The sequence below is a fragment of the Micromonospora sp. NPDC005806 genome (genome assembly GCF_042871425.1).
Taxonomy (GTDB): domain Bacteria; phylum Actinomycetota; class Actinomycetes; order Mycobacteriales; family Micromonosporaceae; genus Micromonospora.
On sequence record NZ_JBIAIL010000007.1, the window covers coordinates 170,853 to 225,709 of the forward strand.

The following is a 54,857-nucleotide window of genomic DNA, read 5'->3' on the forward strand; positions in this document are numbered from 1 at the left end:
GGCCACCTCGTCGGCGACCAGCCCGGCGGCGGTCGCCGTGCGCTCGTCCTGGTGCTCGGCGCGCCGGGTCAGCACGCTGGCGGCGGCGGCCAGGGTCTGCAGCGGGGACCGCAGCTCGTGGCTGACATCGGCAGCGAACCGGCGGTCCCGCTCGATCCGACGGACCAGCTGGTCGACCATGTGGTTGAACGAGCTGGAGAGCCGGGTCAGGTCCGGGTCGGTGGTCGGGTCCAGCCGGGTGGTGAAGTCGCCGGCGGCGATCCGTTCCGCCGCGTCGGCGACCGCGGTCAGCGGCCGTACGCTGTGCCGCGTCGCGTACCAGCCGAGTGCGGCGCCGGCTCCGGCGACCATGATGGCCACGGCGGTCAGTGCCAGCCCGACGACCTGGAACGTCGCCTCGACCTCGCGCAGCGAGGTCAGCTCGTAGTAGCCCACCCCGCCGGGGAGCGGGACGCCGACGAGCAGGGTCGGCTGGCCGTCGACGCGGATCCGCTGCACGGCCGGCTGCCCGGCGGCGACCATGCGTTGCAGCTGGACCGGGACCGCTCCGGCGCCGATGTCGGCGGTGCGGGCGTACCAGCCGTCGGGCAGGTGCAGCAGGGGCCGGCGGCTGCTGCCGGTGTCCAGGGAGCGGAGCACCGCCACGACGTCCGGGTTCTCGGTGTCCAGCCCGGTCCGGACCACCGCGGCGTCGTAGTAGGCGGCCCGGACGGCGGTGCGTTCCCGCTCGTCGAGCAGGGACCGGCGGGTCAGGTCGTACGAGAACAGCGCCATCGAGGCGGCCAGCAGCAGCGCGCCGATGGCGAATGCGGCGGTGACCCGGGCACGCAGTCCAAGGCGGGTCATCGTTGCAGCTTGTAGCCGAGGCCCCGGAGGGTGACCAGGTGCCGGGGGTTGGCCGGGTCGGGCTCGATCTTCTGCCGCAGGCGGCCGACGTGCACGTCGACCAGCCGCTCGTCCCCGGTCTCGTACCCCCAGACCCGCCGCAGCAGCTGCTGGCGCGACAGCACCCGTCCGGCATGCTCGGCCAGCTCGCACAGCAGCCGGAACTCGGTGCGGGTGACCGCGACCGGGCGGCCGGCGCGGCGCACCTCGCCGGCCTCGGCGCTGATCTCCAGGTCGCCGAAGACCTGGGCGGGGACGGCGTCCGCCACGGCCCGCCCGCGCCGGCGCAGGGCCCGCAGCCGCGCCGACAATTCCTTGATCGCCACCGGCTTGACCACGTAGTCGTCGGCGCCGGCCTCCAGCGCGGCGACGATGTCGTGGGTGTCGTCCCGGGCGCTGACGACCACGATCGGCACGTCGTCGTCGCGGCGCAGCTGGCGGATGCACTCGAAGCCGTCGAGGCCGGGAAGCATCAGGTCGACCAGCACGTTGTCCGCCGGGGTCTCCCGCTGCCGCCGCAGCCCTTCCTCGGCGGTGGCGACCCCGTACGCCGCGTAGCCCTCCTCCTCGAGGGCGAGCAGCAGCGCGAGCCGGATCCGGTCGTCGTCCTCGATCACCAGTACGGCCGTCATACCGGCATCATCCCCGGCCGGCACGACGTCACCCAACCGTGTCAGGCGTTCCCGGTTTTTGTCACACAACTGTCATACAACCGCGCGACGACCGCCAAGAGCGCCGCCCAGAGTGGGAGCCGAACCCGACTCCCGGCAGGGAAGACACCGAGGGAGGGACCTGTGAACGGCAGCACGCTCGTCGGGGCCCTGATCGTCGGAGTCGCCGTCGGGGCGGTGGGCCGCCTGGTCCTACCGGGTCGGAAGGCCGCCCCGGTCTGGCTGACCCTCGCGCTCGGGGTAGCCGCCGCGCTGCTCGGCGCCATCGTGGTCGGGCTGGTCGACACCGGCCCGGGCGAGCTGGCCGTCCTGCCGCTGATCGTCCAGATCGGCTTCGCCGCCGTCGCGGTCGTCGTCGCCGTGCTGACCGCCGGCCGACCGGGTGACGATCCGCCGACCCGCCCGGGCGCGGACCGGCGGGAGGGGCCATGACGGTCGTACCGGCGGACAACCTGATGACCCTCATCTGCGACGGCTGCGGCGCCGCCGTCACCGGCACGGGCTGCACCCTGCCCGACGCCGAGGTGGTCTGGACGCTCGTGTTCGACAACGACTGGGTCGGCTCGCCCTTCGCCTCCGGTCCGCACCACTGCCCGCGGTGCAGTGTCCGCAGCGGACAGTACGGCGACGGCGGCCTCGACATCGACTACCTGGACGAGGTCGGCGACGCCCCGGCCGCCCGGGAGCCGGACCTGGTCGACCCGGTACGCCGGGCGCTGGCGGAGAGCGTCACGCTCGGCGATCGGGTGCTCGTGGACCTCACCGAGGTCGAGGTGATCGACTCGGCCGGACTCGGGCTGCTGGTCCGCGCCCGGCAGCACGCCCGGCAGGACGGCCGCCGGCTGTGCCTGGTGGCGCCCTCGCGGTTCGTGTTGACCGTGTTGCACACCATGCGGCTGGACGGGGTGTTCCCGGTGTTCGACAGCCGTACCCGGGCGCTGAGCGGATCGGTCGGACCGGGGCTGAGTCCCGCCCCTCCGGCCGGCGCGAGCCGTACGCCCCGCACCCACGAGAAGGAGCCCGCATGGTGACGCCCTGGCCGTACCCCGACTTCCCGTTCGCCGGGGACGAGCCGGAACCCGACCGCGAGGACGTGCGCCTCGCCGCCCTCGTGGCACAGCGGCTGAGCATCGACTGGACCACCCGCCGACAGCAGATCACGGTCAGCGTGCAGAACCGGGTGGTGATCCTGGGCGGCACGGTCGCCGACGCGCAGGCCCGCCGCGCGGCCGGTGAGCTGGCCTGGGACGTGCCCGGCGTGTTCGACGTCTGCAACGCGCTGCGGCTGTACGGCGGCCGCCGGGGGCGCTGACCCGGTACGCGCCGCCGGCCGGCGTCACGCCTGGATAAGGCCGGAGCGGATCCAGAGCAACCGCCCCGGCCCCGACAGCAGGCCCAGGCCCGCCAGGTGGTCGGCGACCCGCTGCGCGGACCAGCGCAGCGTCGCCTGCCAGTGCGGGTTCGCCCGGGCCGCGGCGCGGCCGACCGCGGGCGGGATGCCGACCGCCGCGTACGCGCGCGGGTGGACCAGCCGGCGGGTGATGGCGTACGCGGCGCGGCCGATCACCAGCCGCGCGTAGCTGAGCGCGAGCGGGCCGGCGGCCTCGACCTGGCGGGCCAGCTCGTCCCGGGCGAAACGCACGTGCCGGGCCTCCTCGACCACGTGGATCCGGGACACCATCCGGATCAGCGGCTGCAGCGACTCGTCGGCCATGATCTCCCGCTGGAACGCGTCGAGGACCTCCTCGGCGATGAGGATGGCGGCGTACATCTGCGGTCCGGTCGCGGTGGCCTTGAGCCACCGGCCGAGCAGGTGGTCGATCCGGTCGGCGCGGTAGACCGGGCAGCCGGTCGCCTCGATGAGCCGACCGAACATGATGGAGTGCCGGCACTCGTCGGCGACCTCGGTGAGCGCGTACTGGGCGTGCCGGCTCGTCGGATCGGCGTCGTAGTAGTGCCGGATCAGCATCTGCATGAGGATCGTCTCGAACCACAGCCCGGCGCTGGCCGCGCTGGCCACCTCGTGCTTGGTCAGCTCGATCCGCTGCGCTTCGCTGAGCCCCTCCCAGAGCGGCGTGCCGTAGAGGCTGCTGCGGTGCGGCGGCAGCCAGTACGCGTCCGGCCGGTGGGGTGCCGCCCAGTCGATCTCCACAATGGAGTCGTAGCTGGTGCGCACCGAGGCGGTGAGCAACCGGGTGGCGACCGCCTCGCGCGGGAACCCGGCCGATGTCCCCTCCATGACGCCTCCCTGTTGACGTAACTTCTGGTAACTGTTACGAGTAGTAGCATGGGACCGACCTCCACCGATGTCAATGCCTCCGACCCCTCCCCCGGCCCGCGCACCGGCCGGCGCGACCGCTGGGCCGGCCATCGCGAGCAGCGGCGGCAGGAGCTGATCGCCGGCGCCGTGCAGGCGTTGCTCCGGTACGGGCCGCAGGTCGACATGGACCAGGTCGCCGCCACCGCCGGCGTCACCAAACCCGTCCTCTACCGCTACTTCGCCGACAAGGCGCAGCTCTGGCTCGCCGTCAGCGAGGTGGTGGCCGCCCGCGTCGTCGACACCATCGCACCCGCCATCGAGCGGGTCCGCGAGGAGCGCGCCCTGGTCGAGGCGACCATCGACGCGTACCTGGGCGTCATCGAGTCGGAGCCGACCCTCTACCGCTTCCTCATGCACCAGGCCGGCCACCCCGGCATCCACCAGGTCGTCGCCGGCACCAGCCGCCAGGTAGCCGCCGGGCTGGCCCGGGTGATCGGCGACCGGCTGCGCGCACTCGGGCTCGACGCCGGTCCCGCCGAGCCGTGGGCGTACGGCCTGGTGGGTTTCGTGCAGGCGGTCGGCGACTGGTGGACCACACACGGCCAGCCGATCCGCCGGGCCGCGCTCACCGACTACCTGACCACCCTGCTGTGGAGCGGCATCGAGGGCGTGCGGCGCGGCGCCGACCTGCCCCGCGAGCTGACCCGCGCGCACGAACGGATCGACCGGTGAACTACCACGGTCCGGCGTGGATCGCGGACACCGCCGTACGGCTGCACGTGACCGGGCGGTGGGAGCCGGTCGACGGCCGCTACCACTGGGCGGGGCGCATCGAGCCCGAGCCCCAGGTGGTCCGGCTGCTCCGCGCCGGACGCCGGGACGTGCCGGTACGCGTCGGCGATCGGGTCACCCGCGGCCGGCTGGCCGAGGTCGACCCGTGGGGCGGGGTTCGCATCACCGGGGTCGGCGAGCCACCCTGGCCACCCGACCCGGACGGGGGCTGAGCGGCGGGGTCAGGTTGTCCGCCACGGCCGGCTCAGCCCTGCCGGGCCTTCTGCCTCGGGTCAGCCTTGTTGATCACGAAGAGCTTGCCCCGACGGCGTACCACGATCGAGTTGACCTTCCGCTTCAGCCCGCGGAGGGAGCTTCGTACCTTCATCCCCGGGTCACCCCCGTTCCGGCTGGATTCTCGGCTGCCCAGCCCGCCTACCCGGCGACGGGGTACTCATGCCTGGGCCGACGACCCGGCACCGGCCGGCGGGCGATGCCCGCCCGCGCCGTCACCGCCTTCGGTGGCGCCGCCCGCCCGGCGGCGTACCTCGGTGAGCATCTCGTCGACCGAGCCGGCCGGGTCGGTCACCGGGAACTGCACTGCCCGGACCACGGCCTCCGGGTCGACCAGCAGCGTCAGCCGCTTGAACCGGTCCACCCCGCCGGCCCGGAAGGTGGGCAGCAACAGGCCTGCGGCGAGCCGACCGTCCTCGTCGGACAGCAGCGGGTACGGCAGCCGGGCATGCTCGGCGAAGGCCGCCAGCTGGTCCGGGCGCTGGGTGCTCACGCCACGCACCTCGGCGCCGGCGGCCCGGAAGCGGTCGTGCCGGTCGGCGTACGTGCGGGACTCGAGCGTGCACCCGACGGCGCCCGGGATCTCCTCCCAGCTCGGCGGGAGACCCTGGGCCCCAGGGGCGAACGCGCCCGGAAACAGGTAGAGGACGGTCCACCGGCCGGGTCCGGCCGGTCGCTCCGCCCCGCCGTCGTGCCGGCGCAGGGTCAGCTCCGGCACCCGCCGGCCGACCAGGTGGCGCACCCGGCGCGCCTCCGCCGAGTCGGCGGGGGCGGTGGCGGTGAGCGCCCCGTCGCCCATCACGTGCCGGGTCCCCCAGTCCTGCAGGGCGACCAGCACCGGCAGCAGCCCCTCCCCCTTGCCGGTCAGCAGGTAGTCGTGGCGCGGCGGGTGCGCCGAGTACGGCTGCCGGCGCAGCACCCCGTGCTCGACGAGGCCGCCGAGCCGCTCGGTGAGCGCCCGCCGACTGACGCCCAGCTCCCGCTGGAGGGCATCGAACCGGGTGGTGCCGCCGGCGATCTCCCGGACGATCAGGACGGTCCACCAGTCACCGAGCACACCCAGGGCCTGGGCGATGCCGCAGTCGGCGTCCCCGAGCTCCGCTCGCCGCACATCCCACCTCCCGCTCGACCGATCGCCCCGACTATAGTCCGTTTCAGATTGGAACTCACTGGCTCGGATCGGGGGTTGGCGGCATGTCCGTCGGGCAGGAGGCCAGGGTGTTCTGGCGCTGGTGGACCGCCGGCACGACCAGTCAGGTGGGGTCGGCGGTCGGCGCGGTGGCGCTCCCGCTCACCGCGTTGACCGTGCTGGACGCGTCCGCGTTCGAGATGGGCCTGATCGCCGCCGCGAGCTATGTGGCCTGGCTGGTGATCGGGCTGCCCGCCGGCGTGATGGTGCAGCGGCTGCCGCTGCGCGGCGCCCAGGTCGGCGCCGACCTGGCCCGGGCGGTCGCCATGGCGTCCATCCCGCTCGCCTGGTGGTGGGGCTGGCTGACCGTCGTCCAGCTGGTCGTCGTGGCGCTCGTGGTCAGCTTCGCCAACGTGCTCTTCGATGTCGCCAACGCCACGTTCCTGCCGGCCATCGTCAGTCGCGAGCAGCTGCACTCCCGCAACAGCCTCACCTCGGCCACCCACGCCGGCACCCAGCTCAGCGGCCCGTCCCTCGGCGGCCTCGCGGTGCAGGCGCTCGGCGCGGTACCGGCCGTGCTGGTCGACGCGGCCAGCTACCTGGTCTCTGCGGTGCTGCTGCGGTCGCTGCCCGCCCGGCGGGTCGACGCCCCGGACCGCTGGCCGCCGGTGCGGGCGATGATCGGCGAAGGCTGGCGATACGTCACCCGCCACCCGGTCATGGGCCCGACGATGTGGACGGCCACCGCGGTGAACTTCGTCTGCGGGGCGCAACTGGCGGTCTACCCGCTCTACCTGGTGCGCGAACTGCACACCCCGGCCGCCCTGGTCGGTGTGCTGCTCGCCGTCGAGGGCGTCGGGTCGCTGGTCGGGGCCACCCTGACGCCGTGGATCACCGGCCGCTGGGGCACCGCCCGGTCCCTGGTGGTCGCCTGCCTGGTGGCGGTCGGCGGCGCATTCCTGGTGCCGATGGGTGCCGGCTGGCCCGCGTACCTCGCGTTCGCCGCCGGCAACGTGGTCTTCGCCGGAGGCGTGGTGGTGCTGAGCGTGACCACCCGCACCTACCGGCAGACCGCCAGCCCGCCGGAGCTGCTGTCCCGGGTGATGGCCACGGTCCGCTTCGTCTCGTGGGGAGCGATCCCGGTCGGCGGCCTGGTCGCCGGCGCCCTCGCCGGCCTCGCCGGCGCCCGGGTCACCCTGTTCGCCTTCGCCGCCGCGGCGGTGCTGGCCCCGCTGGCCCTGGTGCTGTCCCCCGTACGCGGGCTGCGCGACCTCACCGACCTGCGGGGCGACGAACCGGCGGAGCCGCGCAGCGCCGCGCCGGTCGGCTGACTGAACCCGGGCGGTCAGTCCGGCAGCACCGCCGCGGCGACCCGGCGGACCCGCTCCGGGCGGGTGAGCACGTCGACGTTGTCGAGGTACTGGTCGACCGACCCGAGCGGCGGGCGGTCGCGCAGGCCCGGGTCGGTGATGGCGGCACGCAACGCGGAGACGAACCGTTCCGCGCGCAGGACCAGGAACGGCCGGTCGTGGAACGGCCGGACGCCGGGGTCGACCCGCTCCGCCAGTCCGGTCTCGTTGGTCCAGGTCGCGACCGCCTCCAGGGCCCGGACCAACCCCGCCTCCCGGGTCGGCCAGTCGCCCGGCCCGATCGCGTCGTCCAGCGCGTCGACCACCGGCGCCGCCGCCGGCAGCGCGGCGAAGACGGTGCCGAGCCACTTCGCGTACGGCGGCCAGCGCCGGTGCAACAACAGGCCCAGCCGCATCAGGTCCCGGGCCAGCCCGGCAGCCACCAGCCGGCTGCCCAACTCGTCGCCGACCTCGGCGCACCGGCCGACCAGGTGCTCGGCCTGGCCGACGCGCTGCCAACCGGTCGCCACCACGTGCCGCCACACGTCGTCCGGGTACCAGGCCAGCGCCGCCCGAACGGCGATGAGCGTGCCGTCGAGCCCGTCGTGGAAGACCGCCCCGCCGGTCAGCTCGGCCAACCGCTGGGTCGGCGCGGAGAGCCAGTCCGCCACCCCCATCCCGGCGCGCGGGTCGCAGGCCAGCCGCCCGCGGAGCCACTCACCCAGCTCGTCGACGGTCACCCCGTGCCGGTCGCCGTCGGCCCGCACCGCGCCGAGCCGGACGTTCGGACCACCGGCGAACCGGGTCGGCCAGCCGAGGAACTCCGCCGGCAGTTCCGCGTCCAGGACCGCCCGCATCGGCGCGACGTCGGCGGGGTCCACCACGAACAGCTGGCTCCGCGGCCCCCAATCGTGGTCGGTGGACCGGGGGGTGTCCAGCCCGAGCAGTTCCGAGCCCCCATCGAGCAGCCCGGCGGCGTACGGGAGGCCGGGCAGCCGCCTGGCCAGCAGCGGGGCGACCACCTCCTCGTGGAAGCGCCGGCAGAGCGTCAGGCCGGGTACGAACGCCATGCCGTCAGTCTGCCGGGGCGCGCGCCGGGTCACCCAGCGGTTATCGGTCCACCGGCCAGTCTGCGCCGATAGCCTGCAAGAGAGTGGTTCCGGGAGGGAGGGGTGGTGGCGGACAGCGCTCCGGACCGGGCCTCGGCACGACGTCGCCGGCTGTTGTGGGCCGGATTTCTCGCGGTGGCCGGGCTGGCGCTGCTCCTGCTCGGCCTGACGGTCGCCAACGGGGCTCTGGCGTGGGTCGAGGTGGTGCTGGCGTTCATCCTCCTGGTCGCGAGCTACGCATTGCAGCGGGTGGCCCGCCGGGAGACCCTGTACCGCCACGGCGGCGGCTGACGCCGGACGGCACCAGTCACCGGTCCCCCACCTCGTCACACCGCTGTGCCAGGCTGTCGGGGTGGCCCAGCAACCCCCGATCCTGCTGATCGACTCCCCCAGCCTCTACTTCCGCGCCTACTTCGGCATCCCCGAGTCGGCGGCGAAGACGGACGACGGCCAGCCGGTCAACGCCGTCCGCGGCTTCCTCGACATGCTCGCCCAACTCGTCCGCACCCGCCGACCGGACCGGATGGTCTGCGCCCTCGACCACGACTGGCGGCCGGCCTGGCGGGTCGAGCTGCTGCCGTCGTATAAGGCGCACCGGGTCGCGCCGGAGGGCGGCGAGGTGGTGCCGGACACCCTGTCCCCGCAGGTGCCGATGATCCTCGAGGTCCTCGACGCGCTCGGCATCACCGCGGTCGGCGCGACCGGCTACGAGGCCGACGACGTGCTCGGCACCCTGTCGGTGACCCAGCCCGGCCCGGCCGAGGTGGTCTCCGGCGACCGCGACCTGTTCCAACTCGTCGACGACACCCGTCAGGTGCGGCTGCTCTACGTCGGGCGCGGCGTGTCGAAGCTGGACGACTGCGACGATGCGGCGGTCCGGGCCCGCTACGGCGTCCCCGCCGACCGGTACGCCGACTTCGCCGCCCTGCGCGGCGACCCGAGCGACGGCCTGCCCGGCGTGCCCGGGGTGGGCGAGAAGACCGCCGCCCGGCTGATCGAGCGGTACGGCGGGCTGGACGGCATCCTCGCCGCGCTGGACGACGGCGAGTCCGGCTTCGCCCCGGGGCTGCGCACCAAGCTGGCGGCGGCCCGGGACTACCTGGCCGTCGCACCGAAGGTGGTGCGGGTCGCCACCGACGTACCGCTGCCGAAGCTGCCCACCGCGCTGCCGACCGCGCCCGCGGACCCGGAGCGGCTGTTGGAGCTGGCCCAGCGGTGGAACCTCGCCGGCTCGTGCCGCCGCCTGGTCGACGCGCTCGCCGGCCGATCCTGACCAGGCTGGGCGGGGGCGGCGGTCGCCCGGGCCACCGCGCCTGAAGCGTCGGGCCGGGTCAGCGCCCGGGGTCGACCCGCCGCGACGGAAACGGCGTGCCCGGTTGCCCCAGGGTGGACCGGCCACGCAGGCCCACCGGGTCCGGGGCCGGCTCGGGCGTCGCCGCGGCGTCCCACCGCGCGTCCAGGTACGCCGCGCCGGCCCGGTCCTCATCGGTGGGCGCGGCGAGCAGCGCGTAGACCAGCCCCACCACGCCGAAGATCACCGCGAGGATGATCGGCACCAGCAGGCCGCTGACCTCGGTGCCACCCAGCTCGCCGCGCCGCTCGTGCAGGTGCACCGAGAGGGCGCTCATCCCGGTGAAGTGCATCCCGTTGACGGCGATCCCCATCACCAGCGCCGACGCGACGATGGCCAACCCCCGGCGGACCGTCATCGACAGCCAGAGCGCCACGGTGGCGGCCACTACGGCGATGAGCACCGACAGGCCGACCCGGATGCGGTCGTAGGACAGGGTGCCGTCCAGCCGCATCGCGGCCATGCCGGTGTAGTGCATGGCAAGTACCCCGGTGCCGGTGAACAGGCCGCCGGCGACGAGCCGGAACGCGGTGAGGCGGCCGGTGCCGACGATGGCCAGCCCGATGCCGACCGCCAGCACGGCGATCAAGGTGCTGGCCGCGGTGATCGGCACGTCGTAGCGGATCCGAGTGCCGGCGACGGCGAACCCGAGCATCGCCATGAAGTGCATCGCCCAGATCGCCGTACCACCGATCGCCCACGCGGCGAGCAGCCCCCACCAGACCCGCTGGCCCGTGCTGCGGGCGGTACGGATCCGCCCGGCGCAGATCAGCCCGAGGAACGAGCCCAGCACGGACAGGGCATAGCTCAGCGTGGGCGTGATCCACCCGTACTCAAAGTGATTGATTTCCGCCATCGCGGTCTTCCCCCCATTGCGTACCGGCGCACGGCAAAGTGCGCCCGAGCCATGATCGGGGGGTTACTTGTGCTGGCGCAACAGTACCCCTGGGCAAATTCGGGGATACTTTCGCGGTGACTGTGCGATGCGTCGATTCGCCGCAAACGGTGACGTAAGGTGATGATCAGGCGGCGGCGTGGTAGGCCAGCACGCCCCGGTTGACCGCCGCGATGGCCTGCCGGGCGGTGGACCGCAGCTCCGCCGACGCGCCGCCGGAGTCGGCGAGCTGGCCGAGCAGGTCGACCACCTGCCGGGCCCAGCGGACGAAGTCCCCGGCGGGCATCTCGCCGTCGATCTGGTGCCCGCTGGCGAGCACCTTGGCCAGGGCTTCGCCGCGCGCCCAGCGGTAGATCGGCCAGGCGAAGCCGAGGTCGGGCTCCCGGGTGACCGCGAGGCCCCGGGAGGCCTCGTCCGCCTCGATGTCGCTCCACAGCTTCAGCGTCTCGTCCACCGCGTCGGCGACCGCGCCGCGCGGCAGAGAGGCCCGCTCGTCGACGTCCCGGCGCGCCTCGAAGACCACCACGGAGACCGCCGCGGCCAGCTCGGCCGGGGAGAGCCCGTCCCACACCTTGCGCCGCAGGCACTCGGCGACCAGCAGGTCCGCCTCGGTCCAGATCCGGCCCAGCATCCGCCCGGCGTCGGTGACCTCCCCATCGGCGGAGAGGTAGCCGCGCGCGGTCAGCAACGCCACGATCCGGTCGAAGGTCCGGGCCAACGAACCGGTCCGGCCGGCGACCCGCTGGCGCAGCTCCTCGGTGTCGCGCTCCAGCCGGCGTCGCCGCTCCGCCCAGCGGGCGTGCTCCTCCCGTTCGGGGCAGCCGTGGCAGGGGTGCCCGCGCAGCTCGGCACGGAGCTGACTGAGCCGGTGGTCCTCGCCGACGGCCTGCCGGGAGCGCCCGCCCCGCCGCCCGCCGTGCCGGTCCAGCCCGGTGCCGCTGACCGCCGCGGCCAGGTCGCGCCGGGCGGCCGGGGACCGGTGGTTGAAGTGCTTGGGCACCCGGATCCGGGTGAGCACCTCGGCCGGGGTGGTGAAGTCGCCGGGGCTGACCCGGCCGGCCCAGCGGTCCTGGGTGAGCACCAGCGGGCGGGGCTCGCCGAAGCCACCGGTGGCCGGATCGAGCACCACCGCCAGACCCGCCCGCCGGCCGGACGGCACCCGGATCACGTCGCCGACCCGCAGCCGCTCCAGCGAGGCGACGGCGGCCGCCTTGCGCTGGGTCTGCCCCTGCCGGGCGATGGCGCGCTCCCGGTCGGCGATGGCCACCCGCAGCGCGAAGTACTCGTCGAAGTCGCCGTGGTGGCAGGCCGCCTCCACGCCGTACGCCTCGGTCGTCTCGGTGTTGCGCTGCACCTGCCGGGCCAGGCCGACCACCGACCGGTCCGCCTGGAACTGGGCGAAGGAGGACTCCAGCAGCGCCCGGGCCGGCTCGGCGCCGACGGTGCCGACCAGGTTCACCGCCATGTTGTAGGACGGCCGGAAGCTGGACCGCAGCGGGTAGGTCCGGGTGGAAGCGAGGCCGGCCACGTGCCGCGGGTCGGTCTCCGGCGACCAGACCACGACCGCGTGCCCCTCGACGTCGATGCCCCGCCGCCCGGCGCGGCCGGTGAGCTGGGTGTATTCCCCCGGGGTGAGGTCGACGTGCGCCTCGCCGTTGAACTTGACCAGGCGTTCCAGCACCACGCAGCGGGCCGGCATGTTGATGCCCAGCGCCAGGGTCTCGGTGGCGAAGACCGCCTTGACCAGGCCGCGGACGAACAGCTCCTCGACGACCTCCTTGAACGCCGGCAGCATGCCGGCGTGGTGGGCGGCGAGCCCCCGCTCGAGGCCGTCGAGCCACTCCCAGTAGCCGAGCACGGAGAGGTCCTCGCCCGGGATGGCGGTCACCCGGGACTCGACCACCCGGCGGATCTCCGCGCGCTCCTCTGGGGAGGTGAGGCGCAGCCCGGCGGCGAGGCACTGCTGCACGGCGGCGTCGCAGCCGGCCCGGCTGAAGATGAACAGGATGGCCGGGAGCAGGCCCTCCCGGTCGAGCCGGTCGACGATGTCGGGGCGCATCGGGCCCCGCCAGCGGGGGCCGCGCCGCCCGAAGCCCGGGCCGCGGCCCTCGCCGAGCTCGAGGCGGCGCATGGTGTCCCGGGTGTAGCGCAGCAGCTCCGGGTGCACGTCGTGCTTGCGCGCGGCGTCGGCGTCGTGGAACAGGTCGAACATCCGCTTGCCGACCAGCATGTGCTGCCACAAGGGCACCGGCCGGTGCTCGCTCACCACCACCGCGGTCTCGCCGCGCACGGTGACCAGCCAGTCGGCGAACTCCTCGGCGTTGGAGACGGTGGCCGACAGGGAGACCAGAGTGACCGAGGCGGGCAGGTGGATGATCACCTCTTCCCAGACCCCGCCCCGGAACCGGTCGGCGAGGTAGTGCACCTCGTCCATCACCACGTAGGCCAGGCCCTCGAGGGTGGCCGAGCCGGCGTAGAGCATGTTGCGCAGCACCTCGGTGGTCATCACCACCACGGGCGCGTCGCCGTTGATCGCGTTGTCGCCGGTGAGCAGGCCGACCTGCTCGGCGCCGTACCGGTCCACCAGGTCGTGGTACTTCTGGTTGGAGAGCGCCTTGATCGGCGTGGTGTAGAAACACTTGCGCCGGGTGGTCGGCCCTTCGCCGCCGTCCGCGGCCGCCGGCTTCCCGGGCCTGCCGCGCAGGGCGAGGTGTACGGCGAACTCGCCGACCACGGTCTTGCCGGCGCCGGTCGGGGCGCACACCAGGACCCCGCTTCCCCGCTCCAGGGCCTCGCACGCCTCGCGCTGGAAGTCGTCGAGGTCGAACCCCAGGTCTCGGGCAAATTCGTCCAGGGCCGGGAAGGCGGAGGCCTGCGCGGCCCGGCGGCGCGCCGCGGCGTACCGCTCGGCGGGGCTCGACATGCCTTCAAGATTAATCGGTACGGCCGACGACCACCGGCCAAGGCCATCCGGCAGGACGGTCGGGGCGGGTCGGTAGGGTGCACGGCGTGCCGGATCATGCCGAACCGTCCCACGCCTCGAGCGGCGCCGACGACGCCGACCGCCCGAGCCCGTCCCGCCGGCCCGTGGCGGCGGTGCTCTTCGACTTCCACGGCACCCTCGCCCAGGTGGAGGACCCCCTCGAGTGGGTGCTCGCCGCGGCGGCGACGTGCGGGGCGGAGCTGGACCGCGTCCGGGCCACCGCGCTGGCCGACCGGCTGCTCACCGCCGGCCGGGCGGGCGGCCCGCTGCCGGCCCGGGTGCCGCCCCGGCTGGCCGAGCTGTGGGCCGACCGCGACCTCTACCCGCACGCCCACCGGGGCGCGTACACCGGGCTGGCGGAGACGGTCGACGCGGGCATCGACGGGCTCGCCGACGCCCTCTACGAGCGGCTGCTGGTCCCCGAGGGCTGGGTGCCGTACCCGGACACCGAGGCGGTGCTCAAGGCACTGCGCCAGGCCGGGGTGAAGGTCGCCGTGGTCAGCAACATCGGCTTCGACATCCGGCCGCTCTTCGCCGCCTGGGGACTCGACGGGCTGGTCGACGCGTACGCGCTGTCGTACGAGGTCGGGCGCTGCAAGCCGGACCCGGGGATCTTCTGGCGGGCCTGCGGGATGCTCGGGGTCGATCCGGAGCAGGCACTGATGGTGGGCGACACGCCGGCCGACGCGGGGGCGGTGCGGGCCGGCTGCGCCGTGCTGGTGCTGCCGTGCGCCGACGCCGGCCGGCCGAACGGCCTGGGCGCGGTGCTCGACCTGGCCCTGCGCGGCTGAGCGGGCACGCCCGCGCGCGTCGACCGGGCCCCGGACGGCCCGGCGGACCCGGCCCCGACCTGCACGGCTAGCGTCTCCGGCATGACGACGGACCGCTCCACCAGCCCGCGCCGCCCCGGGCGGCTCTCCCGCGGCCACCTCGGGGCCGTCGGGCTGGTGCTCGGCGGGGCGCTGTCGGTGCAGTTCGGGTCGGCGGTCGCCGCGCTGCTGTTCCCACGTACCGGGGTGGCCGGGGCGGTGACGCTGCGGCTGACCATCGGCGCGCTGCTGATGCTGGCCGTGTGCCGTCCCCGACTGCGCGGGCACGGCCGGGGCGACTGGGCCGCCGTGGTCGCCTTCGGGCTGGCCCTGGCCGGGATGAACTCGATCTTCTACCAGGCCATCGAGCGGATCCCGCTCGGACCGGCGGTCACCCTGGAGGTGCTCGGGCCGCTGGCGCTGTCGGTGGTCACCGCCCGACGGCTCGCCGCCTGGGGCTGGGCCGCCCTCGCGCTGGCCGGGGTGGCGCTGCTCGGCCAGGGCGGCTTCGACCGGCTCGACCCGGTCGGCGCCGGGCTGGCGCTGGCCGCGGGGACGATGTGGGCGGCGTACATCGTCTGCTCGGCCCGGGTGGGCGGGCGGTTCCCGCGCGCCGACGGGCTGGCGCTGGCGTTGACGGTGGCCACCCTGGTCACCCTGCCGTTCGGGCTGGTCGGCTCGGGGAGCCGGCTGTGGCATCCGGCGGTGCTGGGCCTCGGCACCGGGCTGGCGCTGCTCGCCTCGGTGCTGCCGTACACCCTGGAGCTGCTGGCGCTGCGGCGGCTGCCCACCGCGACCTTCGCGGTGCTGATGAGCCTCGGGCCGGCGATCGCCGCGCTGGCCGGCTGGCTGGTCCTCGGCCAGCAGCTGCACCCGGTGGAGGTCCTGGCCATCGGCCTGGTCGTCGCGGCGAGCATCGGCGCGGTCCGCGCCGGCGCTCCGGCCCCGGCCGCACCCGACTCGCCGCCGGGCCCGAGCCAGGAGGCCCTGGTCAGCGCAGCAGCCGCACCGCCGCCGGCACAGCGGTGATCCGCACCGGCAGGTCGAACGCTCGCTCCCCGTCCGCGTACGTGGTGATCCCGGCCGCGTCCAGCTCCACGGTACGGGCCCGGTAGGCGCGTACCAGCGGGTGCGTGACGTGGGTGCCCTGGTAGATGCGGGGCTTTACCCGGATCAGGGTGCGCCGGTCGAACCGCCCGCCGACCACCACGTCCAGCAGGCCGTCGGTCGGGTCGGCGTCCGGGCAGATCCGCATCCCGCCGCCGTAGCTGGCCGCGTTGCCGACCGCCACCAGCACGGCGTCCAGCTCGTGCTCCTCGCCGTCGAGGCGCAGCCGGTAGCGGCGCGGCCGTAGCCGGGCCAGCTCGACCAGGATGGCCAGATCGTAGCGGCGCGGGCCGCGCGGCCAGCGCATCCGGTTGGCCCGCTCGTTGACGATCGCGTCGAAGCCGGCCGCCAGCACCGCCCCGTACCAGCGATCGCCGCCGCCGGCGGTGGTCAGCCGGGCCAGGTCGACCGGATGGCTGCGACCGGCGCGCAGCGCGTCGGCGATCACCTCGGCCGCCGCGAGGGGGTCGGCCGGAAAGCCGGTCTCGACGGCGAAGTCGTTGCCGGTGCCGGCCGGGACCGGGCCGAACGGCACGGCGGTGCCGGCGACGGCCTGCATCGCCCGATGCACGGTGCCGTCCCCGCCGACCGCCACGAGCGCGCCGGCGCCGTCGGCGACCGCCGCGTGGCAGGCCTGCTCCGCCTCCTCCGGGGTGCCCGCCGCCAGCAGCCGGACCGGCCGGCCGGACCGCTCCAGCCGCTCCAGCAGCCGGGGCAGCAGGCCCCGGTGCCGGCCCCGCCCGGCGGTCGGGTTGGCGAGCACGGCGACGGGGCCGGACAGGACATGATCGTGCGCGGTCACGGCGAGCACCGTACGGCACGACCCCCTCCGCTCACCAGGGAGTCGAAGCCGCGAAGATCAGCGCAGCGCGGGCGCGTCCGCCGCCACGACGGCTCGGACGGTCGGGTTGTCCATCGCCCGCGCCACCCGGGCCAGCCAGCTCACCTGCTCGGCGGCGCCGAGGTCGCCGGCGCCGGACAGCGGCACCGGGGCGGCGGACCCGTCGGCCGGCGGCTCGTCCACCTCGTGAGAGGTGACCTCCGCACCCGTCGCCGCTCCAGAATCGCCGCCTAGCCTCTCCCCCGTCCGGTCCCGCCCCGCCGGGCGGGCCGGCGCGGAGGGTGAGGAGTGCGTGTGGCTGACGAGTTTCCCCGGTACCTGTTCAAGGAGATGGACGCCGCCGATCCCCTCGCCGACCTGCGGGACCAGTTCGTCATCGCCGACGAGGACCTGATCTACCTCGACGGCAACTCCCTGGGGCGCCTGCCGGCGGCCACCCCGGACCACCTCGCCCGCCTGGTCCGCGCGGGCTGGGGCGACCAGCTCGTCCGAGGCTGGCCCACCTGGATCGAGTGGGCCCGCCGGATCGGTGACCGCCTCGCCGCGCACGCCCTTGGCGCGCGTCCCGGCGAGGTGGTGGTCGCCGACTCCACCTCGGTGAACCTCTACAAGCTCGCCGCCGCCGCGCTGGACGCGGCCGGGGACCGCGGCACCATCCTGGTCGACGCCGAGGACTTCCCCACCGACCGGTACATCCTCCAGGGGCTCGCCGAGGCGCGCGGGCTCACCCTCCGGGCGCTCCCCTCCGACCTCGACCAGGGGTTGGACCTGGCCACGCTGGCGGCGGCCCTGGACGAGGACGTGGCCCTGGTGGTGCTCTCCGCCGTGTCGTACCGGTGCGGGGCGCTGCTGGACCTGGCCGCGGTGAACGACGCCGCCCGGCGGGTCGGGGCGTACGTGCTGTGGGACCTGTCGCACGCCGTGGGCTCGGTGCCGATCGAGCTGACCGCCACCGGCGCCGACCTGGCCGTCGGCTGCACCTACAAGTACCTCAACGGCGGTCCCGGCGCGCCGGCCTTCCTCTACGTCCGGCGGGAGCTGCAGGAACGGCTGCGCCAGCCGATCTGGGGTTGGTTCGGGCAGCGGGACCAGTTCGCCATGGGCCCCGGCTACGACCCGGTCCCGCACCTGGACCGGTTCCAGGTGGGCACCCCGCCGGTCCTCGGCATGGCCACCCTCGACCCGGCGCTCGACGTGCTCGCCGAGGCGGGCATCGACCGGGTACGCGACAAAGGACGGTGGCTGAGCGAGGTGATCGTGACCCTCGCCGACGCCTGGCTCACCCCGTACGGCTTCACCGTGGCCTCCCCGCGCGAGGCGGACCGGCGGGGCAGCCACGTCTGCCTGCACCACCCGGAGGCGTTGCGGATCTCCCGGGCGCTCGCCGACGAGGGCCGGGTGGTCGGCGACTACCGCGCCCCCGACCGGCTGCGCCTCGGCCCGGCCCCGCTCTACACCCGCTTCGTCGACGTCTGGGATGCCATGGACCGACTCCGCGACGTCGCCGAGCGGCGGTCGTACGAGCGGGTGCCCGGCGAGGCCTCCCGGGTCACGTGAGTCGCTACCTGACCTTGCGGGTCGAGGGGGCCAGGATGTCCTCGTAGCCGGGGTGCTTCTCCAGCCACCCGCTGAGGAACGGGCAGATCGGCACCACGGTCCGACGCTTGGCCCGCGCGTCGTCCATCACCGCCCGCGCCAGGGTCGATCCGACGCCTTTCCCCTCGAAGTTCGGATCGACCTTGGTGTGGGTGTAGGCGATGATGTTGCCGGTCAGTTGATAGGTGACGAAACCGGCCGTCGTTCCGGTCTCGTTCCGCGCCTCGAACCGCTCCCGCTCCGGCACGTCTGTCACGGTGAACTGCACCCCACCATCCAACCACGGGCCGGATCGCGACGCGGCGGGCGCGCCCCGCCGCACGCCGGGCCGGTCGGTTCGGCGCCACCGTTCGGCGGGAAGCCCTGTCCCGGCCCGGGGTCTCCGCTGTGGGTCAGAAGGTGATGCGGACCTTGAGCGCGGTGCGCTCGTCCATCGCCCGGTAGCCGTCCGGCACCCCGTCGAGGGTCACCGCCCGGTCGAAGACCGGAGACGGGTCGATGGTCCCGTCGAGGACGTCGGCGAGCAGCTCCGGGATGTACGCCCGGGCCGGCGCGACGCCGCCGCCGAGGGCCACGTTCCGGTTGAACATCTGGCGGATGTCGACCCCCGCACTGCCGCCGTGCGGAACGCCGACGTAACCGACCGCGCCGCCGTCGCGGGCGATGGAGATCGCGGTACGCATCGACTCCTCGGTGCCCACCGCCTCCAGCACCGCGTGCGCGCCCTGCCCCTTGGTCAGCTCCCGGACCGCGGCGACCGCCGCCTCACCCCGTTCGGCGACCACGTCGGTGGCGCCGAACGAGCGGGCGATGTCGGTGCGGGCGGTGTGCCGGCCGAGCGCGATGATCTGCTCGGCGCCGAGCCGCTTCGCGGCGAGCACCCCGCAGAGGCCGACCGCGCCGTCACCGACGACCGCGACGGTCGCGCCGGGGCGGACCCGGGCGGCGAGAGCGGCGTGGTGGCCGGTGGACATCACGTCGGACAGGGCCAGCATGGCAGTGAGCAGCCGCTCGTCGCCGGCCGCCTCGGCCGGCAGCTTGACCAGGGTGCCGTCGGCGTACGGGACGCGGACCGCCTCGCCCTGGCCGCCGTCGGAGCCCGGCTCGCCCCAGAAGCCGCCGTGCGGGCAGGAGGTGTGCAGCCCCTCGCGGCAGAAGTCACAGACGCCGTCGGACCAGACGAACGGCGCCACCACCAGGTCACCCACCCGCACCGAGCCGACCTCGGCGCCGACCGCCTCGACCACGCCGAGGAACTCGTGCCCGATCCGCTGCCCCGGCTGCCGCTGCGCCACGCCCCGGTACGCCCACAGGTCGCTGCCGCAGATGCAGGCCTGCAGGACGCGGACGACGGCGTCGCCCGGCGTACGGACGGTGGCGTCCGGCACCTCCTCGACCCGGATGTCGTTCGGGCCGTGAATCACGGTGGCGCGCATGGGCGGTGTCCTCCCGGCGAGACGGTTCTGAGTGGGGCGCACGGCCCCCCGGCGGAACGCTAGACCGTGCGGGATCCGCCGCCAACCCGCCCGGCGTGCCGCGTGGTCAGGCTCACCGCCCGCCCTGGTCAACGGGTGGCGCGGGCCAGCCCGTTGCTGATCACGTCGATCCGGCCCCACCGACCCGGGACATCCAGCAGCTCCATCCGGCCGAAGCGGGCCGGCACCCGGGGCGTCATCAGCAGGTGCTCCCCGGCCGGTTCCAGGCCCAACAGGGCCCGCAGCAGCAGGAGCGGCGCGCCGGTGGCCGTCGCCTGCGGACTGTTCGCCGTCGGGTAGAGCACCGGGTAGCGGGTCAGCTCCCGGGGATAGCCGGCGAACGCCTCCGGCAGCCGGCCCTCGAAGTACCCGGACGCCTCGATGACCGCCTCGGCGATCCGGCCGGCCTCCTCGGCGAAGCCGTACCGGCGCAGTCCCCAGGCGATCAGCGCGTTGTCGAACGGCCACACCGCGCCGAGGTGGTAGCCGAGCGGGTTGTACCGCTCCTGGCCCTCGGCGAAGGTGCGCACGCCCCAGCCGGAGAAGAGCCGAGGACCCATCAGGTGGTTCACCACCTGCGCCGCCCGGGATTCCGGGACGATGCCGCTCCACAGCAGGTGGCCCATGTTGGAGGCGAGCGCGTCGACCTGCCGGCCGTCGCCGTCCAGGGCGAGCGCGTAGTAGCCCCGGTCGGCGATCCAGAAGTCGCGGTTGAAGCGCTCCCGCAGCGCTGCGGCATCCCGTTCCAGCCGCTCGGCGTACGCCGGGTCGCCCCAGAGCTCCCGGGCCAGCCGCGCCCCGCGCAGCTTCGCGTCGTACGCGTACCCCTGAAGCTCGCAGGTCGCCAACGGTGGGCCGGGCAACCGGCCGTCCGCGTGGCAGATCGCTCCCGGCGAGTCCTTCCAGCTCTGATTCTCGATCCCGGTCCGCTCGTTGCGCCGCCGGTACCGGACGTAGCCGTCGCCGAGGATGTCGCCGTACTCGTCGATCCACTGCAGCGCCGCGCGCGCCTCGTCCTCGAACTCCCGGACGAGGCCCGCGTCGCCAGTCCACCGCTCGTACTCGTCGAGCAGGATCACGTAGAGCGGCGTGGCGTCGGCGCTGCCGTAGTACGGGGACGCCGGGCGCTCCTCGAAGGCCACCAGTTCCCCGTAGCGGAACTCGTGCAGGATCTTGCCGGGCTCCTCGTCCCGGAAGTCGTCGAGCACCGCACCCTGGTCGATGCCGAGCATCCGGATGGTCGCGGAGGCCAGCTCCGCGGCCACCGGCAGCGCCTCGAAGCTGGTGAGGATGCTGTCCCGGCCGGTGATGGTGGCGACCCAGGGCAGGCCGGCGGCGGGCATGACCTCGTCCGGCAGGGTCAGCGGCGAGTAGCGCAGCGCCGCCAGGTCCACCAGGCTGCGCCGGTAGGTGGCGCTCAGCGCGTTCCAGTCGCAGCTCAGCGTGGGCGCCCGGTCCAGCCACACCATGAGGTCGCGCTGCCGTTCGGCGGCGCTGCGCCGGGGCCGCCGGTCCAACCGCTCCCGCACCTCCCGGCCGTCCGGGCGCAGCACCAGCGACTGCACCCGCAGGGTCGTCGTCCAGCCCTCCTTGGGCGCCACCCGGACGGTGTACGTCAGGCCCTGCTCGTCGACGCGTGCCGGCTCGCTGCTCCGGACCACCGTCTCGCGCTGGAACCGGTCACGTCGGTAACCGAGCCGCAGCCCGCCTTCCTCGACCCGTTGATAGAGCTGGCCCACCGAGGTGCGCTCCTGACCCACCGCCCCGATGGGGGAGAAGTCGCTCGCCACGTCGAGCCGTACGGTGAACTCCACCGGCTCCTGGCCGTGGTTGAACACGGTCAGCCGCTCCTCGAACAACCCACTGGTGATCGACCGCTCCCGGATCACCGACGACTTCGCGTCCACGTAGTGCGTCGGCGCTCCCGGCACCAGGAAGAAGCGCAGCATGACCTGGTCCCGCTCGGCGATGGAGAGCGCGTTCAGCCGTTCGCCGTCCAGGCTGAGCCGCCACAGCGACAGGAACCGGGTGTCGAAATCGAAGAAGCCGACCGGGTTGGCGACGGTCGCCTCGATGTCGCCGTTGTCGTCGCTGAGCACCAGGATGTTGCCGTCCAGGACGCGGACCAGGTTGTCCTTCATCCGGGCTCCCCACGGCCGGCGTTCAGCGCCCGCGGATCGCGGACTCCCGGTGGCGCGGCGAAGAGCCGCGCCAGCAGTTCCGGGGGTCGACGGGCGAGCTCCGTGAGGAACACCTCGATCGGATCGGACACCGCACACGCCTCCCGGAGAGGGACGTCGCACCGCAGGCCCGGCACGGGCGGCCAACCAGGGGCTGCGACGCCGGACACGCGTCCGGCCACGGGTCCGGCGCCGCCTCAGACTATCGCCGGGCCCCTCGTCGGACGCCGGGATCGACGGAACTGCGGGGGCGGTGCGGTAGGCGCGCCGGGACGGGCAGGATGGCGGGATGCGCCTGGTGTCTCTGCTCCCGTCCGCCACCGAGATCGTCTACGCCCTGGGCCTCGGGGACGACCTGGTCGGGGTCACCTTCGAGTGCGAGGTGCCGGCCCGTTACCGGTCGGGGGTCACCGTCGTGGTCGGCGGCCGGGACACCCGCGGTATGAGCCCGGGCGAGATCGACGCGTACGTCAAGGCCCAGGTCGCCGCCGGGGCGGACCTGTACACCCTGCACGCCGGCGCCCTGGCCGGGCTGGACCCCGACCTGATCCTCACCCAGGACCTGTGCCGGGTCTGCGCCCTGCCCTCAGGACAGCTGGCCGACGCCGTGGAACACCTGGGCTGCCGGGCCGACGTCCTGTCGCTCGACCCGTACACCCTCGACGACGTGCTCGGCACCATCCTCGACGTGGGCGCGGCGGCCCGCGTACCGGATCGGGCGGAGGCCCTGGTGGACGGCCTGCGGGCGCGGCTCGCGGCGGTCGGCGCGGCGGTGGCCGGCCGGCCGCGACCACGGGTCGCGGTGGTCGAGTGGGTCGACCCGCCGTTCGGTGCCGGGCACTGGATCCCGGACCTGGTCCGGGTCGCCGGCGGCGAACCGGTGGCCACCCACCCGGGGGCCCGCTCCGCGCCGACCACCTGGGCCGCCCTGCGCGCCGCCCGGCCGGAGGTCGTAATGGTCGCCCCGTGCGGCTTCCACCTGGACGGGGCCGCCGCGCAGGCCGCAGCGGTGGCTCCCCACTTCCCCGGCGCGCAGGTCTGGGCCGCGGACGCCGACGGGCTGATCGTGCGGGCCGGTCCACGCCTGGTCGACGGCGCCGAGGCGATCGCGGCGATCCTGCACCCGGACGCCGTGCCGCTGGTTGAGGGCAGCGCGCGCCGGGTGGCCTGAGGCGCGGCCGGCGCGGGGTCAGGCGGTCCGGCGAGCCGGACGGCCGTCGCGGCCGAGCGGGGCGAGCCGCCGCCAGCGGGGCAGCTCGGTGACCAGCGTGACCAGGGTCAGCGCGGTCACCGCCACGGCCACCGGCCGCGGCCACGCGGCCCAGGCCGAGACCGCCGCGGCGACCAGTTGCAGCAGCACCAGCGCGATGGTGGCCAGCCCCGGCACCGGCACGATCACCTGCTTCTTGTCGCCCGGGGTGGCGAACACGGTGGGCAGGCCGATCAGCACCACCACCGACACGGCCGCCAGCGCGACGGAGTGCGGTGCGAGTGCCCACGGGGTGGCGACCCAGGCGATCAGCTCGGTCAGGAAACGCAGCCCCGAGGCGAGGTCGGGGCGGTTCGGCGGCGCGTCGGTCACGGCCGACAGTATGCCGCCACGGCGGCCCGGCCGGGGACGTTGGCATCGCTGCTCGGCGACGCCCTCGACCCCGATCGGACACCGCCGCCTCTGGACCGCCTGCTGGCCATGCTCTGACCCCGGAAACAGGGAACGCCGCCCCGGCCGGGGCGGCGTTCCATGACGGTACGGCGAGGAGCGGTCAGGTCATGTCGTCGTAGCGGCGCTCGATCGGCGCGGGAGCCTCGATCGGCTGCGGCGCCCCGATCGGGGTGGTCGCCTCGACCCGCCCGGCGGCCTCGACCGCCTCGACAGACAGATCCAACGGCGACACCTCGTCGTCGGCGAGGTCCGAGTAGATCTCCTTGCCCCGCCCGCGCCGCTTGTCGTTGAGGAAGGCCACCCCGACCGCGACGAAGTAGAGCAGGGAGAGCGCGGTGGCCAGCAGCGTCATGCCGAACGGGCCCGGGTCCGGGGTGGCGATCGCGGCGAACGCGAACGACACGAAGATCACCACGCGCCACCAGCTCAGCAGCCGCCGCGCGCTGGCCACCCCGGTGAAGTTGAGCATGAGCAGGATCAGCGGGAACTCGAACGCCACCCCGAACAGCAGGATCATGTTGGTGACGAACGCGATGTACGCGCTGACCTCGAACTGGTTGGACAGCCCGCCCACCCCGGAATCCATCAGGAACCCGAGGCCCTTGTCGACCACGAAGTAGGCCAGCACCGCGCCGGCCGCGAACAGCGGCGCGGCGATCGACACGAAGACGTAGGCCCACTTGCGCTCGTGCCGGTGCAGCCCCGGCGCGATGAACGCCCAGAGTTGGTAGAGCCAGACCGGCGCGCCGATGATCAGGCCGAGCCACAACGCCAACTTCAGCTTCAGCACGAAACCGGTCGTCGGCGCCAGGGCCAGCAGGTCCTGGCAGTGGCCAAACGCGTCCGTCGTGTCGGGCAGCCGGCAGTACGGCCGCTTGAGCAGCAGGAAGACCGGATCGGCGAGCCAGAAGCCGACGATCAGGCCGCCGACGATCGCCAGGGATGCGCGGAACAGCCGGCTGCGCAGCTCACGGACGTGCTCCATGAGCGTCATCGAGCCGTCGGCGGCCCGTTCGAAGTCGCTCGGGCCGCGCTTCTTCAACCCGAAGGCCACGGTGGTGGGCCCTCCGGATCAGTTCTCGCGGACGCGCTGCACCGGGTCGACCGGCGGGGCGGCCGGCTGCTGCGGCTGGGCGTACTGCTGCTGCGGCTGCTGCGGCGCGTACTGCTGCTGGCCCGCGTTCGGCGGGAGCGGCTGGTAGCCGGCCTGCGCGTCGGCCTTCTCGGCCAGGTCACGGTCGTCGTCGTGCAGGCTCTTGGTCTCGGCCTTGATGATCCGCAGCGAGCGGCCCAGCGAACGGGCCGCGTCGGGGAGCCGCTTCGCGCCGAAGAGCAGGATCAGCACGACCACGAGTACGGCGATGTGCCACGGCTTGAGGGCACCCATGGGAAGCTCCAGTCGCTCAGGTGTGGTGAGGGGTGGTCGCAGCCCATCGTACGTGCGCGGAGGAGGGATGCCACCCCGCCGGTCCCCCGGTTGCGGGCCCGGTCGGTGAAGTCTCGGCCAACCCGGAGTGTCCCGTCAACCACCCACCGGGGCGCAATCGTGCGCGGATCCGGCGGAGAACGCGCAGCTACCGCGCGCCGGACCGACCGTCGTCGATCACTTCCCGCGCCTGGCCTTGATCAACGCCAGCCGTTCCTGCGCGACGGCCGACCGCTCCTGCAGCGCCACGGCCCGGTCCTGGAGCGCCTCGGCCGCGGACCGCAACGCCACCGCGTCGGCCTGGTGACGTTGCAGCGCCAGCGCCGCCCGGCGCAGCCGGGGCAGCCGCGCCAGCACCGGCCGGACCGCCAGGGCCAGCACGACGAGCGCGAACAGCACGACCCCGAGCACGATCCACGTCACCACGGCGGTCAGCCTACTGGGTAAGGCCGGCCACCGCCGGATCGGCGCGGTCGACCGGCGTCGCGTACGCGTCGAGCGCGGCGACCGCCTGGCCGCGGACCTGCTCGGCCAGCTCGGCCGGGGCCAGCACGGTGACCTCCGGCCCCAGCCCGAGCACGAACCGGCGGGCCCAGCCCAGGTCGGTGACGCGCAGCGACACCAGCCAGTGCTCACCGTCGGCCTCGACCCGCTCGCACGGGTAGTACTCGGTGATCCACCGCTCGCCCCGGCCGATCCGCAGGGTGATCAGCGGCAGGTCGGGCGCGGGACGGAACACCCCGTCGCTGAGGTCGTGCGGGCGCGCCTGCGGCGGCACCACCGCCGGCTCGGCCAGCTCGCTGACCGCGTCGATCCGGTCGGCCCGGAACAGCCGGACCGCCTCGGCCCGCCGGCACCACGCCTCCACGTACGCCCGCCCGCCGACCATCAGCATCCGCAGCGGGTCGATGGTCCGCTCGGTGGTCTCGTCCCGGGCGGCCGTGTAGTAGGTGATCCGCAACGCGCGGCCACGCTCCACGGCGGCCCGCAACTCGCGCACCCGGGCGGTGTCGCCGGGCAGCCGCACCTCCACCGGGGCTCCGGCCAGGTCACCGGCCGCGCTCTCGATCTTGGCGAGGGCCCGCTCGACGGCCTCCCGGTTGGCCACCCCGGGCGTCTCGGCGAGCATCCGCAGCGCCACCACCAGGGCCAACGCCTCGTCCGGGGTGAGCCGCAGCGGCCGGTCGATCCCGGCGTCGTAGGTGATGGTCACCCGGTCGCCGTCGAACGCCATGTCGATCAGGTCACCCGGGCCGTAGCCGGGCAGCCCGCACACCCAGAGCAGCTCCAGGTCCTCGCGCAGCTGCCGCTCGGTCACCCCCAGGTCCTCGGCCGCCTCAGCGATCTCGATGCCGGGGCGGGCGAGCAGGTAGGGCACCAGGTTGAGCAGCCGGGCCAGCCGGTCCGCGGAGGCGCGGCCACCCCGGGCCGCCGGGCGGGTCACCGGGCACCCCCGGCCACCGCCAGCTCTTCATGGCGGGCGGTGATCTCCTTCAACCGCTGGATGACCGCCTCACGTACCTCGGGCGGGTCCAGCACGCGCACGTCCGGGCCGTACCCGGTCAGCTGGCCGGCCAGGTAGTCCGCGTCGGCGTACGGCAGGACCAGCCGGTCGCCGTCCGGTCCGGAGGTGCTCTCCACCGCCCAGCGGCGCAGCCCCGCGGCCCGGCCCGGGGCCACCAGCACGGTGGCCCGCCCGGTCCGCTCCACCGGCCCGGACCAGCGGGCGACGTGGCTGATCAGGTCCACCCCGGCGGGCGGCTCGTACGCCTCCGGCTGGCCGGTCGTCCGGACCGCACCCACCACCCGGGAGAGCCGGAAGCAGCGGGTGGCCTCCCGGTCCAGGTCGTGCCCGACCACGTACCACCGGCCGCGCCAGCAGACCACGCCCCATGGCTGGAGCCGGCGGCGGGTCGGGGCGTCCCGGTCCGGCACCCGGTAGTCGAAGCTGACCTCCCGGCGGTCCCGGGCGGCGGCGGTCAGCGGGGCGAACGCCGGGTCGACCGTCACCATCGGCTCCAGGCCCAGGGTGGCCTGCGGATCGACGTCGATGCCGGCGGCCCGCAGCTTCGCCAGCCCCGACGAGGCGGCGGCGGCCAGGCCGGCATGCTGCCACAGCCGGGCGGCGATGCCCACGGCGGCGGCCTCGTCCGGTTCCAGGGGGATGTCGGGCAGGGCGTACTCGCGGTGGGCGATCCGGTAGCCGGGCTCGGCGTCGAAGACGCTGGCCGTCCCGGTCTCCAGCGGCACTCCCAGTTCCCGCAGCTCCGCCTTGTCCCGCTCGAACTTGCGCTGGAACGCCTCATGGTCCTTGGCGTCGTCCGGATCGTGCTCGTAGCCGGGCACGGTCGCGGCGATCTGCGCGGCGGTCAGGAACCGTCGCGTGGAGAGCAGACAGATCACCAGGTTGACCAGGCGTTCAGTACGGGTCCGCGACACGTGTGAACGCTAGCAGCCCGCGCGGCGTGGGCGTGCACCCGCGCGGGCGCGGCGCGCGCCAGGAGCGCCGGAGGCGACCGGCGCCACCCGACCGAGGGGCGGTTCCGCTCTCCCGGCGGAGTGCCCGGACCGGCCATAGGGTGAGCGCATGGCGGAAGCGGCAGTCAAGTCCGAGAGCGTCGCGACGGTTGTCGTGGCCGGCGCGGCGAACCTCGCCATCGCGGTCGCCAAGCTGGTCGCCGGCCTGATCTCCGGCTCGGCGGCGATGCTCTCCGAGGCCGCCCACTCGGTCGCCGACACCACCACCGAGGTGCTCCTCTACCAGGCGCTACGCCGGGGAGCACGCCCCGCGGACACTCGACACCCGTTCGGATACGGCAAGGAAAGCTACGTCTGGGCGTTCCTCGCCGCGCTGTTCACCTTCGTCGTCGGTGCCGGCTTCGCCATCACCCACGGCGTCACCACCATCCTCGTGCACGAACACACCGGCAACTACCTGGCCTCGTACATCGTGCTGGCGATCTCCTTCGCGATCGAGTCGGTGTCCCTGACCCGAGCCGTCCGGCAGGTCCGCCGGGAGTCCCGGCGCTGGCGGGCCACCCCGGGCCGCTACCTCCGGCTGACCGCCGACACCACCGTCAAGGCGGTCTTCATGGAGGACACCGCCGCCCTGATCGGTCTGCTCATCGCCGGCGTCGGCCTGGGCCTGTCGGAGCTCACCGGCGAGGAACTCTACGACGGCATCGCCTCGATCCTCATCGGCGTGCTGCTGCTGGTCGTCGCCACCATCCTGGCCAGGAGCAACGTCTCGCTGCTGGTGGGCCGGGCCGTGTCGGAGCGCGTGCACCGGCGGATCGAACACGAGCTGGCCGGGCTGCCGACGGTGGACCGGGTCGACACGCTGATGACCATGCTGCTCGGCCCGGACGACATCCTGGTCGCCGCCAAGGTCGACTTCCACAACGACGCCACCGGCGCCGACATCGAGGCCGCGGCCGACGAGGCCGAGCGGCGGTTGACCGAGCACTACCCGGAGATCGGGTACGTCTTCCTCGACCCCACCCGGTCGATGCCCGGCACCGACCGCGGCCGGGCCCGGCGTACCCAGAACCAGGACGATCGGCCGCTGGACCAGCAGACCGACACGTTCTGAGTGGCACGCCCCGGACGACCCGGCCGCGTCCCGCCCCGTCGCCGGCGGATAGCGTGCCGGACATGGTGCGATGGCGGTCCGGCACGGTCACGGCGATTCGGCGGCGGTGGGCCGGCGCGACGGAACTCGACGTCGACCTGCCCGACGGCGGCCGGATGCGCGCCCTGGCCTACCCGGCGCTGGTCGGCGACCCCCAGCCCGGCGACCGGGTGCTGCTCAACGCCGGGGCCCTGCTGATGGGTCTCGGCACCGGCGGGTACGCGCTGGTCGTCGCCCTGCCCGACCGGCTCCCCGCCGACCCGCCGCAGGCCGTCGACACCCGCGAAGCCGGCCATCTGGTCAAGGCCCGCTACACCCCGCTGCAACCGATCCTGCTCGGCGTCGACGAGGAGGCCAGCCCGCACCACGCGCTGCTGGCCGCCGCGGAGAGCCTCGACGGAATGCCGGTGGTCACCGCCGACCTGCACTCCGCGCTGCCGGCGATCCTCGCCGGCGTCCACGCCGACGCCCCGCACGCCCGGGTGGCGTACCTGCACACCGACGGCGGGGCCCTGCCGGCCTGGTTCTCCCGCACCCTCGCCGGGCTCGCCGACCACCTGGTCGGCACGGTCACCGTCGGCCAGGCGTTCGGCGGCGACCTGGAGGCCAGCACCCTGCACAGCGGCCTGCTCGCCGCCCGGCATGTCCTGCACGCCGACGTTGCGATCGTGGCCCAGGGGCCCGGCAATCTCGGCACCGGCACCCGCTGGGGTTTCTCCGGCGTGGCCGTCGGCGAGGCGGTCAACGCCGTCGCCGCGCTCGGCGGACGGCCGGTCGGCTCGTTGCGCATCTCCGACGCCGACCCCCGACCCCGGCACCGCGGCGTCTCCCACCACAGCCTCACCGCGTACGGCCGGGTGGCCCTCGCCCCGGCGGAGCTGGTCGTGCCGGACGGCCTCGACCCGGCCCTCGCCGCGGAGGTGGCCGCGGCACTGGCGCCCCTCGCCGAGCGGCACCGGATCGTCACCGTGCCCACCGACGGGCTGGACGCGGCGCTGCGGGCCAGCCCGGTGGGGCTGTCCACGATGGGCCGCGGCCTCGACGCCGACCACGCCTACTTCCTGGCCGCGGCCGCCGCCGGTCGGCACGCGGCCACCCTCGCCGGCTGACCCGTCGAGCGGACGGCCGATCCCGGCCGGGAGAGGTCAGCCCGCCAGGTACCCGTGTCGGACCAGGAACCCGGCCGACCGGCGGTACGCCTCCGGATCCTCCGGGGTGAACGCGCCCAGCCCGTCCACGTACCGGTTGAACATGCAGAAGGCGGCCGCGATCAGCACCGTGTCGTGCAGCTCCAGGTCTGTCGCGCCCTCGGCCCGGGCCGCCTCGACCAGCTCGGCGGTGACCTCCCGCCCGCTGCGCTGCACCGCGGCGGCGATCCGCAGCAGGGCCCGCAGCTTGCCGCCGATCGGTGCGGTCTCCGGATCGGCGCGGACCTGCTCGACCAGCGACTCGCCCGCCGGCAGCTGGGCCGCCGCCGTCGCCGAGTGCGACGCCCGGCAGAACCCGCAGTCGTTCAGGCCCGACACGTACGCCGCGATCAACTCCCGCTCCGCTGGCGACAGGGTGGGGTGGGGGGCGCGCAGCAGCACCTCCGCCAGCGCGTTGAGCGGCCCGGCGGTCTCCGGACGGAACCGGGTCAGCCCGCGGATGCCCGGATGCTCCCGCTCGTCGAGTCCCAGGTCGATGTGCGCAATCACGTCAAGCTCCCCTCGTCGTCGGCCGGGCCACCGCGCCCCCGCCGCCACCGGCACCGGGTCGGCCGTCCCGAACGCGACGGTGGACCGGCACCGGCCCAGCCGGGTGTCGGTGAGGGCGTAACAGCAGGCACCGCACGGCGGCTCGGCTGACGGCACGTACCACCCCCTGTCGCCCCATAGACGATCATGCACGTCGGACCGCGTCAAGACCCGGGCTCAGCCCACCCGCACCGCCCGGTCCGACAGCTCCGGACAGGCGGAGGCGAGCAGCCGCCCGGCCTCCGCCACCAGCGCATCCCGATCCGCCGCGGCGAGCCGGCCGAACGGCTGCACCAGCAGGGTCGCCACGGTGTCCCGCCGGACGATCGTCCAGGTGCCGGCCACGAACCCGTCCACCAGCACCGTGGCGGCCACCGCCGGGGTGATCACCCGCCGGCGGTCCTCGTCACCGACGACCCGGGTCCGGTCGGCGTGGGCCAGCAGGAGGTTGTCGTACTCCGGCAGCAGCCGCGGCGGGGCCGGCGTGTCCGGGTCGGGCCGCTCCGCGTCCGGCAGATCGAACAGCTCCCGCCCCTGCTCGTCCCGGAACACCCGCAGCTCGCCCCGGAGCGGCTCCACCACCTCGGCCAGCCGGGTCAGCCCGGACCAGGCCTGCATGTCCCGCACGGAGGCCGGCCCGAACGCGGCCAGGTACCGCCGGACCAGGACCGCCGGATCGGCCGGGGCCAACGGCGCGCCGAGCCAGCCCTCGGCCAGCCCGCACGGACCGTCCACCCGACCACGCCAGGTACCCGCCGGGGGCAGGTGCACCAGCGGCAGCAGGTACTGCACCGAGTGCAGCAGGGCGGAGCGGTCCCGGTCCGGCCACCGCCGCGCCAGCAGCTCCCGCAGCCGCGTGCGGCTCAACGGCTCCCCGACCAGCAGCGTGGCGGCATACGCCATCAGCTCGGCCGGGTCGACCCCCTCGGTGGCCCGGCCCATGAACTGCCGCTGCAACCGCGTCATGAGCGGTTGCAGCAACGGACGCAGCCACCGGTAGTCGTCGGCCACGGTCACGTGCACCGTGCCGCGCACGGTGGTCGCCCGGACCACCTCCCGCCGCGACAGCAGCCCGGTCAGGTCCTCGCGGCCGAACCCGGCCACCCGCGACCACAACCCGACGTACGGCCCGGCCGGCACCTGGCCCTGCAACCCGACCAGCCGGCGCACCGCATCGAGCGCCGGCACCCGCGCCGGGTCCAGCAGGAACTGCCGGGCGACGGTGGCCCGGTTCAGCGCCCGGCGGGACAGCAGCGGCACTCCGGCCGGCACGCTGCGCCTCGGCACCCGCGACTCCTCCCGTCGACGGACGGGACGGCACCGCCGGCCCCCGACAGGTCGGCCGACAGCGAACCCGCCGGCTCAGCCGAAGTAGAGGATCAACGCCAGCCAGGCGACCACGATCAGCACCAGTGCCGCCGCCAGCACCCAGGTCGGCACCGTGTACTCGCCGCGGCGGTTCCGCTCGATCTCGGCGCGGATCTTCTCCCGGCGCCGGTCGATCCAGTTCAGCTTCTCGGTGCCGCTGTCGCGACCCGGATTCGCGCCGCCGCCGCGGCCGGAGGGTTCGGAAGTGTTCATCGCCCCGCCAGCGTACCGGGGGCCCGGCCGGCACCGAGGCACCGGCCGCCACCCGCCGTCACATGCTGGCGATCAGCCGCTCCACCCGCTCGTCGTAGGCCCGGAACGGGTCCTTGCACAGCACCGTGCGCTGGGCCTGGTCGTTCAGCTTCAGGTGCACCCAGTCGACGGTGAAGTCCCGCCGCTTCTCCTGGGCGTGCCGGATGAACTCGCCCCGCAGCCGCGCCCGAGTGGTCTGCGGCGGGGTCTCCTTCGCCTCGAAGATCTCCGGATCGGTCGCCACCCGGTCCACCTCGCCGCGCCGTTCCAGCAGCCCGTACAGGCCCCGCCCCCGCCGCAGGTCGTGGTACGCCAGGTCCATCTGCGCCACCCGCGGGTGCGACAGCGGCAGGTCGTGCTTGCGCTGGTACCGCTCGATCAACTTCAGCTTCGTGACCCAGTCGATCTCCCGGGCCACCGGGTCCAGGTCGCCGGTCTCCACCGCCCGCAGCACCCGGGCCCACAGGTCCACCACCCGCTTCGCGGTCTGGTCCCCGCCCCGGCGCTCCACGAACTCCGTCGCCTTGGCCAGGTATTCCTGCTGGATCTCCAGCGCGCTGACCTCCTTGCCGGACGCCAGCCGCACCTTGCGCCGGCCGGTGATGTCGTGCGACACCTCGCGGATCGCCCGGATCGGGTTCTCCAGCGTCAGGTCCCGCATCACCACCCCGGCCTCGATCATCCGCAGCACGATGTCGGCGGTGCCGACCTTCAGCAGCGTGGTGACCTCGTTCATGTTCGAGTCGCCGACGATCACGTGCAGCCGGCGGTACCGCTCCGCGTCCGCGTGCGGCTCGTCCCGGGTGTTGATGATCGGCCGGCTCCGGGTGGTCGCCGAGGAGACGCCCTCCCAGATGTGCTCGGCCCGCTGCGACAGGCAGTAGACCGCCCCGCGCGGCGTCTGCAGCACCTTCCCCGCGCCGCAGATCAACTGCCGGGTGACCAGGAACGGGATCAGCACGTCGGCGAGCCGGCCGAACTCCCCGTGCCGGGACACCAGGTAGTTCTCGTGGCAGCCGTACGAGTTGCCGGCCGAGTCGGTGTTGTTCTTGAACAGGTAGATCTCACCCGCGATGCCCTCGTCGTGCAGCCGCTTCTCCGCGTCGACGAGCAGCCCCTCCAGGATCCGCTCCCCGGCCCGGTCGTGCGCGACCAGGTCGGTCACCGCGTCGCACTCCGGCGTCGCGTACTCCGGGTGCGAGCCCACGTCCAGGTAGAGGCGGGCCCCATTGCGCAGGAACACGTTGCTCGACCGGCCCCACGACACCACCCGCCGGAACAGGTACCGCGCGACCTCGTCGGGGGACAGCCGGCGCTGCCCACGATAAGTGCAGGTGACGCCGTACTCGGTCTCGAGGCCGAAGATTCGCCGCTCCATGAGGAGACACTAGCCGCCCGAGCCGTCAGATGGGCAGCGCTCAACCCAGCCATCTCAACCGCGCCGGCCCCGGCATTCCCGGCGTTCGCGCCTCCCAGCGCCGGGTACGGTCCCAGCCGTGAGGATCCTCGTCACCGGCGGCGCCGGCTTCATCGGGTCGGCGTACGTCCGGCGGCTACTCGCCGGCGCCGAACCGGACCTCGCCGTGGACGCCGTCACCGTGCTCGACGCGTACACCTACGCCGCCACCGAGGACGCCCTCGACCCCGTCCGCACCGACCCCCGGCTGCGCATCGTCCGCGGCGACGTCCGCGACGCCGCCCTGGTCGACGTCGTCGTGGCCGGCCACGACGACGTCGTGCACTTCGCCGCCGAGTCCCACGTGGACCGCTCCATCGCCGGCGCCGCCGACTTCGTCACCACCAACGTGGTCGGCACCCAGACCCTGCTCGACGCCGCACTGCGCCACGGCGTCCGCCGGTACGTGCAGGTCTCCACCGACGAGGTCTACGGCTCCATCGCCACCGGCGCCTGGACCGAAGACGCCCGGCTGGACCCCAGCTCACCCTACTCGGCCAGCAAGGCCGGGGCGGACCTGCTCGCCCTCGCCTACCACCGCACCCACGGCCTCGACGTCGTCGTCACCCGCGGCGCCAACACCTACGGCCCCTGCCAGTACCCCGAGAAGATCGTGCCGCTGTTCGTCACCAACCTGCTCGACGGGCACGACGTGCCCCTCTACGGCGACGGCGGCAACGTCCGCGACTGGCTGCACGTCGACGACCACTGCCACGGCATCGCGCTCGCCCAGACCTGCGGCCGGGCCGGACGCGTCTACCACCTCGGCGGCGGCGCCGAACTGACCAACCGGGAACTGACCGGCCGGCTGCTGGCCGCCTGCGGGGCCGGCTGGGACCGCGTCCGGCCGGTCGCCGACCGCAAGGGCCACGACCGGCGGTACGCGCTGGACACCACCACCACGCACCGCGAGCTGGGCTGGTCCCCCACCGTCGACCTGGACACCGGGCTCGCCGCCACCGTCGAGTGGTACCGCGCCAACCGCGGCTGGTGGCAGCCGCTCAAGCCGCGCTCCTGAACAGGCCGACCGGTCCACGGCGGTCCCGCCCGCCGGCATGCCCGCCGCCGACGGTCCGGTCGACGCGGGCCCGGGCCGGTACGCGCGCCGACCCCGGTCGCCGTCACTCGCCGGGCTGCTCGCCCTGCTGGCCCTCCAGGTCCGCCGAGCCGGCCGAGGTCGTCGGCTTGTTCGCCTCCTCGGTGGGCACCGTCGGGGTCTTCGCCCGCCCCGGCGCCAGCGCGGTGTCCGCGCTCGCGTCCCCGTCCAGCAGCGCCGTCAACGCCGCCCCGGTCACCCGCCGGAACGTCCGCCCCACCCGGCGGCGGTCCAGCACCGCCACCTCGAGCTGGTTGGCGGCGATCGTCCGGGCCGCCCCGCCCTCGCCGCCCACGCTGCTCAACGCCTTGACCGCCGCCCGCACCGCCTCCGACAGCGACATGTCCGGCCGGTGCTCGTTCTTCAGCACCCCGGTGATCGCCTCGGCCTGGCCGCCCATCGCCATCCGGCCCGGCTCGTCGTTCACCGACCCGTCGTACGTCACCCGGTAGAGCGAGTCGTCGTCCGACGTCGCGCCCACCTCCGCCACGCAGATCTCCACCTCGAACGGCTTCGACTGCTCGGTGAAGATCGCACCCAGCGTCTGCGCGTACGCGTTCGCCAGGCCCAGGCCGGTCACGTCCCGCCGGTCGTAGCTCAGGCCGTTCAGGTCGGCCATCCGCACCCCGGCCCGGCGCAGGTTCTCGAACTCGTTGTACCGGCCCACCGCGGCGAAGCCGATCCGGTCGTAGATCTCGCTCACCTTGTGCAGGGTGCTGGACAGGTTCTCCGCGACGAAGAGCACCCCGCCCTCGTAGCTCACGACCAGCGCGCTACGGCCCCGGGCAATGCCCTTGCGGGCCAGCTCGGAGCGGTCGCGCATGATCTGCTCGGGCGAGGCGTAGAACTGCATGGCCACGGCGGCGGTTCTCCTTCGGGCGCTGTGCTGCGGACTGCTGACGGGTCAGGTGGGAGCGGGCTCAGCCGCCGGGGTTCTCCATCCGGCCGGCGACAACGCCCTCCGCGATGGCCGCCGTCTCGGCGTCGGTGAGCCGGTGAGTGCCCTCCGCCGTCGCGGTCATCACCACCGGGTAGATCCGGCGGGTCAGGTCCGGCCCGCCGGTCGCCGTGTCGTCGTCGGCCGCGTCGTAGAGCGCCTCCACGGCGAGGCGCACCGCGTCGTCGATCGACAGGCCCGCCCGGACCCGCTTCTTCAGCGCCGACTTGGCGAACAGCGAACCCGAGCCGATCGCGTCGTAGCCGGTCTCCTCGTACGGGCCGCCGGTCACGTCGAAGCTGAAGATCCGGCCGGCCCGCGCCGGGTCGCTCGCGGCCAGGTCGAACCCGGCGAAGAGCGGGATCACGGCGAGGCCCTGCATGGCCGCGCCCAGGTTGCCCCGGATCATCGAGGCCAGTCGGTTGGCCTTGCCGTCGAGCGAGAGCATCGCGCCCTCGATCTTCTCGTAGTGCTCCAACTCCACCTGGAACAGTCGCATCAGCTCGATGCCGATGCCCGCGGTGCCCGCGATGCCGACCAGCGAGTACGCGTCGGCCGGGTGCACCTTCTCGATGTCCCGCTGGGCGATCAGGTTGCCCATCGTGGCGCGCCGGTCGCCGGCCATCACCACGCCACCGGCGGCCGAGATGGCCACGATGGTCGTCGCGTGCGGCGCCATGTCGGCGGCCATGCCGGGCGGCAGCGGCCGACGGCCGGGCAGCATCTCGGGGGCCACCTTGCTCAGGAACGCTGTGAAGGAGGACGTCCCCGCGTTGGTGAACACATCTGGTAGACGCCCGGATGGATCAAAACCCGCTGCCACGTGGTTCCTCTCAGGTACGTGATCGCCCTGGCCAGCCTCGCGGGACTGTCGCGGAACTGGCCAAGACCACCGTTGCAGTTGAAGCAGAGTATCCCGCGCACCCACCCGGTGCGATGATCGTGGTCCAGATGTTGCGGGTCGGGGGTCCCGCAGATCGCGCACCTGCCGGCCTGTTCGGCCAGGAGCTCGTCGAACTCCTTTTGTCCCACGCCGTATCGGTGGCGCAGGTGGTACTCGCGGTTGCCGCCGTGCAGTCGTTGCTTCGTCTCCCGGGTGCGGCTGTTGTGGCACGGCTTGCAGTAGGTCGCGTAGCCCGTGCCGTCGGAGCGGTTGCGCGGGAAGTCGGCCACGGGCTTGACGGTTCCACAGTCGGTGCAGAAGCGGTGGCCTTCCGGCACTTCTCGGGCAGGCTTCACCTCCCGACCGTGTTTCTCCCTCACCTGCTTGGCGTAACTGGCCTTGGACCGCACATTGAAGCAGGGCTTGCAGTAGCTGCCGCGACCGCTGGGACGCTTGCTGCTCGCACAGAAATCATCGAGCTGCTTCCATTCCCCGCAGTCGCGGCATCGGCGTAGGCCGTCGTGATCATCCAAAGGGACCGACATGTCCGTTTCGCCCCGATATGATCACTGACCTCCTTTTTGCACGTAACCCCTCACGAATTCCTCTGCGTTCTCCTCCAGGACGGAGTCGATCTCGTCGAGCAGGTCGTCGACGTCCTCGGTGATCTCGGCGTGCCGCTCGGCAACCTCGGGGTTGGCCTGCGCGGTAACCTCTTCGACCTCCTCGTGCGACTTGCCGGACTGGGTCTGCCCGCCTTCTTGCGTCGCCATGGTGGTGCCTCCTCCACGATCGCCCTGCGATCAACTTACCTCGCGGGAGCGACGAACGGCCCGTCGCGCGCCGGGTTCCTCGGCGCGGGACGGGCCTTCCTTCAGGTACCCGGCGGCTCAGCCGCCGGTCAGCATCTCGAGGAGGTCCTTGGCGCTCTCGCAGCGGTCGAAGAGCCCCCCGACGTGCTTGCGGGTGCCCCGTTCGGGTTCCATCATCGGCACCCGGACCAGCGACTCCCGGCCCACGTCGAAGATGACCGAGTCCCAGCTCGCGGCGACCACCTCGGAAGCGTACTGGGCCAGGCAGCGGCCGCGGAAGTAGGCCCGGGTGTCCTCCGGCGGCTCGGTCATCGCGGTGCGGGTCTGCTCGTCGGTGAGCAGGGTCTTCATCGAGCCGCGGGACACCAGCCGGTGGTAGAGGCCCTTCTCCGGCCGCACGTCGGAATACTGCAGGTCGACCAGCTGGAGCTTGTGCGAGCCCCAGCCGAGCTTCTCCCGCTCCCGGTAGCCCTCCAGCAGCCGCAGCTTGGCCACCCAGTCCAGCTCGTCTGCGCAGAGGAAGGCGTCGCGGCCGAGCCGGTCGAGCACGCTCTCCCAGCGGTCGAGCACGTCGGCGGTCTGCGCGTCCACGTCGTCGCCGTACCGGTCGTCCACGAAGGACCGGACCCGCTCCAGGTACGCCCACTGGACGTCCAGGGCGGTCAGCCTCCGGCCGTCGCGCATCCGCATGAGGTGCTTGAGCGACGGGTCGTGGCTGACCGCCCGCAGCTCGCTGACCGGGTCGGCGATGCCGAGGTCGGGGCTGAGCGCCTTCTCCTCGATCATGGTGAGGATCAGCGCGGCGGTGCCGACCTTGAGGTACGTGGAGATCTCCGACAGGTTGGCGTCGCCGATGATGACGTGCAGCCGGCGGTACTTGTCGGCGTCCGCGTGTGGCTCGTCGCGGGTGTTGATGATCGGCCGCTTGAGGGTGGTCTCCAGCCCCACCTCGACCTCGAAGAAGTCGGCCCGCTGGGAGATCTGGAAGCCGCTCTGGCCGCCGTCCTGGCCGATGCCGACCCGGCCGGCGCCGCAGATCACCTGCCGGGTGACGAAGAACGGCGTCAGGTACGCCACGATGTCGGCGAACGGGGTCTGCCGCCGCATCAGGTAGTTCTCGTGGGCGCCGTAGCTGGCGCCCTTGTTGTCGGTGTTGTTCTTGTACAGGTGGATCGGGTGGGTGCCCGGGATGGTGGCGGCGCGCCTGGCCGCCTCGGCCATCACCCGCTCCCCCGCCTTGTCCCAGCGCACCACGTCGAGAGGGTTGGTCACCTCGGGAGTGGAGTACTCCGGGTGGGCGTGGTCGACGTACAGCCGGGCGCCGTTGGTGAGTATGACGTTGGCCAGCCCCAGGTCCTCGTCGGCGAGCGCCTCGGCGGGGTCGTACGCGGCGCCGGAGTAGGTGAAGCCGCGGGCGTCGCGCAGCGGCGATTCCTCTTCGTAGTCCCAGCGGGCCCGGCCGCCGCGGTTGAGTTCCGGGCGCGCCCCGTAGGCGTTGACCACCTGGGAGGAGGTGACCATCGGGTTGGCCCCGGCCTGGCCGGGCACGGAGATGCCGTACTCGACCTCGGTGCCCATGATCCGTCTAACGCTCATCGACCTGCCCGCTCCGCTCGCCGTCCCGGTCCCCCCGTCACGTCGAGCGTAGTCGTCGTCACGCGGGAAGGGGGCGTGGCGGCCCGGGGCGTGCGGTGTGGCGGATCGCGGCCGACGGGGGCCGGACGCGCGGAGGCCCGCGGCGGGGTGCGCCGCGGGCCTCCGTCGTGCCGTCGGGCTACAGGTACTGGCCGGTGTTGCTGGCGGTCTCTATCGACCGGCCGGCCTCCGCGCCCTTGCCGCCGGAGACGAGCGTGCGGATGTAGACGATCCGCTCGCCCTTCTTGCCGGAGATGCGCGCCCAGTCGTCCGGGTTGGTGGTGTTGGGCAGGTCCTCGTTCTCGCGGAACTCGTCGACGCAGGCGTCGAGGAGGTGCTGCAGGCGCATCCCCTTGCGCCCGGAGGTGAGGAACTCCTTGATGGCCATCTTCTTGCCCCGGTCGACGATGTTCTGGATCATCGCGCCGGAGTTGAAGTCCTTGAAGTAGAGGACTTCCTTGTCGCCGTTGGCGTAGGTGACCTCGAGGAAGCGGTTCTCCTCGGTCTCCGAGTACATCCGCAGGACGACCGCGTCGATCATCGCCGCCACGGTGGCCTGAGGGTCGCCGCCGTGCTCGGCCAGGTCGTCGGCGTGCAGCGGCAGGCCGGCGAGGATGTACTTGGAGAAGATGTCCTTGGCGGCCTCGGCGTCCGGCCGCTCGATCTTGATCTTCACGTCGAGCCGGCCGGGGCGCAGGATCGCCGGGTCGATCATGTCTTCCCGGTTGGAGGCGCCGATGACGATGACGTTCTCCAGGCCCTCGACGCCGTCGATCTCGCTGAGCAGCTGCGGGACGATGGTGTTCTCCACGTCCGAGGAGACGCCGGAGCCGCGGGTGCGGAAGACGGAGTCCATCTCGTCGAAGAACACGATCACCGGAGTGCCCTCGCCGGCCTTCTCCCGGGCCCGCTGGAAGACCAGCCGGATGTGCCGCTCGGTCTCGCCGACGTACTTGTTGAGCAGCTCGGGGCCCTTGATGTTGAGGAAGAAGCTGGTGTGCTTCTCCGCGCCGCGGCGCTCGGCGATCTTCTTGGCCAGCGAGTTGGCCACCGCCTTGGCGATCAGCGTCTTACCGCAGCCGGGCGGGCCGTAGAGCAGGATGCCCTTCGGCGGCCGGAGCTGGTGCTCGCGGAACAGGTCGGCGTGCAGGAAGGGCAGCTCCACCGCGTCGCGGATCTGCTCGATCTGCGCCTGGAGGCCACCGATGTCCTCGTAGCCGACGTCGGGCACCTCCTCGAGGACCAGCTCCTCGACCTCGCTCTTCGGAATCCGCTCGTACGCGTACGCCGAACGGGGCTCGATCATGAGCGAGTCGCCGGCCCTTATCGGGGCGCCGATCAGGGTCTCGGCGAGGTGCACGATGCGCTCCTCGTCGGAGTGGGAGACCACCAGCGCCCGGTCGCCGGGGGCGCCGCCGGGCCCGGCGAGCACCTCCTTGAGCATCACGACCTCGCCGACCCGCTCGTAGCCGAACGCGTCGACGATGTTGAGGGCGTCGTTGAGCAGGACCTCCTGGCCGCGACGCAGCTCGTCGACCTCCAGCGAGGGCGAGACGGCGACGCGGAGCTTGCGTCCGCCGGTGAAGACGTCCACCGTGCCGTCCTCGTGCTTCGCCAGGAACACGCCGTAGCCACTCGGTGGCTGAGCGAGGCGGTCGATCTCCTCCTTGAGCGTCACGATCTGCGCGCGAGCCTCCTTGAGGGTGCTCACGAGCCGTTCGTTGTTCTCGGTCAGCCGCGCCAACTGTGCCTGGGTGGCCGCCAGCCGCTCCTCGAGCTGCCGGACGTGTCGGGGGCTTTCGGTCAACTTGCGCCGCACCAGAGCGAGTTCCTCTTGCAGGAACGCGACCTGCGTGGAGAGATCGTGGGCCTCCTTCTCCCACCGTGCGGCGCGCGAGTCCGCGTCGTCGCTGCGTGCCACGTCCCACCTCCCCGGGGGGCTTGAACGTTCTGAGCTAACACTAGCCGCTATGAGCCCGATTCGGTCCCACGCAACGCGCTCGTCACCGAAGCTTGATCGCCAAGGGCTGGTCGGCGGGCGGGTACGGGCGTTCGGGTACCGTCGGGGTGTGGGACGGGAGAACATGGGGGGTGCTTCGTGACCGACGTCGCGACGGACCAGCTTCAGGTCTGGGTGGACCAGGACCTCTGCACCGGTGACGGGCTCTGCGTGCAGTACGCGCCCGAGGTCTTCGAGTTCGACGTCGACGGCCTGGCGTACGTCAAGGGCCCCGACGGCGAGCTGTTGCAGGCCCCGGGCGCCCGGGTCGACGTCCCGGAGCACCTGCGCCTCGAGGTGATCGACTCGGCGAAGGAGTGCCCGGGCGAGTGCATCCACGTGGTGCGCGACAGCGACGGCCTCGAGGTGGCCGGGCCGGACGCCGAGGACTGACATCCGCCGGACAACCGGTGTGGGCCGGGGACGAAAGTCCCCGGCCGCACGCGTCTTCAGAGCATGGGGCGGCCGACGACCGAGGCGACCAACCGGGCGAACTCCTCCAGCCGGGCGATCTGCCCGGCGCCGCCGTCGTCGAGGGTCTTGCCGAAGCGCAGCGCGTCGTGTCGGGGCGCGCCGACCACCTCGTCGCCGGGCGGCGCCTCGTCCAGCGAGGTGAGCAGCAGGTAGACGTCGATGCTGTCGACCCGGACCTCGCCGGTGTCGGAGCGGGTGAGCCGCCGCCGGCAGCCGACCTCGGTGACCGTGGACACCGGCACCACCCGCAGTGACGACGTCATCGACCCGGGCGGTCCCTCCCCCGGCGGGACGTCCTCGCCGTGCCAGAGCACCAGGCGGCTGCCGTCGCAGACGACGACCTCCTGCCACACCCCGTTGACCTCGTTGACGAAGCGTTCCAGGGTGAAGCCGAGCACGGAGGCCCCGCGCAGCACCCCGCCGAGGGCGTCCAGGGCGACGTCCGGGTCGCGCAGGTACGCCCGGGCCGCCGACTCCAGGTCGGCGTAGGGCGACCAGTCGGGGAAGACCGCGGGCAGGTCGCCGTTGCCGTAGCCGGGGCTGCTCACGCCGCCGCCTCCTGGGGTTCCCGTCCGTCGGGGCGCTCGCCGCGCGCCCCGCTCCACTCGCTCATGCCACCGTCTCCGCCCGTCCGGTGCCGTCCCCGCCGGGACACATGATCCACCCGCTCATCCCCGTCCGCGCCGTGGGGTCACGGCTGATCCAGCTCCTGCTCCGCCTCGGCCGCGGCCTGCCGGGCCGCCTCCGCCTCGCGCAGCGCCTGCCGGCGCTGGACGTACGCCTCGGCGCCCTTGCTGGGCTTGCGCCGCCGCGGCGGCGCGGTGACGCCGGGGGCGAGCTTTCGCGCGGAGACCAGGAACGCGGTGTGCGCGATCATGCGGTGGTCGGGGCGGACGGCGAGGCCCTCGGCGTGCCAGTCGCGCACCAGCGACTCCCAGGCGCGCGGCTCGGTCCAGCCGCCGCGCTCGCGCAGCGCCTCGACCAACTCGGACAGCTGCGGGGTGGTGGCCACGTAGCCGATGAAGACGCCGCCGGGGACGAGCGCCCGCTCGACCATGTCGAGGGTCTCCCAGGGGGTGAGCATGTCCAGGATGATCCGGTCGAAGCCGGTCTCCTGGCACTGGGCGACGTCGCCGACGTTCAGCCGCCAGGCCGGGTGCGGGCCGTTGAAGAACGCCTCGACATTGCGCTTGGCGATCTGGGCGAAGTCCTCGCGCAGCTCCCAGGAGTGCAGCTCGCCCTCGGTGCCGACGGCGCGCAGCAGGGAGCAGGAGAGCGCGCCGGAGCCGGCGCCGGCCTCGAGGACCTTCGCACCGGGGAAGATGTCGCCCATGGCGACGATCTGCGCCGAATCCTTCGGGTAGATCACCTGGGCGCCGCGGGGCATGGACAGGACGTAGTCCGACAGCAGCGGCCGCAGTGCCAGGAACGCGGTGCCGCCGCCGGCGGTGGTGACCACACTGCCGTCGGGCAGGCCGATCAGCGTGTCGTGTTTGAGGATCCCCCGGTGGGTGTGGAACTCCTTGCCCGGCTCCAGCGTCACGGTGTGCATCCGCCCCTTGGGGTCGGTCAGCTGCACCCGGTCGCCCGGACGGAACGGCCCCCGGTGGACGGGGGGCAGCGCCGGGGCGGCAGGGTCGGCCGGGACGGCGGAGGAATGTGCGGTCACGTGTTCGTCTTCCGTTTGGGTTCCAGGAGCTGTGCGAGATCCGCGATGTGCAGAACGCCGACGACATCTTCGCCTGCCGTCACGACGTACTGTGCGCCCGGGTGGGTGCGCACGGTCTCCATCACCTGCTCGCCGTCTGCGCCGACCGGAAGCGCGGGCAGGCCGGCCAGGTCGCCGGCGACCGCGTCCACCGCGAGCCACGGCCGCCGTTCCGGGGGTACGGCCTCGGCCCGGGCCGGGTCGACCAGGGCGACCGGCCGGCCGGCGGCGTCGGCGACGGCGAGCGCGGCGCCCGGGACGGTGCCCTCGGCGCGGCGGCGCTGCGCCTCGGCGAGCGGGGTGCCGCTGGGCACCGGGAGCACCGGGCGGGCCAGCCGGGCGAGGTCGACCAGCGGGAGTCGGCGGCTGATCCGGGCCATCCGGATGGACTGGCCGGCGCCTCGCCAGAGGGTGACGGCGACGAGCAGCACCAGCGGCAGGGCGAGGGGCGCGACGGCCCGGCGCAGGGTCAGCAGGACGACCAGGGCCAGGGTGGCCACGGCGACGGCCCGGCCGATCCAGCCGGCCACCTCGGTGCCCCGGTGCCGGTCCCGGGTGAGCGCCCAGACGGCGGCGCGCAGCGCCCGGCCGCCGTCGAGCGGCAGCCCGGGCAGGCTGTTGAACACGGCGACCACGACGTTGCTCACCGCGACCTGGAAGGCGAGCTGGTGGGCGAGGGTGCCGTCGGGCAGGGCGAGGGTGGCGGCCACGCCGGCGGCGCCGAGCACCGCGGAGACCGCCGGGCCGGCGAGGGAGACCAGCAGGTCGACCCGGGGGCTGGGGGCGTCGCGGTCCATCTCGGTGTAGCCGCCGAGCAGCTCCAGGGTGATCCCGCGCACACCGATGCCATACCGGCGGGCGGTCAGCGCGTGCCCCAGCTCGTGCAGCAGCACCGAGCCGAGCAGGGAGATCACGAAGCCGAGGCCGACCAGGTAGCCGCCGAGGTGGCCGAGGTCGAGCTGGCGCCGGGCGAGGGCGGCGTACAGGACGGTGACGACCACCGTGAGCAGCAGCATCGACGCGTCGACGCGCAGCGGCACGCCGCACACCCGACCGACGGTCAGCCCGGGCCGGCGCGGCGGTCGGCTCCTCTGCTCCACCGGGACGATGCTACGCGTCGCCGATCATGCCCCGGTGCGGCGACGGCCGCCCTGTCACACCGGTGCCCTAACCTTCCGGGCATGACGGCGGAACCGGTGATCGACGCGCAGCCCACCCCGACGGCGGCGGCGGTGCCGCCCACGGTGCGGGCGTCGCTGTCGCCGTCACGGGCGGCGGACTTCAAGACCTGCCCGCTGCTCTACCGGTTCCGCAGCATCGACCGCCTGCCTGAGCGACCCACCGTCGAGCAGGCCCGGGGCACCCTGGTGCACGCCGTGCTGGAGCGGCTGTTCGACCTGCCGGCGGGGGCGCGCACCCCGCAGTCCGCGGGCGACCTGGTGGCCCCGCAGTGGGACCGGCTGGTCACCGAGCAGCCGGAGCTGGCGACCCTGTTCGGCGCCGGTGACGCCGCGGCGGTGGCCGAGTTCCTGCGCTCGGCGGCGGACCTGCTGGACGGCTACTTCGCGGTGGAGGACCCGCGCCGGCTGGAGCCGGCCGAGCGGGAGGCGTTGATCTCCGCGGTGGTCGACGACGAGCTGCTGATCCGGGGCTACCTGGACCGGCTCGACGTGGCTCCGGACGGCGCGCTGCGGGTGGTCGACTACAAGACCGGCGGGGCGCCGCGGGAGGCGTTCGAGGCGCGGGCGCTGTTCCAGCTCAAGTTCTACGCGCTGGTGCTGTGGCGGACCCGGGGCGTGGTGCCACGGGTGCTGCGGCTGCTCTATCTCAAGGACGCCGAGGTGTGCGACTACACCCCGGACGCCGACGAGCTGCTGCGGTTCGAGCGCACGGTGGTGGCGCTGTGGCAGGCGATCGAGCAGGCCATCGAGCGGCAGGACTTCCGTCCCCGGCCGAGCCGACTCTGCGACTGGTGCAGCCACCAGGCGCTCTGCCCGAGCTTCGGCGGCACGCCGCCGCCGTTCCCGGCGGCCGGTACCGGTGACCCACTGACCGACGCTCGGTCGCGGCCGGTGGCCCCCGGCGCGGACGAGTGATCATCCTCCGCCAGGAGGAGGCCGGGTTCGGCTTCGGCGACGAGGGGGCCCGCCGGGCGGCGGTTAGCGTCATGGCATGACCAACCGGCTGCGGGTGTGGACCCGCCGTCGACCGCTGGCCGCCGACGCGTGCTTCGCGGTCGTCATGGTGGCGCTGGCCGCGACGTTCCTGCTGCTCATGCCGCGGGAGCTGCGCCCAGTGCAGCTGTGGGCGGCGCTGGGCTGGAGCGTGCTGGGCGCCGCCCCGGTGGCGTTGCGCCGGGTCGCGCCGTGGCCGGCGGTGGGGGCGGCGATGGCCACCCTGGCCGTGCCGGTGCTGCTCCGGCACGCGCCGGCCACCCAGGGGCTGACCTTCGTCGTGCTGACCTACACGATGGCGGCGCACCAGCGGCTGCGTCCGGCCGCCCTGGCCGCGCTGCTGCTGTGGATGCCGGTGGTGCTGGCCAACGTGTTCACCCCGGTGGACGGGGTGCTCGACATGGGGCCGGCGTACGTGCTGCTCAACAACCTGCTCACCGCGTGCGTGGCGTACGCGGTGGGCCGGGCGGTGCAGGCGCGCCGCCAGTCGACGCGGATGCTGCGCGAGCGGGCCCGGATCGCCGAGGCGACCCAGCGGTCCCTGGCCGAGCAGGCCGTCGCGGACGAGCGGCGCCGGATCGCCCGGGAGCTGCACGACGTGGTGGCGCACCACGTCAGCGTGATGGGGGTGCTGGCCACCGGGGCGCGGCGGGTGCTGCCCCGGGACCCGGACGCCGCCGACGGGGCGATGGCCACCATCGAGGAGACCGGCCGGGCCACCCTGCGGGAGCTGCGCCGGCTGCTGGACGTGCTGCGCACCGACGCCGAGCCGGCCGCTGAACTGGCCCCGCAGCCGGGGCTGACCGGGATCGAGACCCTCGTCGAGCAGGTCCGGGAGGCCGGGCTGCCGGTGACGCTGCGGGTGGACGGCGCGCCGGCGTCGCTGGAGGAGGGCGTGGCGCTGGCCGTCTACCGGGTCATCCAGGAGGCCCTGACGAACGCGCTCAAGCACGCCGGCCGGGCCAGCGCACTGGTCCGGCTCACCTGGGCCGACGGTTTCCTCGCGGTGGAGGTGACGGACACCGGGCGTGGTCCGGACCCGGCGGCCGACCGGATCGGGCACGGGCTGGTCGGCATGCGGGAACGGGTCGCCCTCTACGGTGGGGTCCTGCGGACCGGTCCGCGGACCGGTGGCGGCTTCCGGGTCTACGCGCGGATTCCGCTCGAATCCGCCGGGGCGGTCCCGGCGTGAGCGGCGACGGGGGTACAGGGATGACCGACAGCACGGCGACGGCACGGCCGGTACGGGTCCTGCTCGCCGACGACCAGCCGCTGCTGCGTACCGGGTTCCGGATGGTGCTCGGCACCGAGGACGACCTGGACATCGTGGCCGAGGCCGGGGACGGTCTGGAGGCGGTGGAGTTGTCCCGCCGGCTGCTGCCGGACGTGGTGCTGATGGACATCCGGATGCCCCGGATGGACGGGGTGGCCGCGACCCGGGCGATCGTGGACGCCCGGCTGCCGGTGCGGGTGCTCATCCTCACCACCTTCGACCTCGACGAGTACGTCGTGGGCGCGCTGCGCGCCGGGGCGAGCGGATTCCTGGCCAAGGACGTGCCGGCCGAGGACCTGGTCACCGCGATCCGCACGGTGGCCGCCGGGGAGGCGGTGGTGGCCCCGCGGATCCTGCGCCGGCTGCTGGACCGGTTCGCCGACGCACTTCCCGACCCGGCGGCGGCCCCGCCGAAGGCCCTGGACGCGCTGACCGAACGGGAACGGGAGGTCCTCGTGCAGGTGGCGCGGGGGCTGTCCAACGCGGAGATCGCCCGGGCGCTGTCGGTCAGCGAGACCACCATCAAGACCCACGTCGGGCACGTGCTGACCAAGCTGGGGCTGCGGGACCGGGTGCAGGCGGTGGTGCTGGCGTACGAGACGGGGCTGGTGCGGCCCCAGCGGTGACCGCCCCGCGCCCTGTGGTCAGCGTGACCACACCAACTCGGCCGCCTGCCGGCTTTCCCCCGTCTCCTGGGATGCCATGGTCCCGATGGCGTCGACCCGGCCCCACCGACCGGGAATGTCGAGCAGCTCGATGCGGCCGAACCGTTCGGGCAGCGCTGGCGCGACCACCAGATCCTCTCCGTACGGATCAAGGCCGAGCAGCGTGCGCACCAGCAGCAGCGGTGCTCCGGTGGCCAGGGCCTGTGGGCTGTTCGCCGCGGGATACTGGACGGGGTGGCGGGTCAGCTCGCGGTCGTAGCCGCCGAAGGCCTCCGGCAGGCGCCCCTGGAAATGCTGGGACGCGTCGATGATTCCCTCGGCGATGCGCCCCGCCTCCTGATAGAAGCCGTAGCGGCGCAGCCCCCAGGCGATGAAGGCGTTGTCGAAGGGCCAGACGGTGCCGACGTGGTAGCCGAGCGGGTTGTACTGTCCCTGGCCCTTGGCCAGGGTGCGTACCCCCCAGCCGGAGAAGAGGCGGGGGCCGAGCAGGTGTTCGGCGATCTTCGCGGCGCGGGATTCATCGACGATGCCGCTCCACAGCAGGTGGCCGATGTTGGAGGAGAGGGCGTCGACCTGGCGGCCGTCGCCGTCGAGGGCGAGGGCGTAGTACTCGCCGTCGGCGATCCAGAAGTCGCGGTTGAAGCGTTCTTTCAGGTCTGCCGCTTCGCGCTCGAGGCGGTCGGCGTATTCCGGGTCGTTCCAGAATTCGCGGGCCAGCCGGGCGCCTCGGATCTTGGCGTCGTAGGCGTAGCCCTGCAGCTCGCAGGTCGCCCGGGGCAGGCTCGGCAGCCTGCCGTCCCGGAAGGAGATCGCGTTCCAGCCCTCCTTCCAGCACTGGTTCTCCAGGCCGGTGCGTTCGTTGCGGCGCTGGTACCAGACGTAGCCGTCACCCATGATGTCGCCGTACTCGTCGATCCAGCGCAGCGCCGCCCGCGACTCGTCCTCGAACTCCCGAACCAGGCTGACGTCCCCGGTCCACCGCTCGTACTCGTCGAGCAGCACCACGAAGAGCGGGGTGACGTCCGCACTGCCGTAATACGGCGACTGGGGCCGCTCCTCGAAGGCCACCAGCTCGCCGTAGCGGAACTCGCGCAGGATCTTGCCCGGCTCCTCGTCCCGGAAGTCGTCGAGCACCGCTCCCTGGTCGATGCCGAGCATCCGCAGGGTGGCCACGGCCAGCTCCGAGTTGACGGGCAGCGCCTGGAAGCTGGTCAGGATGCTGTCCCGGCCGGTGATGGTGGCGGCCCAGGGCAGACCCGCGGCGGGCATCGTCTCGGCCGGTAGCGTGAGCGGCGAGTACCGCAGGGCCGCGAGATCGACCAGGCTTCGCTGATACGACCGCTGCAGCGCGTCCCAGTCGCACGTCAGTTGCGGGGCCTTGCCGAGCCACTGCCGCAGGTCGCGGTGGAGCCGTGGCCTGTCGCGCCGGTGACGGCCGGGATAGAGATGTTCTCGAACATCCTGACCGTCCGGACGCCGCACCATGCCCTGGACGTGCAGCGTCGTGGTCCAGTGCCCGTGCGGGCCGATCCGGATGTGGTACGTCAGCCCGTTCTCGTCGACCTGCGCCGGCTCGCTCGTGGAGATCACGGTCTCCCGCCAGAACTTCTCCCGCTCATAGCCGAGATGCAGGCGCCCGTCTTCGACGCGCTGGTAGACCCGGCCGAGTGGCGTCCGTTCCTGTCCGACCGCGATCAGCGGGAAGAAGTCACAGTCCGCGTCGATCCGGACCGTGAACTCGGCTGGCTCCCCGGCGTGGTTGAGCACCGTCAACTGCTCCTCGAAGCTGCCCGCCACCGACCGTTCACGGATGACCGAGACCTTGGCGTCGACGTAGTGCGTCGGAGCCCCCGGCACCAGGAAGAACCGCACCTCGAAGTACGACGGGTCGTCCATGGCCAGCGCGCTCACCCGTTCCCCGTTGATGGTCAGCCGCCAGAGCGACAGGTATCGGGTGTCGAACGAGAAGAACCCGCACGGAACGCTGGGCTTGGCCTCGATGTCGCCGCTGCCGTCGCTCAACACGAAGATGTTGCCGTCGAGAATCCTGACGAGGTCCGTCTTCATGTCCGACCCCCACGATCGCGGGCCAGGACCCGCGGATGTCGCGCGCCGGGCGGAGGTGCGAAGAGCCGCTCCAGCAGGACGATGAACCGAAACTTTCCTTCGGTCGTGATGTCGTTCCTCAGCCACGCCGGGAGTGGTTTGGCCTCGCCTCGAATCATCTGGTCGAAGAAGGCGTTGTCGGCGCGGATGACGGTGTCGGCGTCGCTGTTCTCGTGCGACACCCGGATGGCACCGCTGCGGATTTCCACGAACCAGTGGTCGACCTCGTGGTCGTGTTCGAGGTCGAACCGGATGGTGCCGCTGGTCTTCTTCAGCACGCGTTCGTGACCGTGGCGTTCGAGCGCGGCAAAGAACTCCCTGGTCATCTCCGACATCACGCCACCCCCCGCAGAGATCTGCCGATCAGGTAGCAGCATTGCCCAGAGCCCGGTGCCGTTACCTCACCCGAAGCGGATGAGATTCGGTGGGCAGCCGCGGGTAGCGCCGAGGTTCCACCCGATACGGGTGATGCGACAGCCTCCCGGCCCCGGTCATGGTGAGGTGGCGGCTCACCCGGGGCTCGGGACCACCGGAGGGAGGGCTCATGTCGAATCCCACCGCGAACTTCTTCGAGGACATCGGCCACCGCGGCCATGAACGCCTTCTCGAGGAGGCCAGCGGCACCATCCGGTTCGACCTCGAACACGACCACGAGGTCGACCGGTGGTTCATGGTGATCAAGGATGGTGATGTCCGCGTCTCGCGGGATGAGAAGGGCGAGGCCGACTGCGTCGTCCACGGCAGCAGGGAACTCTTCGACCGGGTCGTCAGTGGCCGGGCGCACATCTACACGGCGTGGGTGCGTAACGAGCTCGGGGTGGAGGGCGACATCCGGCTCGCCCGTATCATCCAGCGGCTCATGCCCGGGCCGCCCGGTGCCCGTCACCCTCGGCAGTTCGCCCTCGAGAGGAAACGCCCGGCATGAGTGACGGCCTCGTCCGACTGCTGGACGGCAACACGTTCGTGGTCAGCGAGGAGACCGGCGACATCGACGCGTCGCCCACCATCCCGACCGGTCTCTTTTCGTTCGACACCCGATTCCTGTCGAAGTGGATCCTGTCCATCAACGGCGAACGGGTCAACGGGCTCACCGTGGAGGAGGTCGAATACTTCGAGAGCCGCTTCGTCGTCGTCCCGACCGTCCCGACTCCGCTCGTCGACGTCAGCGTCTCAGCCATTCGCGACCGCTCCATCGGCGGAAGCTTCACCGAGCGCCTGACCGTCATCAACCACGAGCCCGAGCCCGTTGACCTGCGGATCCGGCTCGACGTCGCGAGCGACTTCGCCGACCTTTTCGAAATCAAGGACGTGCGGAACAAGAAGGGTAAGTACTACACCCGGATCGAGGACGGGTGCCTGCGGCTCGGCTACCAACGGGAGACGTTCCGCCGGGAGACCCTGGTCTCGTCCACGGCGCCGGCCCAGGTCGACGAGCAGGGACTGACGTACGACATTCGGCTCGGACCACACGGCCAATGGGTCACCGACCTGCAGGTGCGGGCGCTGGGCGTGGGCGGGCGCGAGATTCGGGAGAGCCTGCTGGGCAGACCCGGTCGGGCCAGAAAGCAGATGCGGCAGGACCTGGCCGACTGGCTCGCCGAGGCACCCCGCCTGACCTGCGACTCCCCCACGTTGGCGATGACCTACCGGCGCGGCCTGGCTGACCTCGCCGCGCTGCGTTTCATGCCGTTGACCGGCGGCGGTCGTGCCATCCCCGCCGCGGGCCTGCCGTGGTTCATGGCGATCTTCGGGCGGGACAGCATCCTCACGAGCATTCAGGCGCTGCCGTTCGCGCCCGGCCTCGCCGCCACGACGCTCCGCCTGCTGGCCGTGACGCAGGGGGTCGTCCTCGACGACTTCCGCGAGGAAGAGCCGGGGAAGATCCTCCACGAACTGCGGTACGGGGAGACGACCGGCTTCGAGGAGCAGCCGCATTCGGCGTACTACGGCAGCGCCGACTCGACAGCCCTCTATGTCATCCTGCTCGACGAGTACGAGCGGTGGACCGGAGACGTCGCCACGGTTCACCTGCTCGAGCATTCCGCGCGGGCCGCCCTGCACTGGATCGACGAGTACGGCGACATCATGGGCGACGGCTACGTCTGGTACCAGCGCCGCAACGAGCGCACCGGCCTGGAGAACCAGTGCTGGAAGGATTCCTGGGATTCGCTCTCGTTCCGGGACGGCAGTCTGCCGAGCCTGCCCCGAGCAACCTGCGAGCTGCAGGGCTACGCCTACGACGCCAAGATCCGAGGCGCCCGGCTGGCCCGCGAATTCTGGAACGACCCGGAATACGCCGACCGCCTCGAGCGCGAAGCGGCAGACCTGAAAGAACGCTTCAACCGCGACTTCTGGATCGCCGACGGCGAGTACTACGCCCTCGCCCTCGACGGCGACGGCCGCCAGGTCGACGCGCTCTCCTCCAACATCGGCCACCTGCTGTGGAGCGGCATCGTCGAGGAATCCCGCGCCGCGAAGATCGCCGAACACCTGCTCGGCCCCCGCCTCTTCTCCGGCTGGGGCGTGCGGACCCTCGCCACCGGCGAGGGAAGGTACAACCCGATCGGCTACCACGTCGGCACCGTCTGGCCCTTCGACAACGCCTTCATCGCCTGGGGGCTGCGCCGCTACGGCTTCGCCCAGGAGGCGGGGCGCATCGCCGAGGGAATCATCGACGCTGCCGAATCCTTCGAGGGCAGACTGCCGGAAGCCTTCGGCGGATACGACCGGACGTTGACCCGGTATCCCGTGCTGTACCCCACGGCGTGCAGCCCGCAGGCCTGGTCCACCGGCACTCCCCTGCTGTTGCTGCGGACCATGCTCGGCATGGAGCCACACGGCGATCACCTGGTGACCAGACCGGCCGTGCCCCCGGGCATGGGCCGGATCGAACTGCTCCACATCCCCGGACGGTGGGGCCGGGCCGGCGCCCTCGGACGCGCCCATCCGGAACGCCACTGACCACGCCGGGTACCTGCCGAACCGCCCCGGCTCGGTTTCCGACCCTCGCCGGCGGTGGCACCGCGACCGGGAAGGCGTCATCCGACCGCACCCCGGCCTACGCCTCGGCGCGTAGCCGGCGCCGGCACGGCTACCGCGCCCCGCGTACCCCGGAAGTCGCCGCCGCGGTGACGGCGCTGTTGCCGTCGTCACCTACCGTGACCGGAGACGGCGCGGCACAGTTGACCATGACGTGGCGTCAGGTCCTAGCGTCGGCCGCGGCGACGCCCCAGCGGTCGGAATCAGCTCGACCGGTGCCCGGCTCAGGGTCAACCCTGAGCCGGGGTCGGGGCCGACCCGCAGTGCGAAATCCGCATCGGCTCCGCCAGGAGGCGGACGGAAGCGGAGCGCGCGGCACCGAGGATGGAAACTGCCGCATCGGCCAGCGGGGGCGGTGCGGATCGACAGGCAACGGAAGAGGTAGATGACGTGACCGCGACGGTAGGCCGGCAGGCGCAGGCCGCGGCCCGGGCCAGCGACGTGTGGAAGGTGTACGGCAGTGGCGAGGCGCAGGTCATCGCGCTGCGGGGGGTGAGCGCCGAGTTCGAACGGGGCCGGTTCACCGCGATCATGGGCCCGTCCGGCTCGGGCAAGTCGACGCTGATGCACTGCCTGGCCGGCCTGGACTCGGTCACCCGGGGCACCGTCATGATCGGCGACACCACGGTGACCGGGCTCGGCGACTCCGGGCTGACGAAGCTGCGCCGGGACAAGGTGGGCTTCATCTTCCAGCAGTTCAACCTGCTGCCCACGCTCACCGCCCAGGAGAACATCCTGCTGCCGATGTCGATCGCCGGCCGCAAGCCCGACCCGGCTTGGTACGACACGGTCATCGACACCGTCGGCCTGCGGGACCGGCTGGGGCACCGACCCGCGCAGCTGTCCGGCGGCCAGCAGCAGCGGGTCGCCTGCGCCCGAGCCCTGGTCGCTCGCCCCGAGGTGATCTTCGCGGACGAGCCGACCGGCAACCTGGACTCCCGCTCCGGCGCCGAGGTGCTCAACTTCCTGCGCAACTCGGTCCGCGAGCACGGCCAGACCATCGTGATGGTCACCCACGACCCGACCGCCGCCGCCTACGCCGACCGGGTGGTCTTCCTCGCCGACGGGCAGATCGTCTCCGAGCTGATCGAGCCGACGGCCGACACGGTGCTGGACACCATGAAGAAGCTGGACACTCCGACCGAGGTGGCGAACTGATGTTCCGGGCCACTCTGAAGAGCCTGCTGGCCCGGAAGGTACGCCTCGTGCTGTCCGGTCTGGCGGTGGTGCTGGGCGTCATGTTCGTCTCCGGCGCGTTCGTGCTCACCGACACTCTCGGCCGCTCCTTCGACGCCGTCTTCGCCGACGGGCTCTCCGACGTCGACGTCAACGTCGCGGCGAAGCCGAAGGTCGCGCTCGGCGAGGCCGAGGGCGAGCAGGTCGCCGCCCCGGTGCCCGCCTCGGTCGTCGACCAGGTGAAGGCGGTGCCCGGCGTCGCCGAGGCCAAGGGCGTGGTCAACGCCGACGGGGCCCGGCTGATCGGCAGCAACGGCAAGGTGGTGACCTCCTTCGGCCCGCCGCAGCTGGGCGAGAACTGGCTCGGCGAGAGCGACCTGGTGAAGCTGCGCGAGGGGCGCGCGCCGCAGGCCGACGACGAGATCGTGGTGAACGTCGCCCTCGCCGACGCGGCGAAGGTCAAGGTCGGTGACCGGGTGGGGGTGCTGACCCTGGCGCCGAAGAAGGAGTTCACGCTGGTCGGCGTCTTCGGCTACAGCGGGGGCCGCGACTCGATCGGCGGCGTCAACGAGGTCGCCTTCACCACCCCGGTCGCCCAGCAGCTGATGCTCGGCAAGCCGGATGTCTTCACCAACGTCACCCTCCGGGCCGCCGACGGGACCACCCCGGAGGCGCTGCGCGACACGGTGGCCCGGGCCGTCGGCGGGCAGTACGAGGTCAAGACCGGCAAGCAGGTCGCCGCCGACGCATCGGCCAGCCTGAAGGAGGGCCTGGCCTTCTTCAACAAGATCCTGCTCGGCTTCGCCGCGGTGGCGCTGCTGGTCGGCACCTTCCTGATCCTGAACACCTTCTCGATCATCGTCGCCCAGCGGACCCGCGAACTCGCCCTGATGCGGGCGATCGGGGCCAGCGGTCGGCAGGTCATCGGCTCGGTGGTGCTGGAGGCCGTCGCGGTCGGCCTGATCGCCTCGGTGTTGGGCCTCGCCGCCGGCATCGGCGTGGGCGCGCTGCTGGCGTACCTGTTCGGGAAGCTGGCCGGCGGGCTGACCCTGGCCGGGCTCGGCGTGCCACCCGCGGCGATCATCGGCGCCTTCGCGGTGGGTCTGCTGATCACGGTGGCGGCGGCGCTGCTGCCGGCGCTGCGGGCCTCGCGGATCCCGCCGATCGCCGCGATGCAGGACGTCGCCACGCCGGACCGGCCGCTGACCAAGGTGACCGTCGGCGGCGCCGTGGTCACGGCGATCGGGGCGGTCCTGCTCTTCCTCGGGCTCGACGGCCACGCCGGTGACCAGACCCTGGCCACCATCCTCGGCGGCGTGCTCTTCGCGTTCATCGGCGTGGCGCTGCTGACCCCGTTGATCAGCCGGCCGGTGGTCTCCCTGCTCGGGACGATCTTCGCCTGGTCGGTGCCGGGCAAGCTGGGCCGGCTCAACTCCGGACGCAACCCCCGCCGCACGGCGATCACCGCCGCCGCCCTGATGGTCGGCATCGCCCTGGTCACCGGGGTGACGGTGATCCTCGACTCGGCCAAGGGAAGCATCAGCGCCCTGGCGCGGGACACCATCAAGGCTGAACTGGTGATTTCCGGCGCCCAGAGCGGCCCCCGGCCGCCGAGCTTCGACCCGGCGGTGCTGGACCAGACC

At 73.2% G+C, this 54,857-nt stretch carries 58 protein-coding genes (2 of these 58 cut by a window edge); 23 read left to right on the top strand and 35 right to left on the bottom strand.

Going from position 1 to position 54,857, the window contains the following annotated elements:
• On the bottom strand, positions 1–846 hold the 5' portion of the coding sequence (locus tag ACFYOS_RS10870) for a sensor histidine kinase (RefSeq protein WP_387138368.1). It extends 507 nt beyond the left edge of the window; 846 of the gene's 1,353 nt are visible here — the first part of the coding sequence; it begins with the start codon at positions 844–846; the stop codon falls past the left edge of the window.
• The gene (locus ACFYOS_RS10875) at positions 843–1,517 is read right to left on the bottom strand and encodes a response regulator transcription factor (RefSeq protein ID WP_387138371.1); all 675 of its coding nucleotides are present in this window, start codon (positions 1,515–1,517) and stop codon (positions 843–845) included. The genes ACFYOS_RS10870 and ACFYOS_RS10875 overlap by 4 nt, the downstream gene beginning before the upstream one ends.
• 162 nt (positions 1,518–1,679) lie before the next feature.
• Between ACFYOS_RS10875 and ACFYOS_RS10880 the strand changes: the two genes are divergently transcribed.
• The 3 genes from ACFYOS_RS10880 to ACFYOS_RS10890 are packed head-to-tail and all read left to right on the top strand — an operon-like array spanning position 1,680 to position 2,868.
• Positions 1,680–1,988, top strand: a complete 309-nt coding sequence (locus ACFYOS_RS10880; RefSeq protein WP_387138374.1) for a hypothetical protein — start codon at positions 1,680–1,682, stop codon at positions 1,986–1,988.
• On the top strand, positions 1,985–2,587 hold the full coding sequence (locus tag ACFYOS_RS10885) for an STAS domain-containing protein (protein ID WP_387138376.1): 603 nt from the start codon (positions 1,985–1,987) through the stop codon (positions 2,585–2,587). The genes ACFYOS_RS10880 and ACFYOS_RS10885 overlap by 4 nt, the downstream gene beginning before the upstream one ends.
• The gene (locus ACFYOS_RS10890) at positions 2,581–2,868 is read left to right on the top strand and encodes a BON domain-containing protein (RefSeq protein WP_387138379.1); all 288 of its coding nucleotides are present in this window, start codon (positions 2,581–2,583) and stop codon (positions 2,866–2,868) included. The genes ACFYOS_RS10885 and ACFYOS_RS10890 overlap by 7 nt, the downstream gene beginning before the upstream one ends.
• 24 nt (positions 2,869–2,892) lie before the next feature.
• Here ACFYOS_RS10890 and ACFYOS_RS10895 read toward each other — a convergent pair whose 3' ends face one another.
• The gene (locus ACFYOS_RS10895; RefSeq protein ID WP_387138382.1) at positions 2,893–3,795 is read right to left on the bottom strand and encodes a diiron oxygenase; all 903 of its coding nucleotides are present in this window, start codon (positions 3,793–3,795) and stop codon (positions 2,893–2,895) included.
• A gap of 48 nt (positions 3,796–3,843) precedes the next feature.
• Here ACFYOS_RS10895 and ACFYOS_RS10900 point away from each other — a divergent pair, with 48 nt between their 5' ends.
• Positions 3,844–4,548: a TetR family transcriptional regulator gene (locus tag ACFYOS_RS10900; protein ID WP_387138385.1), complete on the top strand. Its 705-nt coding sequence runs from the start codon at positions 3,844–3,846 to the stop codon at positions 4,546–4,548.
• Entirely contained in the window at positions 4,545–4,820 is a 276-nt protein-coding gene (locus tag ACFYOS_RS10905) for a DUF4873 domain-containing protein (RefSeq protein WP_387138387.1), read from the top strand. Before ACFYOS_RS10900 ends, ACFYOS_RS10905 begins: the two co-directional genes overlap by 4 nt.
• Before the next feature lie 32 nt (positions 4,821–4,852).
• On the opposite strand, the gene ACFYOS_RS10910 is transcribed toward ACFYOS_RS10905, so the two are convergent.
• Positions 4,853–4,975: a 50S ribosomal protein L36 gene (locus ACFYOS_RS10910; RefSeq protein WP_357102463.1), complete on the bottom strand. Its 123-nt coding sequence runs from the start codon at positions 4,973–4,975 to the stop codon at positions 4,853–4,855.
• A 66-nt stretch (positions 4,976–5,041) separates the two neighbouring features.
• Positions 5,042–5,992: a winged helix-turn-helix transcriptional regulator gene (locus tag ACFYOS_RS10915; protein WP_387138390.1), complete on the bottom strand. Its 951-nt coding sequence runs from the start codon at positions 5,990–5,992 to the stop codon at positions 5,042–5,044.
• An 83-nt stretch (positions 5,993–6,075) separates the two neighbouring features.
• Between ACFYOS_RS10915 and ACFYOS_RS10920 the strand changes: the two genes are divergently transcribed.
• Complete coding sequence (locus tag ACFYOS_RS10920; protein ID WP_387138393.1) at positions 6,076–7,341, top strand: MFS transporter; 1,266 nt, start codon at positions 6,076–6,078, stop codon at positions 7,339–7,341.
• A 14-nt stretch (positions 7,342–7,355) separates the two neighbouring features.
• On the opposite strand, the gene ACFYOS_RS10925 is transcribed toward ACFYOS_RS10920, so the two are convergent.
• A complete protein-coding gene (locus tag ACFYOS_RS10925; RefSeq protein ID WP_387138395.1) occupies positions 7,356–8,429 on the bottom strand; it encodes a DUF4037 domain-containing protein in 1,074 nt (357 codons plus the stop codon).
• 105 nt (positions 8,430–8,534) lie between these two features.
• On the opposite strand from ACFYOS_RS10925, the gene ACFYOS_RS10930 reads away from it, so the two are divergent.
• The gene (locus ACFYOS_RS10930) at positions 8,535–8,759 is read left to right on the top strand and encodes a DUF3040 domain-containing protein (RefSeq protein ID WP_387138397.1); all 225 of its coding nucleotides are present in this window, start codon (positions 8,535–8,537) and stop codon (positions 8,757–8,759) included.
• 61 nt (positions 8,760–8,820) lie between these two features.
• Positions 8,821–9,741 (top strand): 5'-3' exonuclease H3TH domain-containing protein, encoded by a 921-nt coding sequence (locus ACFYOS_RS10935; RefSeq protein ID WP_387138400.1) that lies wholly within the window; start codon positions 8,821–8,823, stop codon positions 9,739–9,741.
• Between the two features lie 58 nt (positions 9,742–9,799).
• Here the strand turns inward: ACFYOS_RS10935 and ACFYOS_RS10940 are convergent, their stop codons facing one another.
• The gene (locus ACFYOS_RS10940) at positions 9,800–10,675 is read right to left on the bottom strand and encodes an MHYT domain-containing protein (protein WP_387138402.1); all 876 of its coding nucleotides are present in this window, start codon (positions 10,673–10,675) and stop codon (positions 9,800–9,802) included.
• Positions 10,676–10,841: 166 nt separating this feature from the next.
• A complete protein-coding gene (locus ACFYOS_RS10945) occupies positions 10,842–13,637 on the bottom strand; it encodes a DEAD/DEAH box helicase (protein WP_387138405.1) in 2,796 nt (931 codons plus the stop codon).
• Between the two features lie 86 nt (positions 13,638–13,723).
• Here ACFYOS_RS10945 and ACFYOS_RS10950 point away from each other — a divergent pair, with 86 nt between their 5' ends.
• Together ACFYOS_RS10950 and ACFYOS_RS10955 are read left to right on the top strand one after the other, a co-directional pair.
• On the top strand, positions 13,724–14,488 hold the full coding sequence (locus ACFYOS_RS10950; protein WP_387138407.1) for an HAD family hydrolase: 765 nt from the start codon (positions 13,724–13,726) through the stop codon (positions 14,486–14,488).
• 81 nt (positions 14,489–14,569) lie between these two features.
• Positions 14,570–15,535 (top strand): DMT family transporter, encoded by a 966-nt coding sequence (locus ACFYOS_RS10955; protein WP_387138410.1) that lies wholly within the window; start codon positions 14,570–14,572, stop codon positions 15,533–15,535.
• Here the strand turns inward: ACFYOS_RS10955 and ACFYOS_RS10960 are convergent.
• A complete protein-coding gene (locus tag ACFYOS_RS10960; RefSeq protein ID WP_387138413.1) occupies positions 15,498–16,424 on the bottom strand; it encodes a diacylglycerol kinase in 927 nt (308 codons plus the stop codon). The genes ACFYOS_RS10955 and ACFYOS_RS10960 overlap by 38 nt on opposite strands.
• Before the next feature lie 48 nt (positions 16,425–16,472).
• Positions 16,473–16,637 carry a hypothetical protein gene (locus ACFYOS_RS10965; protein WP_387138416.1) on the bottom strand — a complete coding sequence of 55 codons (165 nt, stop codon included), beginning with the start codon at positions 16,635–16,637 and terminating at the stop codon, positions 16,473–16,475.
• Positions 16,638–16,748: 111 nt separating this feature from the next.
• On the opposite strand from ACFYOS_RS10965, the gene kynU reads away from it, so the two are divergent.
• A complete protein-coding gene (kynU, locus tag ACFYOS_RS10970) occupies positions 16,749–18,011 on the top strand; it encodes a kynureninase (protein WP_387138419.1) in 1,263 nt (420 codons plus the stop codon).
• A gap of 4 nt (positions 18,012–18,015) precedes the next feature.
• Here kynU and ACFYOS_RS10975 read toward each other — a convergent pair whose 3' ends face one another.
• From ACFYOS_RS10975 to ACFYOS_RS10990, 4 genes are all read right to left on the bottom strand, one after another.
• Positions 18,016–18,297: a GNAT family N-acetyltransferase gene (locus ACFYOS_RS10975; protein ID WP_387138422.1), complete on the bottom strand. Its 282-nt coding sequence runs from the start codon at positions 18,295–18,297 to the stop codon at positions 18,016–18,018.
• A 145-nt stretch (positions 18,298–18,442) separates the two neighbouring features.
• Positions 18,443–19,486 carry a zinc-dependent alcohol dehydrogenase family protein gene (locus ACFYOS_RS10980; RefSeq protein WP_387138425.1) on the bottom strand — a complete coding sequence of 348 codons (1,044 nt, stop codon included), beginning with the start codon at positions 19,484–19,486 and terminating at the stop codon, positions 18,443–18,445.
• A 128-nt stretch (positions 19,487–19,614) separates the two neighbouring features.
• Entirely contained in the window at positions 19,615–21,666 is a 2,052-nt protein-coding gene (locus ACFYOS_RS10985) for a glycogen debranching N-terminal domain-containing protein (protein WP_387138427.1), read from the bottom strand.
• Complete coding sequence (locus ACFYOS_RS10990; protein WP_387138430.1) at positions 21,663–21,797, bottom strand: hypothetical protein; 135 nt, start codon at positions 21,795–21,797, stop codon at positions 21,663–21,665. Before ACFYOS_RS10990 ends, ACFYOS_RS10985 begins: the two co-directional genes overlap by 4 nt.
• Positions 21,798–21,994: 197 nt before the next feature.
• Between ACFYOS_RS10990 and ACFYOS_RS10995 the strand changes: the two genes are divergently transcribed.
• Positions 21,995–22,876 (top strand): ABC transporter substrate-binding protein, encoded by an 882-nt coding sequence (locus ACFYOS_RS10995; RefSeq protein ID WP_387138433.1) that lies wholly within the window; start codon positions 21,995–21,997, stop codon positions 22,874–22,876.
• 18 nt (positions 22,877–22,894) lie between these two features.
• Here the strand turns inward: ACFYOS_RS10995 and ACFYOS_RS11000 are convergent, their stop codons facing one another.
• The 6 genes from ACFYOS_RS11000 to ACFYOS_RS11025 all read right to left on the bottom strand — a co-directional run bounded on the left by ACFYOS_RS11000 (position 22,895) and on the right by ACFYOS_RS11025 (position 27,233).
• Positions 22,895–23,287 carry a hypothetical protein gene (locus tag ACFYOS_RS11000; RefSeq protein WP_387138436.1) on the bottom strand — a complete coding sequence of 131 codons (393 nt, stop codon included), beginning with the start codon at positions 23,285–23,287 and terminating at the stop codon, positions 22,895–22,897.
• A 181-nt stretch (positions 23,288–23,468) separates the two neighbouring features.
• Positions 23,469–24,422, bottom strand: a complete 954-nt coding sequence (gene tatC / locus ACFYOS_RS11005; protein ID WP_387138439.1) for a twin-arginine translocase subunit TatC — start codon at positions 24,420–24,422, stop codon at positions 23,469–23,471.
• A gap of 18 nt (positions 24,423–24,440) precedes the next feature.
• Positions 24,441–24,755, bottom strand: coding sequence for a Sec-independent protein translocase subunit TatA (gene tatA, locus ACFYOS_RS11010; RefSeq protein WP_387138442.1), 315 nt, complete (start codon positions 24,753–24,755; stop codon positions 24,441–24,443).
• A 216-nt stretch (positions 24,756–24,971) separates the two neighbouring features.
• Complete coding sequence (locus ACFYOS_RS11015; RefSeq protein ID WP_387138445.1) at positions 24,972–25,220, bottom strand: hypothetical protein; 249 nt, start codon at positions 25,218–25,220, stop codon at positions 24,972–24,974.
• Between the two features lie 10 nt (positions 25,221–25,230).
• Positions 25,231–26,238: a helix-turn-helix transcriptional regulator gene (locus tag ACFYOS_RS11020; RefSeq protein ID WP_387138448.1), complete on the bottom strand. Its 1,008-nt coding sequence runs from the start codon at positions 26,236–26,238 to the stop codon at positions 25,231–25,233.
• Positions 26,235–27,233 (bottom strand): helix-turn-helix transcriptional regulator, encoded by a 999-nt coding sequence (locus tag ACFYOS_RS11025; protein WP_387138450.1) that lies wholly within the window; start codon positions 27,231–27,233, stop codon positions 26,235–26,237. Before ACFYOS_RS11025 ends, ACFYOS_RS11020 begins: the two co-directional genes overlap by 4 nt.
• A 148-nt stretch (positions 27,234–27,381) precedes the next feature.
• On the opposite strand from ACFYOS_RS11025, the gene ACFYOS_RS11030 reads away from it, so the two are divergent.
• The gene (locus tag ACFYOS_RS11030) at positions 27,382–28,386 is read left to right on the top strand and encodes a cation diffusion facilitator family transporter (protein ID WP_387138453.1); all 1,005 of its coding nucleotides are present in this window, start codon (positions 27,382–27,384) and stop codon (positions 28,384–28,386) included.
• A 62-nt stretch (positions 28,387–28,448) separates the two neighbouring features.
• The gene (locus ACFYOS_RS11035) at positions 28,449–29,534 is read left to right on the top strand and encodes a DUF3866 family protein (protein WP_387138456.1); all 1,086 of its coding nucleotides are present in this window, start codon (positions 28,449–28,451) and stop codon (positions 29,532–29,534) included.
• Between the two features lie 36 nt (positions 29,535–29,570).
• Here the strand turns inward: ACFYOS_RS11035 and ACFYOS_RS11040 are convergent, their stop codons facing one another.
• The 4 genes from ACFYOS_RS11040 to pafA form a co-directional block, all read right to left on the bottom strand.
• Positions 29,571–30,119, bottom strand: coding sequence for a carboxymuconolactone decarboxylase family protein (locus tag ACFYOS_RS11040; RefSeq protein ID WP_387138572.1), 549 nt, complete (start codon positions 30,117–30,119; stop codon positions 29,571–29,573).
• Positions 30,120–30,338: 219 nt separating this feature from the next.
• Positions 30,339–31,448: a winged helix DNA-binding domain-containing protein gene (locus ACFYOS_RS11045; protein ID WP_387138459.1), complete on the bottom strand. Its 1,110-nt coding sequence runs from the start codon at positions 31,446–31,448 to the stop codon at positions 30,339–30,341.
• Positions 31,449–31,523: 75 nt separating this feature from the next.
• A complete protein-coding gene (locus ACFYOS_RS11050) occupies positions 31,524–31,742 on the bottom strand; it encodes a hypothetical protein (RefSeq protein WP_387138462.1) in 219 nt (72 codons plus the stop codon).
• A gap of 58 nt (positions 31,743–31,800) precedes the next feature.
• Positions 31,801–33,159 carry a Pup--protein ligase gene (pafA, locus tag ACFYOS_RS11055; protein ID WP_387138465.1) on the bottom strand — a complete coding sequence of 453 codons (1,359 nt, stop codon included), beginning with the start codon at positions 33,157–33,159 and terminating at the stop codon, positions 31,801–31,803.
• Positions 33,160–33,277: 118 nt separating this feature from the next.
• On the opposite strand from pafA, the gene rfbB reads away from it, so the two are divergent.
• Positions 33,278–34,255, top strand: a complete 978-nt coding sequence (rfbB, locus tag ACFYOS_RS11060) for a dTDP-glucose 4,6-dehydratase (protein ID WP_387138468.1) — start codon at positions 33,278–33,280, stop codon at positions 34,253–34,255.
• A gap of 103 nt (positions 34,256–34,358) precedes the next feature.
• On the opposite strand, the gene prcA is transcribed toward rfbB, so the two are convergent.
• The 6 genes from prcA to arc form a co-directional block, all read right to left on the bottom strand.
• Positions 34,359–35,192, bottom strand: coding sequence for a proteasome subunit alpha (prcA, locus tag ACFYOS_RS11065; protein WP_387138471.1), 834 nt, complete (start codon positions 35,190–35,192; stop codon positions 34,359–34,361).
• A 61-nt stretch (positions 35,193–35,253) separates the two neighbouring features.
• Positions 35,254–36,093 (bottom strand): proteasome subunit beta, encoded by an 840-nt coding sequence (gene prcB, locus ACFYOS_RS11070; RefSeq protein WP_387138474.1) that lies wholly within the window; start codon positions 36,091–36,093, stop codon positions 35,254–35,256.
• The gene (locus tag ACFYOS_RS11075) at positions 36,012–36,509 is read right to left on the bottom strand and encodes an endonuclease VII domain-containing protein (protein ID WP_387138575.1); all 498 of its coding nucleotides are present in this window, start codon (positions 36,507–36,509) and stop codon (positions 36,012–36,014) included. Before ACFYOS_RS11075 ends, prcB begins: the two co-directional genes overlap by 82 nt.
• A 210-nt stretch (positions 36,510–36,719) precedes the next feature.
• A complete protein-coding gene (locus ACFYOS_RS11080) occupies positions 36,720–36,926 on the bottom strand; it encodes a ubiquitin-like protein Pup (RefSeq protein WP_073836803.1) in 207 nt (68 codons plus the stop codon).
• A gap of 117 nt (positions 36,927–37,043) precedes the next feature.
• Positions 37,044–38,561 (bottom strand): depupylase/deamidase Dop, encoded by a 1,518-nt coding sequence (gene dop / locus ACFYOS_RS11085; RefSeq protein ID WP_387138477.1) that lies wholly within the window; start codon positions 38,559–38,561, stop codon positions 37,044–37,046.
• Positions 38,562–38,739: 178 nt separating this feature from the next.
• A complete protein-coding gene (gene arc, locus ACFYOS_RS11090; protein WP_387138480.1) occupies positions 38,740–40,521 on the bottom strand; it encodes a proteasome ATPase in 1,782 nt (593 codons plus the stop codon).
• A gap of 177 nt (positions 40,522–40,698) precedes the next feature.
• On the opposite strand from arc, the gene ACFYOS_RS11095 reads away from it, so the two are divergent.
• A complete protein-coding gene (locus ACFYOS_RS11095) occupies positions 40,699–40,992 on the top strand; it encodes a ferredoxin (RefSeq protein ID WP_387138483.1) in 294 nt (97 codons plus the stop codon).
• A 56-nt stretch (positions 40,993–41,048) separates the two neighbouring features.
• Here the strand turns inward: ACFYOS_RS11095 and ACFYOS_RS11100 are convergent, their stop codons facing one another.
• The 3 genes from ACFYOS_RS11100 to ACFYOS_RS11110 all read right to left on the bottom strand — a co-directional run bounded on the left by ACFYOS_RS11100 (position 41,049) and on the right by ACFYOS_RS11110 (position 43,830).
• Positions 41,049–41,621, bottom strand: coding sequence for a hypothetical protein (locus ACFYOS_RS11100; RefSeq protein ID WP_387138486.1), 573 nt, complete (start codon positions 41,619–41,621; stop codon positions 41,049–41,051).
• 143 nt (positions 41,622–41,764) lie between these two features.
• Positions 41,765–42,742, bottom strand: coding sequence for a tRNA (adenine-N1)-methyltransferase (locus tag ACFYOS_RS11105; protein ID WP_387138489.1), 978 nt, complete (start codon positions 42,740–42,742; stop codon positions 41,765–41,767).
• The gene (locus tag ACFYOS_RS11110) at positions 42,739–43,830 is read right to left on the bottom strand and encodes a M50 family metallopeptidase (RefSeq protein WP_387138578.1); all 1,092 of its coding nucleotides are present in this window, start codon (positions 43,828–43,830) and stop codon (positions 42,739–42,741) included. The genes ACFYOS_RS11105 and ACFYOS_RS11110 overlap by 4 nt, the downstream gene beginning before the upstream one ends.
• 132 nt (positions 43,831–43,962) lie before the next feature.
• On the opposite strand from ACFYOS_RS11110, the gene ACFYOS_RS11115 reads away from it, so the two are divergent.
• From ACFYOS_RS11115 to ACFYOS_RS11125, 3 genes are all read left to right on the top strand, one after another.
• Entirely contained in the window at positions 43,963–44,877 is a 915-nt protein-coding gene (locus tag ACFYOS_RS11115; RefSeq protein WP_387138492.1) for a RecB family exonuclease, read from the top strand.
• A 76-nt stretch (positions 44,878–44,953) separates the two neighbouring features.
• Positions 44,954–46,147 carry a sensor histidine kinase gene (locus ACFYOS_RS11120; protein ID WP_387138495.1) on the top strand — a complete coding sequence of 398 codons (1,194 nt, stop codon included), beginning with the start codon at positions 44,954–44,956 and terminating at the stop codon, positions 46,145–46,147.
• Positions 46,148–46,167: 20 nt separating this feature from the next.
• Entirely contained in the window at positions 46,168–46,854 is a 687-nt protein-coding gene (locus tag ACFYOS_RS11125) for a response regulator (RefSeq protein ID WP_387138498.1), read from the top strand.
• 18 nt (positions 46,855–46,872) lie between these two features.
• Here ACFYOS_RS11125 and ACFYOS_RS11130 read toward each other — a convergent pair whose 3' ends face one another.
• On the bottom strand, positions 46,873–48,960 hold the full coding sequence (locus ACFYOS_RS11130; protein WP_387138501.1) for a glycogen debranching N-terminal domain-containing protein: 2,088 nt from the start codon (positions 48,958–48,960) through the stop codon (positions 46,873–46,875).
• On the bottom strand, positions 48,957–49,334 hold the full coding sequence (locus ACFYOS_RS11135) for an SCP2 sterol-binding domain-containing protein (RefSeq protein WP_387138504.1): 378 nt from the start codon (positions 49,332–49,334) through the stop codon (positions 48,957–48,959). Before ACFYOS_RS11135 ends, ACFYOS_RS11130 begins: the two co-directional genes overlap by 4 nt.
• A gap of 158 nt (positions 49,335–49,492) precedes the next feature.
• On the opposite strand from ACFYOS_RS11135, the gene ACFYOS_RS11140 reads away from it, so the two are divergent.
• From ACFYOS_RS11140 to ACFYOS_RS11155, 4 genes are all read left to right on the top strand, one after another.
• A complete protein-coding gene (locus tag ACFYOS_RS11140; protein WP_387138507.1) occupies positions 49,493–49,924 on the top strand; it encodes an SCP2 sterol-binding domain-containing protein in 432 nt (143 codons plus the stop codon).
• On the top strand, positions 49,921–51,960 hold the full coding sequence (locus tag ACFYOS_RS11145; RefSeq protein WP_387138510.1) for a glycogen debranching N-terminal domain-containing protein: 2,040 nt from the start codon (positions 49,921–49,923) through the stop codon (positions 51,958–51,960). Before ACFYOS_RS11140 ends, ACFYOS_RS11145 begins: the two co-directional genes overlap by 4 nt.
• A 468-nt stretch (positions 51,961–52,428) precedes the next feature.
• Entirely contained in the window at positions 52,429–53,196 is a 768-nt protein-coding gene (locus ACFYOS_RS11150) for an ABC transporter ATP-binding protein (protein WP_387138513.1), read from the top strand.
• Positions 53,196–54,857: the 5' portion of an ABC transporter permease gene (locus ACFYOS_RS11155; protein WP_387138516.1), read on the top strand. 888 nt of this gene lie beyond the right edge of the window; the window shows 1,662 of its 2,550 coding nt (coding positions 1–1,662); it begins with the start codon at positions 53,196–53,198; its stop codon lies beyond the right edge, outside the window. Before ACFYOS_RS11150 ends, ACFYOS_RS11155 begins: the two co-directional genes overlap by 1 nt.

Bases quoted from the DNA above. Each gene is read 5' to 3' on its own strand.
- ACFYOS_RS10900 (WP_387138385.1), top strand. From the start codon at position 3,844: ATGGGACCGACCTCCACCGATGTCAATGCCTCCGACCCCTCCCCCGGC.
- ACFYOS_RS11120 (WP_387138495.1), top strand. From the start codon at position 44,954: ATGACCAACCGGCTGCGGGTGTGGACCCGCCGTCGACCGCTGGCCGCC.
- ACFYOS_RS11130 (WP_387138501.1), bottom strand. From the start codon at position 48,960: ATGAAGACGGACCTCGTCAGGATTCTCGACGGCAACATCTTCGTGTTG.
- ACFYOS_RS11030 (WP_387138453.1), top strand. From the start codon at position 27,382: ATGGCGGAAGCGGCAGTCAAGTCCGAGAGCGTCGCGACGGTTGTCGTG.
- ACFYOS_RS11050 (WP_387138462.1), bottom strand. From the start codon at position 31,742: ATGAACACTTCCGAACCCTCCGGCCGCGGCGGCGGCGCGAATCCGGGT.
- ACFYOS_RS11125 (WP_387138498.1), top strand. From the start codon at position 46,168: ATGACCGACAGCACGGCGACGGCACGGCCGGTACGGGTCCTGCTCGCC.
- ACFYOS_RS10980 (WP_387138425.1), bottom strand. From the start codon at position 19,486: ATGCGCGCCACCGTGATTCACGGCCCGAACGACATCCGGGTCGAGGAG.
- dop (WP_387138477.1), bottom strand. From the start codon at position 38,561: ATGAGCGTTAGACGGATCATGGGCACCGAGGTCGAGTACGGCATCTCC.
- ACFYOS_RS10885 (WP_387138376.1), top strand. From the start codon at position 1,985: ATGACGGTCGTACCGGCGGACAACCTGATGACCCTCATCTGCGACGGC.
- ACFYOS_RS10940 (WP_387138402.1), bottom strand. From the start codon at position 10,675: ATGGCGGAAATCAATCACTTTGAGTACGGGTGGATCACGCCCACGCTG.
- ACFYOS_RS10920 (WP_387138393.1), top strand. From the start codon at position 6,076: ATGTCCGTCGGGCAGGAGGCCAGGGTGTTCTGGCGCTGGTGGACCGCC.
- ACFYOS_RS10875 (WP_387138371.1), bottom strand. From the start codon at position 1,517: ATGACGGCCGTACTGGTGATCGAGGACGACGACCGGATCCGGCTCGCG.
- tatA (WP_387138442.1), bottom strand. From the start codon at position 24,755: ATGGGTGCCCTCAAGCCGTGGCACATCGCCGTACTCGTGGTCGTGCTG.
- ACFYOS_RS10925 (WP_387138395.1), bottom strand. From the start codon at position 8,429: ATGGCGTTCGTACCCGGCCTGACGCTCTGCCGGCGCTTCCACGAGGAG.
- ACFYOS_RS11135 (WP_387138504.1), bottom strand. From the start codon at position 49,334: ATGTCGGAGATGACCAGGGAGTTCTTTGCCGCGCTCGAACGCCACGGT.
- ACFYOS_RS10890 (WP_387138379.1), top strand. From the start codon at position 2,581: ATGGTGACGCCCTGGCCGTACCCCGACTTCCCGTTCGCCGGGGACGAG.
- ACFYOS_RS10995 (WP_387138433.1), top strand. From the start codon at position 21,995: ATGCGCCTGGTGTCTCTGCTCCCGTCCGCCACCGAGATCGTCTACGCC.
- ACFYOS_RS11035 (WP_387138456.1), top strand. From the start codon at position 28,449: ATGGTGCGATGGCGGTCCGGCACGGTCACGGCGATTCGGCGGCGGTGG.
- ACFYOS_RS10910 (WP_357102463.1), bottom strand. From the start codon at position 4,975: ATGAAGGTACGAAGCTCCCTCCGCGGGCTGAAGCGGAAGGTCAACTCG.
- ACFYOS_RS11080 (WP_073836803.1), bottom strand. From the start codon at position 36,926: ATGGCGACGCAAGAAGGCGGGCAGACCCAGTCCGGCAAGTCGCACGAG.
- pafA (WP_387138465.1), bottom strand. From the start codon at position 33,159: ATGGAGCGGCGAATCTTCGGCCTCGAGACCGAGTACGGCGTCACCTGC.
- ACFYOS_RS10955 (WP_387138410.1), top strand. From the start codon at position 14,570: ATGACGACGGACCGCTCCACCAGCCCGCGCCGCCCCGGGCGGCTCTCC.
- ACFYOS_RS11115 (WP_387138492.1), top strand. From the start codon at position 43,963: ATGACGGCGGAACCGGTGATCGACGCGCAGCCCACCCCGACGGCGGCG.
- ACFYOS_RS10985 (WP_387138427.1), bottom strand. From the start codon at position 21,666: ATGAAGGACAACCTGGTCCGCGTCCTGGACGGCAACATCCTGGTGCTC.
- ACFYOS_RS11145 (WP_387138510.1), top strand. From the start codon at position 49,921: ATGAGTGACGGCCTCGTCCGACTGCTGGACGGCAACACGTTCGTGGTC.
- ACFYOS_RS10895 (WP_387138382.1), bottom strand. From the start codon at position 3,795: ATGGAGGGGACATCGGCCGGGTTCCCGCGCGAGGCGGTCGCCACCCGG.
- ACFYOS_RS10945 (WP_387138405.1), bottom strand. From the start codon at position 13,637: ATGTCGAGCCCCGCCGAGCGGTACGCCGCGGCGCGCCGCCGGGCCGCG.
- ACFYOS_RS11140 (WP_387138507.1), top strand. From the start codon at position 49,493: ATGGTGAGGTGGCGGCTCACCCGGGGCTCGGGACCACCGGAGGGAGGG.